Source organism: Curtobacterium sp. MCBD17_028, assembly GCF_003234875.1.
Taxonomy (GTDB): Bacteria; Actinomycetota; Actinomycetes; order Actinomycetales; family Microbacteriaceae; genus Curtobacterium.
In genome coordinates this window covers 1-54,505 of record NZ_QKTQ01000001.1, presented here as the reverse complement: position 1 = coordinate 54,505, position 54,505 = coordinate 1, and the positions used below count along the sequence as shown (strand labels likewise).

Genomic DNA, 54,505 nt, shown 5'->3' with positions numbered 1-54,505 from the left:
AAGCGGTAGTGGAAGCCCTCCATGACGAGCCGCCCCGAGTCCGCCGCGACGGCGACGATCGCGCGACCCTCGGCGCCGCTCACACCGATCGGTTTCTCGCACAACACGTGTTTGCCCGCGCGGAGCGCCGCGATCGTCCACGGTGCGTGTTCGGCCGCGGCGTTCGCGATGTACACCGCGTCGACGTCGGCGTCGGCGAGGACGTCCTCGTAGTGCTCCGACGCGCGCGGGATGTCCCACGTCCGCGCGTACTCCGCGGCTGCCCCGGGGCGACGCGCCGCGACCCGCGCGACGCGCACGCCCGGACGACGTGCGGCAGGCTCGAGCAACCCGGATGGACCGATCGTCGACGCCCCGATCATCCCGAACGTCAATGGCATGCTCGCTCCCTCGTGGCTCATCTCGGTGTTCGTGTTCGCTCCGCGCGACGCGCGGACGCTCACCAGGTGTCGGGACGCGCTCCCAGCGGGACGGGCTCCGGTCGCTCGACGCGCGACGCGATCTCGAGGACGCGGTGCTGGGCGGCGGCACGGGTGATCGACTCCATCACGTCGAGCACGTGGAACGCGAGCGCGCCGGAGGCCCGGTGCGGCCGGCCGGTGGCGATCGCGTGGGCCATGTCCGCGAGGCCGTGACCGCGGCCCGCGTCGGCGTACCCGCCGGCGACCGGGAGCTCCCGCCACGCGTCGCTCCCGGCGACGAACACCGACACGGGGTCCGAGAAGCGGTTGGGGTCGGGCACACCAAGCGTGCCCGCGGTGCCGTACACCTCGAACAGGGGTGCGCGGGTCGCCCAGACCTCGAACGACATCGTGACGGTCGAGACGCTGCCGTCGACGTGCTCGAGGATCGCGACGACGTGGGTGTCGACCGACACGTCGATGCCCGTCCCGGCCGCCGGGCCCGTACCGATCGTGCGCCGGCGGTCCGATCGCGTCGCACTCGCGCTCACCCGGGCGACGGGGCCGAGGAAGGTCACGAGGCTCGACAGGGAGTAGGGACCCATGTCGAGAAGCGGACCCCCGCCCGGCTGGTAGTAGAACCCCGGCGCGGGGTGCCACAGCTCGTGCCCGGGCGCGCTCCACGCGACGGCGGCACCGACGGGTGTGCCGATGAGCCCGTCGTCGATCGCGGCCCGTGCGGTCTGGATGCCGGTACCGAGCACGGTGTCCGGGGCGCTGCCCACCCGGACGCCCGCGCGCGCGGCGGCCTCGAGCACCGGGGCGGCCTCGGCGGTCGAGAGCGCGAGCGGCTTCTCGCCGTACACGTGCTTGCCGGCCGCGACGGCGCGTGTGGCCACGGACGCGTGCGCGGCGGGGATCGTCAGGTTGAGCACCACGTCGACGTCGGGCGAGGTCAGGAGGTCGTCGACCGCGAGTGCCTGCACGCCCGCAGCGGCGGCGACGGCAGCGGCACGGTCCTCCAGGACGTCCGCGACGGCGGTGAGCCGGAGTCCGGGCAGGGACGGCAGGTCGGCGAGGTACTGGGCGCTGATGGTGCCCACGCCGACCAGGCCGACGCGTATCGGGGCGGTCATCGCGCGGCCTCCCCGTGGAACTCGACGTGCGGGGTCGCACCGTCGAACGACACCCGCGTCGCGCCGATCCGCCACGTGTGCCCGTCGTCCGCGTTCGCCTGGAAGAACAGGACCCCGGCGTCGGGGCCGTCGGCGAGGAACCCGGGATGTCCGGACTCGCTGTGGTTCCAGGCGCCGACCGGACCCGCCGGGATCAGCGGCTCGTCGGCACCCCGCGTCCACGTCCGCGCGTCCGTGCTCGTCGCCCAGCCGATCTGCTGCGGGCAGTTGTTGTACGCGCCGGCGTAGAACATCGTGAACGTCGTGCCGTCCCAGCGCAGCGCCGGCGCTTCGATGCACTCCTGCTCCCACGGCAGTTCCGGTGCCAGCGCCGGACCGTCGACCGACAGCTGCTCCCAGTCCGCCCTGCCGAACGCGCTGTCGAGGGGCGCGCGAGCGGTGCCGAGCATCTGGATCCGCATCTCCGGGTCGCGCGTGACCCAGGCGAGCACGAGGTGCTCGTCGGTCGCCACGAGGTCGGCGTCGATCGCACGTCCGCACGTCCAGTCGCCCGACGGCGCGAAGACCGGGTTCTCGGGGTTCGGCGTGAAGGCGATGCCGTCGTCGCTCACGGCGTGGCAGATCGCGTCCTCGCGACCACGGCCGTAGGTCTGGAAGAACAGGTGCACGCGTCCGTCGAGCACGACCGCACCGGGGGCGGCGGCGCCCGTCGCGTCGTAGTCGCCGAACGGCGGCAGGACGGCGACGGTGCGCCAGGACACGAGGTCGTCGCTCTCGGCCACGGCGACCGACCAGCCCTCGGCGACGTCGTCGGACCCGGACGGCAAGGAGCAGTAGAGCAGGTAGCGGCCGCCGAACCGGATCACCGACGGGTCCTTCGCGTACGGGCGGCCCCGCCGCGAGGTGTCACCCCACGGTGCGCCCACCAGTCGAGGGGTGCCGGGGAGGTCGATGGACCCGAGTGCGTCGTCAGCGGTCATGCCCCGAGCCTGCTCCCGATCCGCTCGTCATGCCGCGACGAGCAGGTACCCGGCGAGCACGAACCCGCACACCGCGATGGCGACACGGAGGACGGTCTGCGGGACACGCCGTGCGACGCTCGGACCGATCAGCCCGCCGACGAGCGCGCCGAGGCCGAGGGGCCACGCCGCCGCCCACGTGACCGTCCCGGAGAGGGCGAACAGCACGGCGGGCACGATGTCACCAGCGAGGAGCAACACGTTCTTCAGCGCGTTCGCACGGTGCAGGACGGGTTCGCCGTCGAGCAGCAGCACGGCGATCATGAGGACGCCGGAGCCCGCCCCGAAGTACCCGTTGTAGAGCGAGACGCCGGCGACGCTCGCCGCGGCGACCGGGCGCGCCATCGTCGTCGCCGTCCGTCGGCGGTCGATCCACGGTTGCGCGAGCAGCAGGGCGGACCCCGCGGCGACGAGGAACGGGACGATGCGGTCGAACACGTGCGACGGCGTCGCGAGCAGCAGGGCCGCGCCCGCGGTCGACACGACGACCGTGACCGGCAGCCACCGCCGGACGGTCGGCGCGTGCCCGACCAGGTCGCCCCGCGCGCGGAGGGCCGATCCCGCCCCGCTGCCGAGCAGGGCCACGGAGTTCGTCACGTTCGCGGCGAGGGGCGGGATGCCCACGGCGAGCAGGGCCGGGTACGCCACGAGCGACGTGATGCCGCCCGCGGTGCCGATGACGCCCGCGGCGACGCCGGCCACGAACAGGAACACCGCGGTCGTCACCGTTGGATCCTGGCACGTCGCGGAGCCCGGCCGACGGGTCCGCGCCGTGGCTCGGCGGGTTCCCGCTGCCGGTCGTCAGGCGGTCGCGGTCCTCGGCCGGGAGGCCCGGTGCGGGGTTCCGGACGGGTCCGGCTCCTCGAGGTGGATCGTCCCGGAGCGGTTGCGTCCCTGCGTCTCGAGCACCGCGCTCCGCACCACGGCGCCGAGATCGCCCGTCCGCGCGTACTCGGCGCGCTGCCGCTGGGCACCCGTGCCGTGCGCGAGGACCTCGGCGATGCCCCGCTCGACGAACTGCTCGTCACCGTTCGCGCGGAGCGCCGGGCCGAGGCGCTCGAGGAGCATGCCGATGACCGTGCGCGCCTCCGCCGCACGTCCCGTGACCGGGTCGACGAGTTCGCCCTCCAGTCCCTCGAGTGCCGCCCGCCAGTTCGCGAGTCGAACCGCGCACGCGGGAGCGTCGGGAGCGGGCACCCCGTTGCGCCAGTCCGCGGCGGCGGTGTCGACCATCGCCCGCACGATGCCCGCGGTCATCGCCGTCACCGCCGGGTCCAGGGGCACGTCGGCGACGCGCACCTCCACCGTGGGGAACGCCCGCGACAGGCGAGCGTCGAGGTAGAGCATGCCGGCATCGAGCAGGGCACCGGTGCCGAGCATCGCCTGCTCGACGGCGTTGTACCGGGCGACGGATCCGAACCGCTCCATCGGCCCGGCGGAGGGCCACCGCGTCCACTCGATGCTCCGGTAGCTCGCATGCCCGGTGTCCTCGCCGTCGTGGAACGGGGAGTTCGCGGTGAGGGCGATGAGGACCGGTGTCCAGGTGCGGATCCGGTCCAGCACGGCGACGCCCTCGTCCTCGGACTCGATGCCGACGTGCACGTGCAGCCCGCAGGACAGGCTCCGGCGGGGCAGCGCTCCGTAGCGGTCGAGCATCGTCCGGTACCGCGGTGTGTCCCGGGCGTGCGGTCGCGTCGGGAGCGGCGCGCTCGCGAGTGCGGCGACCCGGGCACCCTCGAGCGCCGCGATCGCGTCGACCGTGCCGCGGTTCGCCAGCACCTCCTGCTCGAGCGCGGACAGCCGGTTGTGGACCGACGACACGGTCTCCAGCATCTCGAGCTGCATCTCGCCCGTCAGGGATCCGTCGGCACGTGACCCCTGCAGCCGGGTCCGCCAGCCGAGGACCTCGTCGGCGAGGGGCACCGGCTCGCCGGTCTCGCCGTCGACCAACAGCAGTTCTTCCTCCACACCCATCGTTCGCATGGGACAACTGTGTGCGGATGCGGCCGGGAGGATTCACGGGGTTGTCAGGAGCAGCACACGGCGGTACGCGGGCGCGCGGAACGTGCGCGCGGACTCGCGAGCGCACCCGCGGTTCGCGCACCGCCGGTCCGGGCGGGACCACCTGGATCGACGCTCGGGTGTCACCGGGTTCGGTGGACGCGGTCGGCCTGCGGAACCCTCGCACCGGCGTGGAGGCACGAGCATGTGTGGTGTGGCAGGCGAGGTCACGTTCGACGGAGAACGGGCCGACACGGACGTCGTCCGCCGCATGGCGGCGACGATGCGCGACCGGGGCCCGGACGGCGAGGGAAGCTGGTCGTGCGGGTGGGCGGCGCTCGGGCACCGACGGCTCAGCGTCATCGACCTCTCGGACGCTGGGGGCCAGCCGATGCAGTCGGCCGACGCCCGGGTGACGATCGTGTTCAACGGCTGCGTGTACAACCACCGGGAGCTCCGCCACGAGCTCGAACCGGGCCGCCCCTTCGGCACCACGAGCGACACCGAGGTGGTGCTCGCCGCGTACGAACGCTGGGGCGCACGGTTCGTCGACCACCTCGTCGGGATGTTCGCGGTCGTGGTCGTCGACGAACGGCGGCGGGAGGTCGTCCTGGCTCGTGACCGCCTCGGCGTGAAGCCCCTCTACCTGGCGACCGTCGGCGGTCGGCTGCGGTTCGCGTCGACGCTGCCGGCACTCCTGGCGGGTGGGGGCGTCGACACGGAGCTCGACCCGGTCGGGCTCCATCACTACCTGAGCTGGCACTCGATCGTTCCGGGGTCGCGCACCGTGCTGCGGGGGGTCCGGAAGCTCCCGCCGGCCACCGTGCGGGTCATCGACGAGCGCGGCGGGACACAGGACCGCGAGTACTGGGCGCCGACGTACGAACGCGACGCGGGACGGGCGTGCTGGACGGCCCGCGACTGGGAGGACGCCGTCGAGGACGCCCTCCGCACCGCGGTCCGACGCCGCCTGGTGGCCGACGTCCCGGTCGGCGTGCTGCTGTCCGGCGGACTCGACTCGAGCCTCCTCGTCGCCCTGCTCGCCGAGGAGTCCGCCGACCCCGTCGGCACGTACAGCATCGGGTTCGAGGACGCCGCGGGGGAGTCCGGGGACGAGTTCCGGTGGTCCGACGTCGTCGCGGAGCGGTTCGGCACCGAGCACACCCGCATCCTGGTCCCGACGACCGATCTGCCGACGGCGGTGGACGAGGCCGTCGACGCCATGACCGAGCCCATGGCCACCCAGGACGTCGCGGCGTTCTTCCTGCTGTCACGGGCGGTCTCGGAGGACCGGAAGGTCGTGCAGTCCGGGCAGGGTGCCCACGAGGTGTTCGCCGGCTACCGATACCACCGGCGTGCTGGTCGGGTGTCGCGGGACGGGGCGCTCGACGCCTTCGCGGGCGCCTTCTCCGAGAGTGCCTCCGGCGTTCGCGCGCTCGTGGAACCCGGCCGGCTGCCGGCCGGTGACGTGAGCCGTGACACCATCGCCGCGCACCTCGCGGCCCCGGGTGCCGAGACCGCGCTCGACGCCGTCCTCCGGCTCGACACGCACCTGCTCATGCCCGACGACCCGGTCAAGCGCGTCGACAGCATGACGATGGCCTCCGGTCTGGAGGCTCGGGTCCCGTTCCTGGACCAGGACCTCGTCACCCTCGCGGCGGCGTGCCCGCCCGCGCTGAAGATCGCCGACGACGGCAAGGGCCTGCTCAAGGCACTCGGTCGGCGGCTCCTGCCGCAGGAGGTCGTCGACCGGCCGAAGGGGTACTTCCCGGTCCCCGCGCTCCGGCACCTCGACGGCGCGTTGGCCGGGGTCGCGCGCGACGCCCTGCTCGCGCCGGAGGCCCGGCAGCGCGGGCTGCTGCGCCAGGACGTCGTGCAGGCCGTCATCGACCGGCCTGACGCGTTCCGCACGCGCGTCGGCGGTGCACTCTGCTGGCAGCTCGCGGTGCTCGAGCTGTGGTTGCAGCGGCACGGGATCCGGTGAGCGCCCGCCGAACCGGCCCGGTCCACCCCCGGGCACGAGACCGCCGACGGCGCGGGGCACCGGGCTAACGGCGGCGACGCCACGGCCGATAGTCGTGCCTGTACCGCTCAGGACGAGCGGGACACCCGCCCCACGGACGGCGGCGGGAGCACACGACCTAGGACGGGCCATGATCGTCGTCACGCGACTCAACGACAGCAGATTCGCTGTCAACCCGGATCTCGTGGAACGCATCCAGGAGAGCCCGGACACCACCCTCATCATGGTGGACGGCGCGAAGTACATCGTGCAGGAGTCGATGGCCGAGGTCATCGACATGATCGCCGCCTACCGCGCCCGGATCATCGCGATCGCCTCCGGCGTGGCCGACGACACGGCCTCGAGCGTGAACACGACGGGCCCGCAGCCGGTCCTCGCGCCGGTGTCCGACATCGCCGCACCGCGCACGTCCGAGGGGCGGCGCTGACATGGACCTCGCGACGATCATCGGCGTCCTGCTCGCGTTCGGGGCGCTCTTCGGCATGGTCTCGATGGAGCACGTCGAGATCTCCGGACTCATCATCCCCGCCCCGATGGTGCTCGTGTTCGGCGCGACGCTCGCGTGTGGCCTCGCCGGAACCACGCTCAAGGACGCCATCGCGAACCTCAAGGCGATCCCGACCGCGTTCACCGGCAAGGTCGTGCCCCCGGCATCGGTGATCGAGGACGTCGTCGGTCTGGCTGAGACGGCGCGGACGAACGGCCTGCTGTCGCTCGAGCAGGAGGCCGACAAGCACGACGACCCGTTCCTCAAGAAGGCGCTCCAGAACATCGCGGACGGCACCGACGGCGAGGAGCTCCGGATCCTCCTCGAGGACGAGATCGAGTCGAACGCGTCGACCCTGCGGAACGCGAGCAAGTTCTTCATGGGACTCGGCGGCTACGCCCCGACGGTCGGCATCATCGGCACCGTCGTCAGCCTGACCCACGTGCTCGCGAACCTGTCGAAGCCGGACGAGCTCGGGCCGCTCATCGCGTCGGCGTTCGTGGCGACGCTCTGGGGCCTGCTCAGTGCGAACTTCCTGTGGCTGCCGATCGGCGGCAAGCTCAAGAAGCTCGCCGACCTCGAGGTGGCTCGACAGACGCTGCTCATGGAGGGCCTCCTGGCCGTGCAGGCGGGCAGTCAGCCGCGCCTGCTCGGCGAGCGGCTCCGCGCCATGGTGCCGCCGTCGGCCCGCGGTGACGCGGCTCCGGCCAAGGGCGCCAAGGGCAAGGGCAAGGGCGCCGCCGACGACGAAGCGCTGGCGGCCTGACGTGGCTGGCAGAGGGCGAGGGCGCCGCGGTCACGGCGGCGGCGGACACGACGACGACGACCACCCGGACGAGCGCTGGATGGCGTCGTACATGGACATGATCACCGTGCTCATGTGCATGTTCCTGGTCCTGTTCGCGATGTCGCAGGTCGACCAGCAGAAGTTCATCGCGCTCAAGGACTCGCTCGCGACCGGCTTCGGCCAGGTGCAGAAGCAGAAGGTCGACACGGCGTCCGGCACGGTCGTCAAGCCCGACGAGGTGACGAAGAAGGACGGCAAGGGCTACGCGCTGTCGAAGTCCGACGCGGAGCACTCGAGTGCGGCGAGCGGCACGGCGAACAGCAACGCGGACGGCACGAGCGCCGACCCGAGCGCGGTCGCGGTCCCCGCGGCGGCCCCGACGCCGAACACCGCCGTGGCGAAGGCGAGCAAGGCGGACGTCGAGGCAGCGAAGAAGGAGCTCGACGACCTGAAGGCGATCGAGGCCGCGATCAAGAAGAACCTGACGGCCGAGGGCAAGACCGCGAACGTGCAGTTCGACCTCGACGCCCGCGGGCTGACGGTCCGGCTGGTCGGGAGCGAGACGTACTTCGCCACCAACAGCGCGGACCTGTCGGACGAGGCCCGGGCGGTCATGGACGCGATCGCCCCGGTCCTCAAGAGCAGCGGCCACGACATCAGCGTCGAGGGGCACGCCGACCAGCGGAACTCGACCGCGCCCTACGCCACGAACTGGGAGCTGTCCGCGGCCCGCGCGACCGGCGTGCTCCGGGATCTCGTCGAGCGCGGAGGCATGCCGGCCGACCACGTGCAGAGCGTCGGGTTCGGGTCGAGCCGGCCGCTGTCCAAGGGGTCGACCGACGCCGACCTCGCGCTGAACCGTCGCGTCGACATCGTCGTGCTGTCGAACCAGGACCAGGACGTGAGCGCGCTCATGCCGGCCATCGCGGCTGCGCAGGACGCGGCGCATCGGGGCGAGCCGGCGGGGACCACGGCGCCGACGACCGCGGAGGGCGATGAGTAGCGGCGACGGGACCCCCGCCCAGTCCGGGGGTCAGCGCTAACGACGGATCACCGCGGGACCGATAGTGCCCGTCGTGACCGACCTCCTCGCCCAGCGCGCCGTGGCGTCCCCGCGCGACGACCACGGTGGGGACCAGCGTGCGCACGACGACGCCCAGGTCGAGGTGGTGGACTTCCGTCGACCGACGACCCTCGCCCGTGAGCAGTCCCGCGTGCTCGAGCTCGCGTTCGAGACGTTCGCGCGGCAGTGGGGCACCCAGTTGACCGCGAAGGTCCGGGTGCTCTCCCAGGTCACCTGCGAGCAGGTGCAGGTGCTGACGTACGACGAGTACGCCGCGTCGCTGCCGCCGCTCACCGCGATGGTGCTGCTGACGATCGAGGACGTGAGCGCCAAGGGCGTCCTGCAGTTCCCGCTCACCTCGGTGCTCACGTGGGTCAGTCACATGCTCGGAGCGGCCCGACCGCTGCCGGCCCCCGAGCGCACCTTCACCCCGATCGAGCAGGCGCTCGTGCGCAAACTCGTCGAGGACGCGCTCGACGACCTCCGCTACTCGCTCGGCACGCTCCTCGTGCAGCCGATCGGGGTCGGCTCGTTCCAGTGGAACAGCCAGTTCGCGCAGGCGGCCACGAAGAGCGACCTCATGCTCGTCGCGTCGTTCGACATCCGCGTGGGGGAGCGCATCGCGCCGGCCACCCTGGCGATCCCGCTCGAGGTCGTCCTGCCGCAGCTCGGCGAGTCGAACCCGACGGTGACGACGGCCGATCCGCGCGAACTCCTCGACGCGCAGATCGCGAACGTGCCGGTCGGGGTCTCGCTGCAGCTCGCCCCGGCGGTCGTGCGTCCGGCCGTCGTCCTCGGCCTCGCGGTCGGCGACGTCGTGCCGCTCCCGCACCCGCAGCACCGTCCGCTGACCCTGACGGTCGACGGCGAGCCGATCGGCACGGCGGCCGTCGGCGCGAACGGCTCACGTCTCGCCGGCGTCGTCGTCGCCACCACGCCCGCCGCCGCCGGCGCCCACGCACGCACTCCGAACACCGAAAGGGCGTCATGACCGCCACCATCACCCTGCAGACCTCGGTCGCCGAGGCGCTCGTCGGTCAGCTCCCGACCCCCACGCCCCTGCGCGCCACGCCGCTCACGCCGGGAGCGGCGAGCGGTGCCGCCGGGCAGGCGGGCGGTGCGGTCGTCGCGTCGTTCGTCGGTGCCCTGTCGGCGGACCTCGCGCTCGTGCTCCTCGACCTCGACGGCATGACGGCCGCCGGCGGCGTCGACGCGCCGCTCGTCTCGGTGACGGACGTCGTCCGGCCGGCGCTCGAGGCGGCGGGCGGCATGCTCGGCGTGGGCGTGCTCGGCGAGGCCGTGCGCGCGTCCGCCGCGTCGCTCCTGATCGACCCCCAGACCACCGTGTTCGAGCTGAGCGCCGCGGGCGTCCCGGCGGGGTGGTTCGCCATCCGCATCCGCGAGGACGCACCCGCGGCCGCGGCCGTCGCCTCGTCGATCAGCGGCAACCTCGGCCGGATCAACAACGTCGAGATGGCGCTCACCGTCGAGATCGGTCGCACCCGCATGGCCGTCCGTGACGTCCTGGGCCTCGAGCCCGGGGCCGTCGTGGAACTCGACCGATCCGCCGGCGCACCGGCCGACGTGCTGCTCAACGGCCGCCTCATCGCGCACGGCGAGGTGGTCGTCGTCGACCAGGACTACGCCGTCCGCATCACGAAGATCCTCGACGTCGCCGAGGGGATCTGACCCTCCGTGGACACCCTCGTCGTCGCCCTGCGGGTCGCGCTCTCCCTCGGCGTCGTGCTGGCCCTGCTCTGGTTCGTGCAGCGCCGCGTCGCGAAGAGCACGACCGGCTCGTCGCGTGGTCGCGGACGACGCTCGGCGGCGGTCCAGGTCGTCGCGCGCCAGGGGATCGGTGGCAAGGCCAGCGTCGTCGTCGTCGACGTCGAGGGTGAGCGGCTCGTCCTCGGTGTGACCGAGCAGCAGGTGGCCGTGCTCGCCTCCGGGACCGCGGCCGCGGGGTCGGACGCGGGGTCCGACGCGATCGACCCGTTCCGGGCGGTCCTGGCGGCACAGGCTGCACCGTCCCTCCCGGCCGCCGCGCAGGCGCTCACCGAGGAGCCGGAGAGCGCCGCACCCGTCCTCCGGGCCCGCCCCCGCAACCGCCGCGCCGCGCACATCGCCGTGCCCACGCAGCAGCAGCTCCAGGGCTCGATCCTGTCGGCGGACACGTGGCGGCAGGCCGCCGCGGCCGTCCGCGCGAGGCGCGCCGGATGACGCTCGTCCCCGGCGGACGCACCCCGCTGCGTCCGCTCGTCCTCGCGCCCGGCGTCGGCCGGGAGGCCCGGAGCAGCCGAGCCCGCGCGGTCCGGGTCGCACGCATCGCCGTCCTGGTCTTCCTCGGTCTCGCAGCGGTCGTCGGCTTCCTCATGCTCACCGCTGGCGGCGCGCACGCGGCCGGCGTGGTCGGGCCGACCGCACCCGCGGCCCCCACCGCGCCCGCGACCCCGTCGACGAACGGCGGCCTCGACGTGTCCGTGAACGGGCCGGACGGCACCCCCTCGTCGGCGGTCGTCACCCTCGTCGGCATCACGCTGCTCAGCGTCGCACCCGCGTTGCTGCTCATGATGACGTCGTTCACGAAGATCTTCGTCGTGCTGTCGATGACCCGGAACGCGCTCGGACTGCAGTCGATCCCGCCGAACCAGGTGATCGCCGGGCTCGCCCTGTTCCTGTCCCTGTTCATCATGGGGCCGATCATCGGGCACATCAACGACGACGCCCTGCAGCCGTACCTCGCCGGGCACATCGACTTCCAGCACGCCGTGGACGTCGGCAGTGCGCCCCTGCGGAAGTTCATGCTCCACCAGACGCGGCAGGAGGACCTGGCGTTGATGACCCGCGCGGCCGGCCGGCCCAACCCGAAGAACGAGGCCGCGGTGGGGATGACGACGTTGGTCCCGGCGTTCATGATCTCGGAGCTCCGCAGCGCGTTCATCATCGGGTTCGTCATCTTCCTCCCGTTCCTCGTCATCGACCTCGTCGTGTCCGCGGCGCTCCAGTCGATGGGCATGATGATGCTGCCGCCGGTGATGATCTCGCTGCCGTTCAAGGTGCTGCTCTTCGTGCTCGTCGACGGCTGGGGACTCATCATCAAGTCGCTCATCGAGAGCTACCAGGTGGTGTCGTGAACCAACAAGCCGTCATCGACCTCGTCCTGCAGGCGCTCATCGTCGCGGGCAAGCTCGCCGCGCCCGTGCTCATCACGTCCCTCGTCGTCGGGTTCGCGATCTCGCTCCTGCAGTCGATCACGCAGATCCAGGAGGTCACGCTCGCGTTCGTCCCGAAGGCCCTCGCCGTCGCCGTCGCGCTCGTCGTGTGCGGCAACTGGATGATCGACGAGATCGTCGGGTTCACGCACTTCCTGTTCGACCAGATCCCGAACCTGCTCGGGAGCTGACGTGGACCTGTCGATCGACTTCGACCAGCTCGAGGGCACCATGCTCGCGGGCGTGCGGATGGTGGCGTTCATCGTCATCGCGCCGCCGTTCTCGTACAAGGCGTTCCCCGGCACGGTCAAGGCGATGCTCGCGATGGGCCTGGCGCTCGCGGTCGCGCCACGGGCGGCAGCCCGGTACCACGCGCTCGACAGCGGCGCGTTCGTCGTCGCGCTCGTCGTCGAGCTCGCCGTGGGACTGACCCTCGGGTTCCTGGTCTACCTCGTGTTCGCGGCGGTCCAGTCGGCCGGCGCGCTCGTCGACCTGTTCGGCGGGTTCACGCTCGCGCAGGCGTACGACCCGCAGTCCCAGGTGAACGGGGCGCAGTTCACGCGCCTGTTCGAGATGACGTCGCTCGCGCTCCTGTTCGCCTCGGGCGGGTACCAGCTCATCGTGGGCGGCCTGACCCGCTCGTTCGACGCGGTGCCGCTGGCCGGGTCGTTCTCGCTGGCCGACCCGGTGCACGCGATGCTCGCCGGCACGACGCAGATGTTCCTCTCGACACTCCAGATCGCGGGCCCGCTCGTCGTCGTGCTGTTCCTGTCCGACGTCGGCCTCGGCCTGCTCACCCGCGTCGCACCCGCGCTCAACGCGCTGCAGCTCGGGTACCCGATCAAGATCGGTCTGACCGTCATGTTCGCCGGCGCGTTGTTCATGGCGCTGCCGAGCGTCGTGTCCTCCCTCACGGGTGACGCGGTGACCCTGCTGACCGGAGGGCGGTGACCATGTCCGACACCGGAGAACGCACCGAACAGGCGACCGAGAAGCGGATGAAGGAGGTCCACCGCAAGGGCCAGCTCAGCCGTTCGACCGACCTCAGCGCCTGGCTCGGGGTCGCCGCGGCCGCCGTCATGGTGCCGTCCACCATCGCATCGGCCGCCGCAGCGGGCACGGACCAGGTGTTCCGGATCGAGCGGGTGATCGCCCACCCGACGGTGGGCGCCGTCCGCGAGACCATGGCCGCCGACCTCGGCTCGATCGGGTCGACCCTCGCCCCGATGCTCGGCGTCGTCGCGGTCGTCGTGGCGGCCACCGCGATCGCGCAGGGCGGCGTGCACATCAAGCGCATGACCGGCAACTACGAGCAGTTCAACCTGCTCACCGGCATCACCCGGGTGTTCGGCACCCAGGCGCTCTGGGGCGGCGCGAAGGCCCTGCTCAAGAGCGCGGTCGTCGGGCTCGTGCTCTGGGGGGCCGTGCAGGGCCTCGTGCCCGTGCTCATGTCCTCGGGGTCGCTGCCGCTCACCGCGGTGCTGCAGGCCGCCGGGAACGGTGCCGCCACGCTCCTCCGCGCGGCGATCGCGGCCGGCCTGCTCCTGGCGGCGGTCGACGTGTTCGTCGTCATGCGCCGGAACCGCAAGAAGACCCGGATGACGAAGAAGGAGGTCAAGGACGAGCACAAGAGCACGGACGGCGATCCCCACGTCAAGTCGCACCGGCGCTCCCGACAGCTCGCGATGAGCCGGAACCGCATGATCGGTGCGATCGCCACGGCCGACGTCGTCCTGACGAACCCGACGCACTTCGCGGTCGCGATCCGGTACGAGCCGGGCAAGTCGGCACCGAAGGTCGTCGCCAAGGGCGCGGGCGCCGTCGCCGAGGTCATCCGCGACCGTGCCGAGGCGGACCGTGTCCCCATCGTCCGCGACGTCCCGCTCACCCGTGCACTGCACGCCGCGTGCGAGATCGGCACGGAGATCCCGGTCGACCTCTACACGCCCGTGGCCCGGGTCCTGTCGTTCGTCATGGCGCTCCGCGCCCGCGGCGCCGCCACCGGCGTGCACTCGGCCCCGCGTCCCACGACCGCCGACGAGGTCGCCACCGTCATCGCCGCCGACCAGCTCGCCGGGGACGCCCTGCCCCGCCGCATCCGTCATGCCCGGACCACCGAAGGAGCCCCAGCGTGAACCGCAAGGACCTGCCCAAGCTCGCCGTGCCGATCGGCATCGTCGGCATCATCCTGCTGCTCATCATGCCGGTGCCGTCGTTCGTCCTCGACTTCCTCATCATCTGCAACATCCTGCTGGCGCTCGTCATCCTGCTCACGACGCTGTTCGTGCGGAAGCCGCTCGACTTCTCGGTGTTCCCGTCGCTGCTGCTCGTCGCGACGCTGTTCCGGCTCGGACTCAACGTCGCGTCGACGCGACTGGTGCTCGGCAAGGGGTTCGCGGGCGACGTCATCCAGGCCTTCGGGCACGTCGCGGTCTCGGGGTCGGTGATCATCGGCGCGGTGATCTTCATGATCCTCGTCGTGATCCAGTTCGTCGTCGTCACGAAGGGCGCCGAGCGCGTGGCCGAGGTCGGGGCGCGGTTCACGCTCGACGCGATGCCCGGCAAGCAGATGGCCATCGACGCGGACCTCAACGCGGGACTCATCACCGACACCGTCGCCAAGGAGCGCCGGGCAGCGGTGTCCGCCGAGGCGGACTTCTACGGCGCGATGGACGGCGCCTCGAAGTTCGTCAAGGGGGACGCGATCGCGGGCATCCTCATCATCGTCATCAACCTGGTCGGCGGCATCGCGATCGGCATGGTGCAGAACGGGCTGTCGATCACCGACGCGTTGGGCAAGTACGGCATCCTGACGATCGGTGACGGCCTCGTGACGCAGATCCCGGCGCTGCTCATGGCGGTGTCCACGGGCATGATCGTCACCCGGTCGAACGCGGACGCCGACATGGGCTCCTCGGCCGCCACCCAGCTGACGCAGTCCCGCAACGCGATCCTCATCGCGGGGATCGCGGCCTGCGGCATGGCGTTCATCCCGGGCATGCCGATCGTCCCGTTCCTGCTCGTCGGGGCGGCGCTCCTCATCGTCGCGTACCGCCTCGGGGTCACGGCGAAGGCCGATGCGGCCGCCGCGGAACGGGCCGAGCGGGCCGCGGCCGTCGCCCCGACGGGGGACACCCCCGAGGACCTCATCGAGCAGATGCGGGTGCACGCGCTCGAGATCCTGCTCGCGCCCGACCTCGTCGACATGGTGTCCGGGGCCTCGGACGACCTGCTCGGGCGCGTCCGCGCCCTCCGCCGCAAGATCGCGGTCGACATGGGACTCGTCGTCCCGCCGGTGCGCACGCGGGACAGCGTCGACCTGCCGCCGTCGACGTACGCGATCCGCATCGCGGGGGTCGAGGCGGGCCGCGGCACCGCGCCGGCACGGAGCGTGCTCGCCCTCGGCGACCAGCTCGACGGGCTGCCGGGGGAGCCGACGACCGAGCCGGTGTTCGGGCTGGCCGGCAGGTGGGTCCCCGCCGAGCTCCGGCACGCCGCCGAGATGACCGGCGCGACGGTGATCGACCGCGTGTCCGTGCTCGTCACGCACCTGCAGGCGATCATCGGGGACAACGCCGCCCGGCTGCTCACGCGTGAGGACGTCAAGGTCCTGACGGAGGGCGTCAAGCAGACCAACCCGGCAGCGGTCGAGGAACTCGTGCCGGGCATGCTGTCGATGGCCGAGCTCCAGCGTGTGCTGCAGGGCCTCCTGGCCGAGCGGGTGCCGATCAACGACCTCGGGCGCATCTGCGAGGCGCTGACGCTCCGGGCGAAGGTCTCGACGGACCCCGAGGGACTCGTCGAGGCGGCCCGTGCGGCGCTCGGCCCCGCCCTGGCCGCGCGCTACCTCGACGGCAGCGTGCTCCGGGTGATCATGATCGACCCCGGGCTCGAGCAGTCCATGCTCGAGGGGCTCCGCCCGTCCGAGCAGGGCACGCAGATCCTGCTCGACGCCCACCGGGTGGAGCAGGTGCTCGGATCGGTCCGCGATGCCGTGGGCGCCGTCGAGCACCAGGGCCTGTCGGCCGTGCTCGTGTGTGCGCCGCAGCTCCGTCCGGCGATCCACCGCCTGGTGTCCGCCCAGTCCAACGGCCTGCCGGTGCTCTCCTACCAGGAGGCGACCGCCGCGGGCTCCACCATCGAGACCGTGGGAGTCGTCCGTGCCGCCGATCCGATCGCAGCGTAGTGCGCCGACGCTCGACGCCCTGCGCGCCGACGTCCGCGCCGAGTTCGGCCCGGCGGCCCGCATCGTCGCGGCCGAGCGGGTGACGACGGGCGGCATCGGCGGCCTGTTCCGGAAGCACCACTACGAGGCGACCGTCGAGGTGCCGGCGCCCGGCGACGAACCGGTGGCGCGCGTCGCCATCGACGCGGGTGGGCCCCGTCGCGCCGGGATCCTCGCGTTGCTCGAGGACGCCGAGGCCCGGGAGGACCGGCTCGCCGCCGCCGACGCCGTCACGACCCGTCGTGGTCGCCGCGCCGCCGAGGAAGCGCGCGGGTCCCTCCGCCCCGTTCCCGGCATCCCGGCCTCGGGCAGGTCGGTGTCGTCCGGTGCCGGCCCGGCCGGTCCGCTCCTGGTGGGAGCGGACGAGGAGGTCGTCGCGACCCGCTCGGACGCCTTCGCTTCGCTCATGGAAGACTTCACCTTCAACGGCCTGGCGCCGCGCGTCCCGCTCGGTGAGGCCCTCGGTGGGGCCGGGACGGCGACGCCCGCGGTGGGCCCGGCCGTTCCGCTGCCGTCCGACCGGGAGGACCGGCTCGTCGAGTCGACGCCCCTCACCCCGGTCGCGGCCGGCGTCGACGGGTTCGTGCGGGCTCCCGTCCCCGACGCGACGGACCGGATTCCCGACCCGCCCGCGGTCCGTCGCGCCGACGGTGACCTCGTGCTCGTCGTGGGCCGGTCCGCGGCGGTGACCGAGGTCCTCCCGGTCGTGGCGACCGCACACGCGCTCCGGATCCTGCCTGTCGAGGACCGGCGATCGGCGATCCTCGCCCGAGCCGCGGGGGTCCAGGAGGGCACGGCGGTCGTGTCGTCGTTCGTGTGGAGCGGTGCGGCGGACGACCCGGAGCGTGCCGCACGACTCGTGGGGATCGCGCCCGACCAGGTGTGGGTGGTCGTGGACGCGGGCCGCAAGCACGACGACACGGCGCGCGAGGTCCGCGCGGTGCAGCGGACGATCGGCGTGACCGGGGTCCTCAGCGTCGGGGCCGAGGACACGACGACGCCGGAGACCGTGCACATGCTCGGGTTCCCCGTGGTCGACGTCCGGAGCTGGCGGTGACCGTCGACGCGATCGGCGCCGTGCCGAGTCCGCACCGGGGGCTCCCCGCGCCCGTCCGCCGATAGGCTGTCGGGATGCTGGTGCTCACACGCAAGATCGGCGAGCGGATCCTCGTCGGTGAGGACATCGTCATCACCGTCCTCGACTCCCGCGGCGACGGCGTCCGCATCGGCATCGACGCCCCGCGCGGCGTCAAGATCCAGCGTGAAGAGGTCGTCGCCGCCGTCACCGAGGCGAACGTCGAGGCGAGCCGGTCCTCCAGCGATGCCGAAGCGCGGCTGCGCGCGGCGCTCGGTGCCCTGGGCGGGGGCGGCGGCGCCCCGGGTGGGGACCGTCGCGGCGACGCCGAGGAGCGTCGCTGAGGCTGCCTCCCGGCTGACCGCGTCAGGCGAGCGCGACGAGCGCTGCGAACGCCCCGGCCCACAGCATGCTCGCGAGCGTGCCGATGATGAACCGTTCCCGGGCCTCCGCGCTGTCGAGCTCCGAGAACCGGCCGAGGCCCTTGATCGCGATCACCGCGGCGACGATCTCGAGTCGACCGACGAGGATCGCCGCGACCACCGCGATGCGTTCGAGGTGACCGATCGCCGCGCCACCGCGGAGGACCTCGTGTCGCTGCCCGTCCCCGCGCTGGTCGAGGATGAGGATGCCTCCGTTGCGCCCGGGCGTCGCATCGCGGTGCGTCGCCAGGCGGAGCACGACGGCGGTGGCGGGTCCGCCGCCGACGACGCCGAGCACGCTCATGAGCACGGTCATGACGCTCGCGAGTGCCGGGTCGGGGGCGGGGACGCCGACGTGGAACGCGAGCGCGAGTCCGCCGGCGGCGAGGGGTACGACCCCGGCGAGGCCGGCCGCCGTGCGGGGTTCCCGGCCCGAGGTGAGTGCGAGCATGCAGCAGACGAGCAGGACCACGGGGCCGACGATCCAGACGAGGACCTGCACCGCGGTCATGTCGGCGCTCCGTCCGGTTCCGGGCGGTCCGCGTCCTCGAGCAGCCGGACCAGCGCCGCCCGCACGGCGTCGTCCTCACGGAGCCCGGCGGCGGCCGCGCGCTTGCTCGCCGCCTGCGGGCTGATCCCCAGGTGTCGGGCGGCCTCACGCTGGCTCATGCCCTGGTCGAGCAGGTCGGCCAGCTCCCAGCCCTCGGGGGACCGGCGCGCGCGGAGCCGGATTGCCTGCGTGACGAGGGGTTCGACGTCGTCGGCGGTGCGGTGCCGGCCCGGCTCCACGGCGACCGCGACGTGGTCGGGCCGGTCCTTCGCGCGCTCGACGGCTTCGCGCGCACGGTAGAACGCGGTCCCGGATGCCGCACGGGTCGCCGTGGGCAACGGCGTCTGGACGTCGCCGATGCCGCACCCGATGCTCCAGTCACCCGCGCGGGCGAGCCGGAAGACGACGTCGAGTGCGGCGCCCGCGTCGGCGGTGGCGATCTGGAGTTCGTCGCCGGCGGTCCGGTCCGCGGGGAGGAGCAACCGGGTCCCCACGGCCGCCCTGATCGCGGCGAGCGCGGCCTCGACGAGGTCGGCTCCGTGTCGACTGTCGATCTGGTCTGCGGTGATGACGTACATGCTCGACCTCCGCGTCAACCCTACGAGGTTGATCTGGTGCCGATCAACCCTGGGAGGTTGATTGCTCCCGGATCAACGCACCAGGGTTGACCGTTCTGCTCATCGTCGCGGGCGGGGCTCCGCGCCGGGAGTCCGTCCGGCGGCCCGCTCGGCGGCGTACCACGCGCGGGCCTCGTCCTGCCGTCGCGCCTCCGCCCCCGAGGCGATCGGCGCGCGGACGTGGCCGGGCTCGTACCCGAACGTCGCCACGAGGTCCGTCGCCAGCGGCCGGAGTCGGCCCACGAGCCGGTCCATGGTGGCCGAGACGGCAGCGCCCCGCTGCGCGGACAGACGCCCGTGCATGAGGTGCCAGGCGAGGTGCTCCTCGACGAGCCCGAGCCCGAAGCAGTCGCGGAGCCACGTCAGCACCGTCCGCGAGTCGTCGTCGGGGGCGTCGGCGAGCGCCGCCGTGAAGGCGTCCCACTGCATGAGCTCCGCGTGGGCACGAGCGGCCTCGATGAGCTCGTGCTGCTGCTCGTTGAGGAGGCGCGCCTGGCGGACGCGGTCCTTCCCCGCGCTGCGGAGACGCATGCCGATGCCGGCCACCATCGTGTCGACGCGGTCGGCGAGGAGTCGGCGCTGCGTGACCGGGTCCCGGAGGTCCTGCGACGCGCGGCGGACGGAACCGCGGTCGAGCACGGTCTGCCCGACCGCACGGACCCGCGTCACATCGGCGACCCGGCCGGCGACCCGAGCGGCCACGAAGCGGGCTGCCCCGGCCGGGTCCCGTGGTGCCGCGGCGGCGAAGTCACCGAGCAGGCGCTTGCCCACCAGCTGGAGGAGCACGGTGTTGTCGCCCTCGAACGTCACGTACACGTCGAGGTCGGCCCGGAGGCCGGTGAGCCGGTTCTCGGCGAGGAACCCGGCCCCGCCGCACGCTTCGCGGGCCTCCTGCAGCGTGTCGAGCGCGGCCCACGTGGACAGCGGTTTGAACGCCGCGGCCTGCGTCTCGAGGTCCTCGCGCCGCTCCGGCGTGTCGGCGCGACCGCTGAACACGTCGTCGAAGGTGCGGAGGAGCCGCTCGTGGGCGAACGACTGCGCGAACACGCGGGCGATGCGGGGGATGAGCCGGCGCTGGTGCTCCCCGTAGTCGAGGAGCACGCCCTCCTCGCCCTCGGCGGTCGGGAACTGCCGACGCTCGGACGCGTACGTGACCGCGATCTGCAGCGCGAGCTTCTGTGCGACGACCGCGGCGCCGTCGAGCGACACACGGCCCTGCACCAGGGTGCCGAGCATGGTGAAGAACCGGCGGCCGGGGGACGCGATGGGCGACGAGTACGTGCCGTCCGGCGCGACCGCGCCGTACCGGTCGAGCAGGTTGGTCCGCGGGACCCGGACGTGGTCGAAGTGCAGCCGGCCGTTGTCCACCCCGTTGAGGCCGCCCTTGACGCCGTCGTCCTCGCCACCGATCCCGGGCAGGAACGCGCCGGTCGCGTCACGGAGCGGCACGTAGAAGGCGTGCACGCCGTGCCCGACCCCGCCCGTGACGAGCTGCGCGAACACCACCGCGGCGACCCCGTGCACCGCCGCGTTCCCGATGTAGTCCTTCCACGCACCCCGGAACGGCGTGTGGATCTCGAACTCCTCGGTCGCCGGGTCGTACGTCGCGGTCGTGGCGATGCTCTGGACGTCGGAGCCGTGCCCCGTCTCGGTCATCGCGAAGCAGCCGGGCACCGTGAAGTCGAGGATGTCGGGCAGGAACTCCTCGTGGTTGTGCTCCGTACCGAGGTGCAGCACCGCCGAGCCGAACAGGCCCCACTGCACGCCCGCCTTGATCTGCAGCGACGGGTCCGCCGTGGTGAGCTCCTCGAAGGCCGCGACGTTGCCGCCGTGGTTCTCCTGACCGCCGAACGACCGCGGGAACGGACGCTGGATAGCGCCCTGCTCGACGAGCAGCCGGCACTGTGCGAGGGCCCGCTCGCGGTGGTCGTCGACCGAGGCGCCCTCGAGGCGGTGCGTCGCCGGGTCGAGCGCCAGCGCGCGCGAGATCCGGCGGTCCGCCGCCCAGCGTCCGAGCAGCATCTCGGCCACACCGGGGACGTCGATGCGCGGACGGGACCGCCGGTCGGCCGCGTGGGGTGACGAGCCACCGGACGCGTCCGGTGTGGGTGCGATGGGGACGTCAGGGACGGCGATGTCGACCATGGACGGGAGGCTATGCCCGCCTCCGCGCGCTCGCCAGCAGCCGCGTGGTCGCCCGACAAGGCCGACCCGGGGGAGTCGACGCCCCTGTGGAGGTTTCCTCCAAGCGGCCTCCGGTGCGGGTCCACAGGATGCAGGCCGTCCGGATGGGGGAGCCGTCCCTCCCGACCGGGTAGCGTTGCGGACGCACCGTTCGGATCTGGAGGACCCCCATGCTCACTGTCATCGCAGTCGTCATCATCGGCATCGGCGTGCTCGGCGGCGTCGGCGTGTGCGCGGCGTTCGGCGCCATGCTCAAGGGCGGCACCGAAGGCCGCAGCTGACCCGACGGGACGCCGTGCCACCATCGGCGCGCCGTCCCGTCGCCGTCCGGGCTAGCGTGGCGAGGAGTCCCGTCCAGCACTCCCTCGAAGGAGCAACCGCGTGCCCGCCTCCACCGTCCGCGTCGGCGTCCAGATCGCCCCGCAGCACTCGCCCTACGCCACCATCCGCGACACCCTCGCCGAGCTCGAGGACCTCGGAGTGGACATCGCCTTCAACTGGGACCACTTCTTCCCGCTGTCCGGCGACCCCGACGGCACGCACTTCGAGGGCTGGACGATGCTCGCCGCCTGGGCCGAGCAGACGACCCGGATCGAGTTCGGCCCGCTCGTGACCTGCAACACCTACCGGAACCCGGACCTGCTCGCCGACATGGCCCGCACCGTCGACCACATCAGCGCGAAGGACGGCGCCGGGCGGCTCGTGTTCGGCATCGGGTCCGGGTGGTTCGAGCGCGACTACGCCGAGTACGGGTACGACTTCGGCACGGCCGGGAGCCGGCTCGACGCGCTCGATGCCGCGATGCCCCGGATCGAAGCCCGTTGGGCAGCGCTCAACCCCGCGCCGACCCGGAAGATCCCCGTGCTCATCGGCGGTGGCGGCGAGAAGAAGACGCTGCGCATCGTGGCGGAGCACGCCGACATCTGGCACAGCTTCTCGGACGTCGAGACGCTCGAGCGCAAGCTCGGCGTGCTGCACGAGTGGTGCGAGCGCGTCGGCCGGCCCACCGACGCGATCGAGATCTCGACGGGCGTCGACGTCTCCGGCACGCTGACCGCCGAGCAGGGTTCCGCCCTCGATGCCCAGCACGCCCTCGGGGCACGGCTGTTCACCATCGGGGTGAGCGGGCCGGACATCGACCTGGCGCCGGTCAAGGCGCTGCTCGCCTGGCGGGACGGCGTCAGCGGCTGAGACGACGCCACCCTGCGGAACGACGAAGGCCCCGGGGACTCCCCGGGGCCTTCGTGGTGGTGGGCGATACCAGACTCGAACTGATGACCTCTTCGGTGTGAACGAAGCGCGCTACCAACTGCGCCAATCGCCCCTGCGCGGCTGCCCGCGCCCATCGATACTACTGGAAGCAGCGCCGTCGTCCTATTCGGTGACGTCCGCGCGCGTCGTCAGCTCGCTGACACGCCCGGCCTGGCTCGTTTTGCGATCCGGGCTGGAGGTCGGATAGAGTAACGGAGTCGCAGCGAGCGGCGGGCCGGAAACGGACCGTCCAGTGGCGGCGATGCGGATGTGGCGCAGTGGTAGCGCATCACCTTGCCAAGGTGAGGGTCGCGAGTTCGAATCTCGTCATCCGCTCGAGTGCAAGGATCCCCGGATCCTGAAGGCTCACCAGAGAGGATCCCCACCGATCCGGTGCTCACGGAGACGTGAACCTCAGCACGGTGGGGTGGCCGAGAGGCGAGGCAGCGGCCTGCAAAGCCGTATACGCGGGTTCGAATCCCGTCCCCACCTCGAATTCGTATCGTTCGCAAGGGCGGTAGGAGTTCAACTCTGGGCGATTGGCGCAGCGGTAGCGCGCTTCCCTGACACGGAAGAGGTCACTGGTTCGATCCCAGTATCGCCCACCACGTAGCAGCCCCCGGGTCTCCGGGGGCCCTCTTCGTTTCGCGGTGTGGTCGTGCTTCTCGCTTCATCCCGAGGCACCGTTTGGCACCCCCTGCTGCTGACGTCGCCGGCAAGGTGACGAGAGGGATTCTGCGGTTCACGCAGACGTGCCTCCGCCTAGGCGATGCGCCCCGGCGGATGCCGACGTTCGAATGACGTGCCCGCATCGAGACTGACACCGGACGGGCTCTGTGAGACACGGCGTCCGGCGCATCGTCCGGTCGTGCGCCGTCGTTCGGTGGTCGTGCTCCGTCGTTCGGCGGCGGACCATGCATCGGGCACGGGTCACAACGAGGCGTCGACGACGGGTGCAGCTCGAGCACCGTCGATCACGGTGAGCAGCAACGCGTTCAGCTGAGCACTCTGCGAGGCGTCCAACCCGAAGGTGCTGAGGTCGTTCGTCGCCAGGGCCACAGTCTGTGCCGCATCCAGCGCGGCCTGCCCGGCCGGCGTGATCGCCGCCGGGTTCCTCCGGCCGCGTGCGCGGACACCGACCCTGTGGACGAGGCCGCGTCGCTCCATCCCGTCGAGTACATCGGACATGCTCTGCGGGCGCACGAAGACGGCCCGCGCGATCTCTGCCGATGTCATTTGCGCACCGTCCGCCAGGCACGACAGCACACCGAACTGCACCAGGCTCACGTCACGCTCGGCCATGCCCGCGGTGATCCGCGAGCCGATGATGCGTGCAACCTTCAGGGCATTCCAGCCCAGCACCGAGTCGAGACCGGTTCTTTCAGCGTCGTCCACGTTCGGCGTCTCCTTGCGACAGGGAAAGCAGGTTCCTGCTTGTGCGTATATGGTGCAGGAACCTGCTTCTGCGGGACCTCCTTGGAGTGTGCATCACGCACCCGTACTCCGTCGAATCGACAGGACAGACACCATGACCGCACCCGCACTACCTGACAACAGGGGCCGTTGGGGCGCCGACGACGAACTCGGCACGCTCAACCTGATCGATGACGCCGCGAGAGCGCGCGCCGCGGAGCAGGTGCAGGTCGGCAAGAGTGTGTCGCTCGCGCTGCCCGTCGAGCCAGCGTCCATGCTCGGGGGGCCGTTCGCTCCGCCGTCCCCGCCGTCACCCCCGGTCCAGCAAGCGCTGCTGTACACGGGCACACCACCCATGGGCATGTCCGAGGTGCTCATCGTCACACCGCACCACCCGGCGCTGACGCACCTCGACGCGTTCGCCCACATGCCCGTCGACGGCACCGTCTACCCAGGACGCCCGGTCACGGATGCAGTCAGGGCAGGAGGCGTCCTCTTCAGCTCGACGACCGCCTTCGCCGAGGGCATCGTCACGCGAGGCATCCTGCTCGATCTGGCATCGAACGGTCCGCTGCCGGCCGCGCACCCGATCACATCCGCCGACCTGAACACGGCAGAGGAACACGCTGGGGTCAAAGTCCTACCCGGCGACGCCGTGGTCGTGCGGAGCGGCTGGGGCTTCAGTTGGGACGCCCAGGCCCAGGCCCCGGGCATGACCGTCGACGCGGTGTCGTGGATGCACGACCGCGGCGTCTCGCTCTACGCCGGCGACGTCAGCGACTCCTTCCCACCGAGCGATCCCCAGATGCCCATGCCGATGCACATGGTGGGGCTGGCCCGCCTGGGCATGCCCCTCATTGACAGCGTCGCCACCGATGACCTCGCCACGACCTGCGACGAGCTTGGTCGACACGCCTTCCTCCTCAGCGTCGCGCCACCCCGCCTCCACGGCCTCACGGGCGTCCCCGTCAACCCTCAGGCGATCTTCTGATTCGACATCTCAGTGATGAGCGTCCCGATGACCGATCCTTCACCGGGCGGTAATGAATGGATGTATGGCGCTGATCCACTGGTCGAACGCATCGAGGTGTGCGTCGTGCGAGGCGTTGCCGAGGTCCACGCGCTGCACGTTCCGGCCGCGGCGCACGAACTCCGACTTGTCCGCTTCCGAGAACATCCCGCCATCGGCGTAGATGACGAGCACCGGTGCCTCGATGCTCTCCCACTCCGCCCAGCGAGGTTCTTCCGTTGCCTCGATAGTGGCCTGCATGACGTCGGCGTCGAATCGAGGGTGGAGCCCATCGGCCCGTTCCTCGAGGTCATTGACCCATGCGCGCTTGAGGGGGCTGTCTCCCAGCGCGGCGGCGGCGACGAAGCGGCTGGCGAATGGGACGGTCCAGGACCGGAAGTAGTTCCCGAGCGCGGCGTGTTCTTCGGCTGTTCCTCCGCCTTGGTTCCCTTCGAGCATCACGAGCCGCTGGACGAGGTCAGGTCTGGTTGCCGCGAGGAGCATCGCGGTGTGTGCACCGATCGACTGTCCGACTACATCGACCGGTTCTGATGTCTCCGCCGTGATAACGCAGACGATGTCGGCGACGAACGCGCCACGGGACGTGTCCGTCGGCCGTGTGGTGCTTCGGCCGTGCCCACGCTGGTCGACGAGGATCACTCTCCGCCCCTCGAGCGCGTGGGCCGTTGGGATGAACTCACAGCTGCTGCCCGCGAGTCCGTGCAGGATCACGACCACGGGGCCCTCACCCGCATAGATCGTGTACGCGATTGCTGTCCCGTCATCGGCACGCACCTGCTTCCGTACAGCACCCATGGCGGCGATCCTAGGGACGCACACCGGGTCTGTTTCGGAAGCGGATCGGCTACCGGACGTTCAGCAGTACGGCGCGTTCCTCTGCGGCAGTGCGTCCAGAGCTGCAAAGCGTCATCGTCGGCTCCGGTGATGTACGGATCGCTCGGGCTGCGTGCTTCGGCGCATCCGCGCAAGTCGTAGGCGCACTCGAATCGACCCCTTCGTCCTGCTGAGCGTTTCGCGGAAGTACCACGCGAAAGCCAACCCGATCAGCACCACGGGAAGCAGTTCGGGCGCAAGGAGGAACGTGCCGAAGATCATGTCGAACATTTCGAAACCCACGAACGACGCTGCCGCGAACCATACCCAGCCGGTGAACAACATCAGGAGTCTCGCCGCCCCGTACCGAGCGCGCCGCACGCGAGCCCGCCACAGGCTGATCTTGCGCGGAAAGGGCTGGCGGTATCGCGGGGGCACTCTTGATGGGATGTGACGACGACGGAAGCTGTCGAGCATGAGCGCTCCTGATGGTTTTGCGGGCAGCGGACGGCGAACCGTCGAACCACGCACGCCACTCGACGAGCAGTAGACAGCCACTACAGCGGTAGTGAACCGTCCTAGCGGGAAACGATCAGGTGCGTGCGGCAGGACGACGGACGAGCCGCCCCGGCGCACGCGGCCCGTGCCCGCTTGCCAGCATCACGCTCATCTGAGGCCGCAGGTCCGGCTGCGGCCTCGACGCGCTCGCCACCGACCAGAGGGCAATGTCAATCGCGAATACAACGCAGATCACGCGGTCCGCGGCATGCACGAGGACCATTGCCACAGCCGTGCCGACCGTCAAGACCAGGAGCGCGGCAATCGGATGCGCGGCTGCGGACGGGAGAACGAGATGCATCCAAGTCTCGATATCGACAACGCGAGCGAGCAGAACCCATCCGAGTGATGTCATGGCCCCTCCCCCCGCTCCGCTTGGTCGTACAGTTTAGGCAGGCCAGGCACTCGTCGGTCGGCGACGAGGACGTGTCGTTGACCCATCGGCGATCGGACACGACAGTGCCGGGCGCCAGTCGCTGCTGAGGCGACTCTCGGGCTGACCAACCTCAGGCGTGCGCGAGGATTCCTCGCCGCGGTCGCGTGCAGCCGTGATCGAACAGCGGCGGCAGAACAAGACCCTGCAGTGGATGCTCGGCACACCGCGCCTCCGGGCCGCGTTCTGGCTCCTCGGCGGAGTCACTCGACTCCTCATCACGCGCCGCGAACGGAAGAACGAACTCGGGCAGAACGGACACCGACCGGAGCCGATGACGTCGGAGCGCAGGGACGCGTCCGCCCCGACGATTCCGCCTCCACCGAAGGGCAGGAACAGCAGTGACGGACGAACAGCCGGAAGAGCCGCCTCGGTCGCCGGAGGAAAGCCGCCGGTTGCGGAGGTGGATCTGGGTCATGTGGATCGCAGCCGGTGTCTTCTTGCTCGTCCAAGCGATCGTCAACCCGATCATCCTGAACTTCATCTTGGTTGCGGTCTGGCTCCTGGGCAACATCGCTCAACTCATCGTCACGCTCCACCAACGGAAGAGCGGAAGCGGGCACTCCGGCAGCTGACCGCCGCCGGCTCCCACAAGGCGGTGACCGGCCTACACGACCCGTCTCGTCAGCCGATCGACGACCGGACGGTGCCTGGCGCTGGTTGACTTCGAGCATGTCGGCACACCTTCCCCCTCGAGTGCTCGGCCTCGCGGGCGGAATCGGCGCCGTCGCCGGCGGGCTCGTTGTCGCGCTCATCGGCTTTCTCGTCCGGTACATCGGACTCGGAACCGGCGGACTCGTCATCTCGGGGATGGGGGCGTTAATTGCAATCGTTGCCGCAATCGGGTTCGCCCTCCACGGCTCGGCTCGTGTCGAACGGCCGGACAAGGAGATCAACTCCGACGACGGTCCGTGACCGGGAAGCTTGTCCTGCGCGGCCCTGGTCACCGGCGCGTCTTCGCTTCGGTCGCCCAGTAGGGGATCGTCAAGGGAACGGGTCGGGCTCCTCCCCGTTCATCGGGTTTGGCTGAGCAGCTCCCGCCAAGCCGAGTCAAAGTCCGCCGTCCGGTCGAGTCCGCGGGCCTTGGACGAGCGCACCTGGGACACCGTGACGACCGTGCCATTGGTGTGCTTCTTGAAGGACCCGTGCTCGCGCACCTCGACTGGAGTCCACTCCCGCGCCGCGACGACTTCACCGGCTTCGTTATCGATGACGAGGAAGGCGCAAATGTCGAAGTCGAACGACCGGAGCGGCGAAAATACGGCGCCGCTTGCCATGCCGGGCCGGACCAGCCGCACCTTCACCTGCACCTTGCGACCATCGGCAGCGGTCAGGTCGTACGACTTCTCCGAGTTTGGCGCGAGCAGCCCGTCGTAGACGATTGCGGCGCAGAACTCGGCGAGGTCTCCGATGGGTGCGTTGTTCGTGCGGATCAGGTGTCGGGTGCGGAGTTCGGCGAGGACGTTCGTGTAGGTGTCGAGCAGATCCCCAACACTCAGGCGCGCGAGTGGCGTCGCAGATTCGCCGCTAACCTCATCAAGGTCTTCTGGTTCCGGCAACGGTGCGGAGGCCGTTTCCACCCCGACGAACGGCTCCGTGGCGGAGAGGGCCGTGGTCTTCGAGAATCGGGCAGTCAGAATCGCGATCTGCTCGCCGGTGAGGCTCCACGGCTGCCCGGTCTCGCTCGGGTGCCGCCAGCCTTGCCTTCGCATCCAGCCACGCATCTGCTTCGGGTCGGCACCGATCTGCGCCGCGAGTTCGGGAACGGACAGCTGCTCGCTCATGCTCGAACCGTAACCACCTCGCCTGACTCAGCTGGCTCGGCGCGCAACGGACCCTCCCACTGAGCTCCTTGGGGCGAACTGCGCACGAAGACTTCGGGAGCCGGGTCGGTCGAGGTCCCGTTGACGATTCGCTAGCGAACGGTCGTGGTTCGCAGGGGTGAGCACGCAGCGACAACTACGGCGGCGGCGAACACGAGAGTCACCGCGAGCAGGGCGAAGCGATCTCCGGCGACGGTCATGAGGGCACCGCCACCCACTGCTCCTACTGCGGCGAGCGTTCGGTTCGCGCTGCGCATCGTGCCGTTCATGCGGCCGAGGAGGGCGTCGGGTGTGACGGTCTGGCGGAGGCTCATCTCGTTCGCGTTCTCGCACCCCGCCGCAGCGCCATGCACGGCGAACGCGACGAACAAGACCACGACGGCCACCAGCGGCGCTGCAGCGCCACTGCCAACGGTTGCGAACGTGATGGCCGCCCACGCGATCGGGTACGCGGCTCGAGCGGCGATGATCGTCTGGCCGGCACCGAAGCGGGTGCCGAGGCGCGGCGCAGCGGTAGCGCCGAGGAGCATCGCGACTCCGCTGACGGCGATGATGGCCCCGTACACGGCGGCTGGTAGTGCGAGGGTGCGAAGCGCGAGGGTCGCGAATACCGTCAAACCCGCGGCGTTGGCGAGGAACCACAGGTGTGTGGACAGCGCCAGAGGCGCAAGCGTTGCATGACCGTACGTCCAACGCAGACCGTCAACGATGTCGTGCCGCAGCCGCGTACCCGGCAGGCGTGCCCGCTTCTGCTCGACAACGCGGACCCGGGCGATGAGGACAGCGTCGACGAAGTAGCTCACCGAGTCGAGGGCGATCGCGACCGGCGCGGTGACGACGCTGACCACGACACCGCCGAGAGCCGGGCCCACCGTCTGCGCTGCCGCGTCACTCTGATCCACCCGCGCATTCGCCGCCAAGAGGAGCGGGCGAGGGACGATCCGAGGCAGGAGAGACTGCGTGGCGGCGAAGCCCACGACCGACAAGGCACCGAACACGAACAACGCCGCCGCCGTCACCCAGAGGTTCAGTAGTCCAGTCAGCCAGAGGACCGGAATCGTACCGAGGCACACGCCACGACCGACCGACACTCGCCCAGATCAGGAGTGGCTTCCGCCGGAAGCGATCGACGTACGCGCCGACGATCAGACCGAACAATGCATACGGGAGGAATTGGGCAGCGTTCACCAGGCCCACCTCGAACGGAGTGGCGTGCAGCACCGTCACCACGAGAACCGGTACGGCGACCGCGCTCACCGCTGATCCGAACGACGAGACTGTCGCGGCCGACCAGTACGAGCGGAACCCGGGCACTCGACGCAGCGTGGTCACGTTGTCGCCCATGCGCCAACGCTTGCAGATCGCAAACCCACGAGCAAGGAGCTTGGCACCATACGTCCCTGTGCGGGTGGCTGATTGCTCGCCGGGCGTTCGTGGCACTGTGAGGTCATGGTTTCCAGCGTCGCCGTCCTCTCCGATGTGCACGGCATGCTGCCTGCGCTCGAGCGGGTCCTCAGCGAGCCAGCCGTGCAGCGCGCGGAGCTGATCGTTGTGACGGGAGACCACACCTGGGGCCCTCAACCGGCGCAGGTCCTCGACCGCCTCATGCAACTCGGCGACCGGGCGGTCCTGATCAGGGGGAACGCGGACCGGGAGCTGCTGTCCATGTCTCGTGGGATCGACGTCGGCCTCGGCGATGACCCCGTGTCAGTGTGGGGCGCGGCGCAGCTCGCCTCCGAGCACCGTGCCCTCCTGGAGCCGATGGCTGAGAACGTCACGGTCGACATCGACGGGTTCGGGCCGGTGTTCTTCTCACATGCGACGCCGCGCAACGACGAGGAAGTGGTCCTGGCGCTCATCGCGTTCGGGCCCCGGGACGGCCGGTAACGGCGCGGTGCGCCTCACCCTGGAGGCTCTCCACAGCCGATCAAGTCACGGGTACCTGCATCGCGTCGTCGGCAATCCCCACGTCGCGGTGTTCGGAGGTGCGAAGATCGCGCCGTGCCAGCTCGCACCCTCGCGGCTCTCGACGACGCGACGTTCGACGTCACCGCCGCTCGAGTGAGCGGCGGCCAACTGCTCCTGCACGGGTGGGTCGACGAACACGACACGAGCCTCTGGACGGTGCGACTGCCGGTCATGCTGACTATTTCCAAGGCAACCGACGTCGTCCTGGACAGCACCGGCGGGACCGGCGAGCTCGTGCCCGAAAGCATCGACGTCATCGCAACAGCGGCGGCGCTTCGAGGCGTCATCCCATGTGTGGTCGTCGTGACCACGTCGACGCGGAGCGAAGTGCCGCTCGACGTCGGAACCACCCCGATCGCGCTCCGCCGATGGGGCCGATGGCGGCCATGGGACGGTGCGCCGGCGCCTCTGAACTACGGCGCCGTGTCGAGGCGGCTCGGGGGCACGGCCTGCCCCGCATGCACGCATCGGTGGGACGAACACCCGGGCGGAGAGGACGTGACGCGGACGACCTGCAATGAATGCGAGTACGAGCTCGGCACGGTGAGCTGCCGCCGGATGGATCGATCTGCACGGCAACGGTGCCGCGTTGGCTTCTCGAGGTCGGCCCAGCGGACCCCGGGCGCGGGCACCCGTTAGCGGGGGGCGATCAGCATCCCGCTAGCTGATCTTGCCATCGAGACGCGCGTCGACGCCGGCGTGGCCGTAATCTCACTCCATGGCCGAGGCCCTGTTCCCCCTGGTGAGTGTGGCGATCCTCGTGCTCACCGTCGCAGGGATCGTTTGGCGAGGGCGAGACAAGCGATGGGCTCGTGACGCTCAGCTCGCGCTCAACGCTCAACCCCTGTTGAGCCTGATCCCGGCTGCATTCCTCGCACTAGGTGCTGTTGCACTCGCCATCCTGGGCTTTGGATCGCTTGCAGCAGGCTTCGCGCCCGGGTGGGGCTTCTTCCCCTTGGCTCTCGAGGCGCTAGTCATCATTGGTTTCACCGTGTGGATCGCTCGTCGTCCGTTCCCCGAGGACTGACGCGTCGCTTCTCCAGCTATGCCGACGTCCGGCTGCCGATCGACTAGCGAGACGGAGCGTGCCGGGCTGCCGATGGTAAACAGACGCATGCGCATCCGCCCCTGGGCTCTCACGCTCCTGATCGTGCTCGCGGCTTGCGGCGTTGCACTCTTCGTCCTGCCCCCGGGAATGCCGACGCAGATCCTCGGGGCAGTGCTCATCGTTGTGGCGTTCGCGGTGTTGATCGTCTCAGAACGAGCTGGTCGGTCGGGGCGCTGACGGCACGGCAGGTGATCCACGACGGGTGAACCAAAGCGACAGCGGTCTCGACGCATCGGTGAGGGGGACACCAGCTTCATGACGTGGCTCGCGGCGCACCTCTTTCGGCGCTATCAGGATCGTCGCGCTCGGCAGCACCCAGCTCAGGCCTCGGCCGCGCGCCCGGCGCTTTACCCGTCCCTGGGACTTGGCGGCCGCTCCATCGAGCGCTCGATCGCGTCGAACGTCACTCCCGACCCGGGTGCTTTCGAACGGGCAGCTGAACACCTGCACGCTCGAGTCGTCCAACAGGACCGGGGCCACATTGACCTCTTACAGGCGGGGCGGTGGCTTCGTGATCGTTGGCCCAGTGAAGCACCCGCACCGGTCCTCGCACGGCTTGGTGACGACCTCGCGGAGCTTGCTCGCCGCGAGCAACCGAAGGGGGCCGGTTGCGATCGGCTGACGAGCAGCCCTGGCTGCCAAAGCTGCCGGCGCGCTGTCTCTGACGGTCGGCATGCTCCGGGAAGCTCCTGTCTGACGTGGTGGAACGTCCGCGTCGTGCTGCCGGAGCCTCCGCTGCAATGACGCAGATGACGAGCGGGTCGAGAGCGCCGACGGGATTTCCCCAGGACCATCCCACGAGAGGTCCTATGCTGGTTCGTGCCGTCGCGATGCCGGGCATTCGGGTTGCCCTGGAACGAAACGGCTCCGTGCGTGCCTGCAGCATTCGGGTTGCTGCAGGCACGCACCTCCGGCTGCCCTCGACGATGCCCTCCGCGGCTGGGTCGCACGGTGCGACGTGGACGAGCTCACCATCGACGGTACCGGCGACACCGATTGGCTTGCGGAGGTGCGCGGCCTGCTCCAAGCACTGTGGATCGAGATCGCGAACCGGTACCCCGTCGTCGTCGACGAGCCCTGGTGGGGGTGACCGGTCCGCTCATGGTCGACAGGTGCCTGTTGGTGATGGCTCGTCTGAGCTACTGCTGACCGTCGTCCCAACGGATCGGCTGCCGGCGGTCGTCCGTCCGGAGCACCGCCGCCAGGAGTTGGTCACGGCGCGACCCTCGATGTGTCAGGGCTGATCGAAGCCGTCCTTCGAGGCGGAACCCACATCGTTGCGCGACCAGAGCGGAAGCCTCGTTCTCAGGGAGGGCATGCCACTGCACGCGGCTGAGCCCGAGACCGTCGGGAGGACCGGCGAACGCCCAGTCGAGGATCGCGCTGACCGCTTCGGTCATGAAGCCGTGGCCGCGACCGGCGGGCGCGAGCAGGTACCCGACTTCTCCGGCTCCGTCTGCGACACCGAAGATGCTCACCGCGCCCAGGACGTCGGTGGGGTCGGCTCGCGGGCGGACCGCGAACTCGAACCGGGTCCCGTCCCGCCATCCCGCTTCGACCTGCCGGACGAACGACTCAGCTTCGTGGCGTCCGTAGGGCACCGGTATCGGGGTGAACGCGATGACGTCCGGGTCCTGGCAGTACGCCACGATCTGATCCGCGTCCTCGGTCCTCTGCGGGCTGAGGACGAGCCGCGGCGTTCGGAGCGTCACCGGTTCCATCGCCCCACGCTACCGAGCGAGACGGCGCAGGGAGGGCCTTCGGGCCCAGCTGCGGCCGGTCCTGGTCTCACCGCCCCGCGCCCGTCGCCGCGACGCACTGGCGGCCGCGGAGGAGGTCCTGCAGGTCGGGGCAGTCCCAGGTCGTCCATCCGCTCTGGCCGTACGCGTCGAACGCCGACGTGGAGGCCACGGAGACGCCCGACGGCGTCGTGCGGACGAAGGTCGGTACCGGATCACCCTCGGTGGTGAGACCGACCCAGCTGAACGTCGCCGAGCCTCCAGCGGCACCGCGACCACGGCGAGCGCTGCGGCCACCGCCACCACGGGCCTCCCTACCGACATGGCACGAGCATGGCGGATCAGGCGGCCCGGCGACGTCACGATCGAGCGACGGTGCCGTCGGGTCGAACGTCCTGCTGACTCTCGTGCAGACGGTCGATGACGGACCGGTTGGTGGCCGCCCCGACGGTCCCGTACGCGATCAGCGCTGCACCGCGGAGCGCGTCGAGCGCGGCCGGCACCAGTGCCGCCGGTGCGTACGTGTCCTCATCGAGCGCGTCCGCGAGGCGGGCGGTGAACGCCGGTGTCGTCGCCAGACCGCCCGTCGTCGACACCGTCACGCGGTCGCCGCCGATGAGGGGAGCGAGCAGTCCGACGCCGCGGGCGGTCTTGCGGGCGAGGTCGCGGAGCGCCCGATCCGCCAGCGGCGATCGATCGGCGGCCTCGGTCACGAGGGGCGCGAGTGCGCCGAACCGGTGCCGGACCTCCATCCGGTCCACGTGCGCGAGGCCGAGGATGACGTGGCGGAGTCCCGGCACGTCGTCCGCGCCCCAGGAGCGGAGGACCGCGGCGACGAACTCGTCGTCGTCCGGACCGGCGGCGCCGAGCAGGATGAGCTGCACCGCCTCGTAGGCCAGGTGCCGAGCCGCGCCGGCGTAGTGCTCGAACTGCCCGCTCTCGACCTCGGTCCCGTCCGCGTCGATCGCGAGGATCATCGAGCCGGTGCCGGTGACCACCATGATCCCCGGGGCACCGAGCAGGGCGCCGCGGTGCGCGACGACCGCGTCGTTCAGGATGAGCCGTTCGCACTGCAGCCCCGGCACGCGGAAGAAGTCGTCGGCCCAGCCGTTGTCCCCGTCGCCCTGGTTCGAACCGGCACGGCTCACCATCGCCAGCCCGGCGACGAGCGCGACAGCGTCAGCAGCGTCGCGGCCGGCGTCCTGCAACGCGCGGACCGTCGTGTCCGCGACGTTCGCGGCGGCGTCCGCTTGGTGGTACGGACTTCCGCCTCGGCCCGTGGCGGAGCCGAGCAGGCTGCCGTCGAGGGCGAAACACCCGACGCGGGAGAACGTGCCCCCGGCGTCGGCGGCGATCACGAAACGGGGGTCCCCTCCGGCGTCGGACATGGGCCGAGCGTAGCCAACCCGCGCTCGACGCCGCGCTGTCGCCGCTCCGTGCATCACTCGGTGGCACTACCGCACCGTCGGCACGTGGACCACGGGCCGGTGGCGGTTGTCGATCTCCGCGCTCGGCCGCCACCATGGCACCACGCTCGGTGACCCGCGTCGTCGAACCGTCCGGTCGACTCGGATGCGCTGGGGATCCGATGCGCCCGTTGACGAGCGGATCCGGACCGAGCAGGCTGGCTCGCGACGGCGACGACCCCGGAGGCATCGATGACGAGCAGCATGTGGGTGAGCATCACGTCAGCTGATCTGGCGCGGTCGGCTGCGTTCTACGAAGCGTTGGGGTTCCCCGTCAACCCGGACTTCTCCGATGAGCACGGAACGTGCTTCGAGCTCGCCGACAACCTGCACCTGATGGTCGTCGCACGAGACTTCTTCGCGACGATGACCACGAAGGAGATCGCCGACCCGCGGACCCATGCGCAGGTCGGCCTCAACCTGACACGCGACTCCCGCGACGAGGTCGATGCGATCGTGGAGAAGGGGATCGCCGCCGGTGGGCACGAGCCCCAACCCGCGCAGGACCTCGGGTTCATGTACTCCCGCGACCTGGAGGACCCGGACGGGAACAACCTCGGGTTCCTCTACATGGCCCCGGCCGACTGAGGGTCGCTGGTCTCGCGGTCGCGGGCTCGCAGGCCGGGATCACCCTTGGCCGGCGGGCGCGTCCGCGACGAGCGGTGTGCCGTTGGCCGCACAATCGCGCTGTGCCCGTTGCATCCCCGCGCTGAACGCGGGCGCATCCGGGTCGAACTGCGCCGAGGCGACGACCGGTGGGGAACTGGCGATCGCGTCCTGGATGCTGGTGAGGTCGGCGACCAGGCCGCGGTTCGGGGTCCGCAGCATCCCCGACACCACGGTCGGTGTCAGGTTGACGATCGCGGCGTAGCCGGCGTCCTGGATGGTGCCCGCACTGCGCTCGATGCCGGCGGCCGACAGGTCCGTCTCGAGCTCCGTCAGCCCGGCGCAGGTCACCGCGATGCCCGGGTCGGGGGTGGGTGTCGACGCGGCTCTCGTGGTGTGTGCGGCGGTGCTCCGCGGGGCGTGATGCGGCGCGGCGGTCGAACATCCCGTCAACGCGATCACTGCGCATGTGGCAGTGACAGCGACCAGCAGTGTGCGCATGGTGCCCCCTCGTGCGGCACGTTTCCCCTCGCTGCCGCGTCGACTCATCCTGCCGTATCCGCTGTCGCCGCTGTCAGCAGAACGAGCCGGATCGCCACCTCGAGCCGCGCCCGGTACTCGTCGCGGGTGTCAACCTGGTGTTTCAGCCCCACCGACACGCTGCTCAGCGTTCGCGCGACATCCGCTGCCGCCTCGCAGTGGTCGCTGATCGCCGCGGTCACCATCGCCTCGAACCGCGCGGGAGCCTCACGGGCCGTGTCATCGAGGAGTTCCGGGTTGTCGGCGATCACGGCGGACACGTCGCGCACCATCGGTCCGACGTACCGTCCGGCCCACCGGTCGAACGCGTCGAGCAGGCGGTCGGCGATGGGCCGCGTGTCGTCCGCGAGGAGCTGTTCGATCGCTGCCAGATCCTGGGTCAGGACGTGTGCCGCGGCCTCCCGGAACAACGCCTCCTTCGACTCGAACAAGAAGTACAACCCCGGGCGGGAGATCCGTGCTGCTCGCGCGATGACGTCCATCGATGTCCGCCGGTATCCCGCTTGTGCGAACGTGTCGAGCGCTGATTCGAGCACGCTCCGACGGCGTCCCACATCCGTGCCGGTGGAGGTGTCGACCATGCCGCCGATGATACCGCCTTCCATACCGACTAGACAGAACCTGTCCAGTCGGTACAGTTGCCCGCATGCCCCTTCCGCTCATCCGAACGCGGTTCGACGCCGAGTCCACCGCCGCTGACGTCCTCGTCGACGTCGATCTGATCGGTCTGCGCGCGATCGTCACGGGCGCGTCGTCAGGACTCGGCGTGGAGACGGCCCGCGCCCTCACCGCCGCCGGCGCTGCGGTCACGCTCGCCGTCAGGAACACGTCTGCCGGCACGGCGGTGGCCGACGTCGTCGCCCATTCGACGGGCCGCCGGCCGGACGTGCGTCACCTCGACCTCGCGGATCGAGCCTCCGTGGCCGCCTTCGTGGCGCATTGGGAGGCTCCGCTGCACCTGCTCGTCAACAACGCCGGTGTGGTGACCGGGGGGCTCGAGCGGACGGCGGAAGGGCGTGAGCTGCAGTTCGCCACGAATCACCTCGGCCACCACGCGCTCGCGAATGGTCTTCGACGGTCACTCGCCAGAGGCGCCGCGGAGCGCGACGGCGCCCGGATCGTCGCGCTCAGTTCCACCGCGCACATGCGGGCGAACGTCGACCTCGACGACCTCGACTTCACCCGATCCGAGTACGATCCCCAGATTGCCTACGCACGAGCCAAGACCGCGAACTCCCTGTTCGCCGTGGCGGCGACGCGCCGTTGGGCGGACGACGGCATCGTCGCGAACGCCGTCAACCCGGGCGGGATCGCCACCGGGCTCCAGCGGAACTTCTCGGCGGCGCAGAAGGCGTCGTTGGAAGCCGCCGAAGCCGCTGGCGTGTTCGCCTACAAGACGGTCGAGCAGGGCGCCGCGACCACCATGGTCGCCGCGGCCGCGCACGAGTTCGCCCACACCGGCGGGCACTACCTCGACGACTGCCAAGAGGCCTACACGGTTCCGAACGAGGCGAGTCTCGCGGATCACCCGCACGGGGTGAAGGCGTGGGCGCTCGATCCCGACGCGGCGGATCGGCTCTGGAGGGCGTCGGAGGAGCTGACGCGCGGGCCTCACTGATGAGGATCCGCCGAGAGCGACCCAGGCAGGTGCTCCGTCGTGCCGATCTCGCCCACGTGGTAGCCGAGGGCGACGACGTCGAGACGTGTGATCGACCCGTGCGGGAGCCCCGCGAGGGCGTCGGGGCGGTGCGATCGCATCTCGTCGTCGGTGTCTCGCAGCACGTCGCGGATGATGCCGCCGTGGGTGACCACGACGAGATCACCTGCGTCGGGGAGTGCGTCGTCGATCAGGTGACGGAGCCGTGCCGCGGCGGCGCGCGACGAATCGCCGACGGCCGGAACGAGGTCCCGATCGCGCTCCGTGCGGTCCCACGCTTCTCGGAACGCATCCCACGATGCGTCGTCGACGACCGGTGGGTCGTACTCCATGCGCTCACGCGCCCGGTCGTCCACTCGAACAGGGACCGCGGGGCCGTCGATCAGCAGCGGCGTCGCGGAGTCGCGGGCGCGGCGTGCCGGGCTGATGACGATCCTCCCGATCGGCTCGGTCCGGAGGCGCCGCATCACCGCGTCGGCCTGCTGCGTCCCACGCACCGTGAGCGCTCCGTCGCGGTGCCGGACCTGCTCGCCGTGGCGGACGAGCCACACGTGCTGCAGCACCGTCGGATCCTCGGTCATCGGGAGGTCAGCCGGTCGCGGCGGTCAGACCGGACCGAGCGGCTGCAGCTCGCCGGTGGGCAGCTCGACCCGGATCCTGTCACCAGGACGGACGACCCCGCCCGCCACGACGACACTCATGACGCCGCCCTTGCGTTCGACGGAGCCGTCGTCAGCCCGCCCGAGCACCGCCCGCAGGAGACCGGGCTCGAACTCGTTGATCTGCTGGCACGGATTCCGGAGGCCCGTGATGCGGACACGAGCATCCGCGCCCAGGTGCAGCAGCGTGCCTGTCGGAAGACCGAGGAGGTCGACCCCGCGAGTCGTGATGTTCTCGCCCATCTGCCCGGGCGCGACCTGGAATCCCGCTTCCGCCACGTCGTCGAACAGCTCGGCGTGGATCAGGTGCACCTGGCGCAGGTTCGGCTGGGACGGGTCTCGTGCGACGCGAGACCGGTGCTGAACGGTGACGCCGGCATGCGCGTCACCCTCGATGCCCAGTCCCGCGACGAGCACCACCTCCTCCACCACCGGTTTGCTGAACCGATGGGCACCGTCCCTGCTCACTGCGACGACGCGAGGGTGGGTGGCGTGATCTGCGCTCATGGCTCGATCATGGCGCAGGACCGCTCGGGACGAACCCTGGCAGACTGCACGACATGCACATCGGGGGAAGGGTGCCGGCGGACCAGCCGGATCTGAAGCTGGCGATGCGTGCCGAGGCGGACGCGCTCGGGATCACCGTCGCCGGATTCGTTCCGCAACGGCATCTCGAGGACCTGGGCGTCGCCGGTATCTCGTCGCATGGCCAGGGGAGCGGCGCGGACGCCGTCACCGTCAGCGCGGCCGTGGCGCGGATGTACACGGTGTGGAAGAACCCGGACGACCGTTCGGACCCGGTGAACCTCGCCGACCTGACGTCGGAGCTGGAGGACGCGCTCGCTCGGCCGGTGGCCCCGGATCTTCCGTCCTGGTTGCTCGAGCGCCGGGAGCGGATGCGTCATCCCTCGCTGTGGGAGGCCGTCCAGACACACTGGTTCGCTCCGGGATCCGCCGCGCCCGGCGGCGACGAGCGCGATCCACGGGAGTTGCTCCGCGCCCACGTCGACCACGTCCTCCACAACCGGTTCCGAGACGAGTACGGACTCGGCGACCCCACCATGGAGCCCGGCTGGACCGAACTGGTCTCGGTCCGCGCGGTGCAGCCGCGGGTGGTCGTCGCGGACGGAACGGCGAGGGACGGGTTCACTATCGACACCGACGCGTTCGTCCTCGGGCTGGCGTTGCCACTCGACGATGGCCGGGTGATCACCTCGGTCGTGGAGCGGGACCTGCTGCCCTGGGTGACGACGGAGTTCGTCAGCGACGCAGGCTGACGCCACCGCCGTCGTTGCCGCACCGATCTCAGCGAATCCGTTCGGCCTCCTCCGCGTCACCCGGATGTCACCCGAACAGGGTTGAATGCTGCTCGTCGGGGTTCAGGGGAGAGCAGCATGCGACGTTCAATCGCAACATCGGTCGTGGCGGCCGTGGGGATCGCCGGAGGTCTGCTGACCGCGACGCCCGCGACGGCGGCGCCGTCGGCGGATCTGGTGGTCAACGAGGTGTACGGCGGCGGGGGCAACGCCGGCAGCAGCTTCACGAACGACTTCGTGGAGTTGGCGAACCGGGGATCGTCGACCATCGACCTCAGCGGTCACTCGGTCCAGTACCACGCCGGGTCCGCGACGGGCACGTGGCAGGTGACCCCGCTGAGCGGGACGCTCGCTCCTGGTGGTCGCTACCTCGTCGCCGAGGCGAAGGGCGCTGGCGGGACGACCGCGCTGCCGACGCCGGACGCCACGGGCACCATCGCGATGAGCGCCACCGACGGCACGGTCGCCGTCGTCGCGAGCCGGACCGCGCTCACCTGCGCCGACAGCGCCTCGTGCGTCAGCGCGGCGGTCGACCTCGTCGGGTTCGGCTCCGCGGCGATCGCCGAGAGCAGCCCGGCCGTCGGCGCCTCGAACACGGCGTCGGTGCAGCGGCAGGCGACGTCCGACGACGACGACAACGCGACGGACTTCGCTGCCGCTGCACCCACCCCGGGTGCGGCGAACACGGCATCGACGACGACCCCGCCGACCGGCCCTGCGCCCGAGCCGGGCACGGTCCGCATCCACGACATCCAGGGGACGTCGTTCGTCTCGCCGCTCAACGGCGAGCAGGTCACGAACGTCCCCGGCATCGTGACCGGGATCCGGACGTCGGGCAGCAGCAAGGGCTACTGGATCCAGGACCCCGACGCCGACCGCGACCCCGCGACGAGTGAGGGCGTCTTCGTCTACAGCTCCTCGAGGGCGGCGGTCGCCGTGGGTGACAGTGTCCTCGTCAGTGGCACGGTCAAGGACTACTACCCCCTCGCCTCCGGCGACACCACGGCGACCACCTCGAACCTGTCGGTCACGGAGCTCACCAACGCCACGGCGACCGTCGTCTCGACGGGGGACGCGCTGCCGGCGCCGATCGTCCTCGGCCCGACGAGCGTGCCCGACACGTCCGCTCCGGACCTCGCAGGTGGGAACATCGAGTCCACGCCCATCACGCCGACACGCTCGGCGCTCGACTTCTTCGAGTCGCTCGAGGGCATGCGCGTCGAGGTCGACGACGCCCGCGTGGTCGGGCCGAGCGACGAGTACGGCGAGCAGTACGTGACGACGAAGCCGTCCCAGCTCCCGACGACGCGCGGCGGCACGCTCCTGACCGCCGAGAACGCGATGCCGTCCGGACGTCTCGAGGTCGTCGCGGCGAACGGCAGCAATCCCCGGGTGGACGTCGGTGACGTGTTCCGTGGTGCCACCGTGGGCGAGGTCGACTACTCGCAGTACGGCGGGTACGACCTCACGGCCACGACACTCGGGTCCGTCGCGCGGGGAGGCATCACCCCGACGGTCGCGACGACCCCGAAGCCCGACCAGCTGTCGGTCGCCACCTACAACGTCGAGAACCTGGCGCCGTCGGATCCGGCGACCAAGTTCGCCGCGCTCGCGAAGGGGGTCGTCGCGAACCTGCGCTCGCCCGACATCCTGACCGTCGAGGAGGTGCAGGACGACGACGGCGCGACCGATGACGGTGTCATCGCGGCGGATCAGACCATCGCCAAGCTCACCGCTGCGATCACCACGGCTGGAGGCCCGTCCTACGCGTCCCGTGAGATCGATCCGGTGAACGACGCCGACGGCGGTCAGCCCGGCGGCAACATCCGCGTCGTGTTCCTCTTCAACCCGAAGCGCGTGAGGTTCGACGACCGCGGTCCTGCGTCGGTGAACCGGTCCACCACCGCGACCGCGGTCACCTCCTCCCACGGCGTGCCGGACGTCACCCTGTCGCCGGGGCGCATCGCTCCGACGGACGCCGCCTGGCAGAGCAGCCGGAAGCCGCTCGTGGGCGAGTTCACGTTCCGCGGCCGGCGCGTCTTCGTCATCGGCAACCACTTCGACGCGAAGCTCGGCGACCAGAACCAGGACGGCCGGTTCCAGTACCCGGCGCAGTCCTCCGCCGTGCAGCGTCAGCAGCAGGCGCAGCTCGTGCACGACTTCACGGCGCAGATCCTCAAGGTCGACGCGAGGGCCGCGGTCGTCGTGGCGGGCGACCTGAACGACCACCAGTTCAGCCCGGCGCTCGCGACCCTCACGGGCAAGCCGTTGCACGGCCAGGCCGCGACGAAGCCGGTCCTCACCGACCTGATCACCACCCTGCCGGCGAACCAGCAGTACACGTACGTGTACGACGGGATCAGCGAGGTCCTCGACCACATCCTCGTCACGTCGGGGGTCGGCACGCCGGACTACCAGGTGGTGCACCTCAACGCGGAGTTCGCCGACCAGACCAGTGACCACGATCCGCAGGTCGTCCGCGTCTTCGGGCATCATGGAGGCCCGTCCCAGGCTGTCCCGCCGGCGGCAGTGGCGCTCGGCTACAGCGACGCGCTGGACAAGCTCGTGCACAACGGGGCCGAGGTGGGCGGCCTCTCGTCGCTGGCCTACGACGGCCGGTCGCGGTCGTGGATCTCCGCCGTGGACAACCACGCGGACGACCCGTCGCGGATCTGGTTCTTCCGGGACCTCCACGATCCGACGATCACCCGCGATCCGCTGGTCCTCAAGAACGAACAGGGCGTCCCCTACACCGGTCTCACGGCGGACGACGAAGGCCTGGCGGTCCTCCCGGACGGCGACTACCTGGTGAGCTCCGAGTCGGAGCCGTCGATCCGGGTCTTCGGCCGCGACGGCGTGCAGAAGGCGCAGCTGCCGGTCCCCGGACGGTTCGCGGTGACCGGCACGACGCTGTCCGGAGCGGGGCTCGAGGGTGCGAGCGTCCCGGGTGAGGCCACCTCGAACGCAACGCTCGAGGGCCTGTCGATCTCACCGTCCGGTCACACGATCGTCGCGTCGATGGAGGGCGCGCTCTCCGGCGATGTCTCCGCCGCCGGTGACGCCACCGCCCACCGTCTGCTCGTGTACACCCGGGGGCGCTCCGGCGCGTGGGCGCTGACGAAGCAGGTCGGGTACCGCACGGACACGGGCAACCGCATCCCCGAGGTCGCGCTCGTGTCGGACGACCGGATGCTCGTCGAGGAAGCCGCGTTCTCGGCGACCGCGGGCAACTCCGCGGACCTGTACTCGGTCTCCGGTCTGTCGCGGGCCTCCGACGTGAGCGGGGTCGGGAACCTCTCGGCCGCACCGGCGTCGCGGATCCTGCGGAAGACGCTCGTCGCCGACCTCGTGAAAGGCCCCACGCTCGGCGCGACGGCGCTCGAGACCCAGACGAACCCGCTCCTCGACAACGTCGAGGGCATGGCGATCACGGGCCGCGCTGCCGGTGGGCGCGTGGGCGTGGCGCTCATCTCCGACGACAACTTCGGCGCGCTGCAGCGGACGCGGATCCTGGACCTGGCCGTGCGGCTGCCGCGGTAGCCGCGCGTCTGTGCTCGTCCGCAGCGTCCGTACGTTGCCTTCGGCGGACCAGGCACGAGAGGGTGGCCGCATGACACCTTCCGCTCGTCGTGGTCCTCGTCCAGGCGGGGGCATGCGCGTCGCGGCCGGCATCGTGTTCGTCACCGGCCTCGCCGCACTGGTGCTCGGTGGTTGGTGCAACGCGGTGACAGCGGACGACGGCGGCGGGGCGAACATCGGGGCCGGCGTGCTGATGCTGTTCGGCGGAGTCGTCGCGGCCACCGGGGCGGTCATGCTGCTCGTGATGGCCGTCGTCGCCGTCACCGCACGAACGCGAGGGGAGGCGCGGGACCGCACGCGACGCGGTCAGGACGACACGCGGTGGTAGCGGTACCAGTCCACCTGGTCCGGGTCGCCGACCACGAGGTCGAGCTCGCGATGTGCGGCTGACCCGCGAACGATCGCGGTGCAGCGGTCCGCATCGCGGTCCTTCCAGCACACGGTCTTCCACCCCCACCCGTGGCTGTCCTCGAGGGACCACCGGCCGGTGCTCGTCGAGGGTGTGGCGGGGTCGGCCCGCCGAGCCGTGATCCCGCGGAGGGGCACACCCACCAGGTGGATCGTGCCGCCGCGGTCGAACCGGATGGTGCCAGCGCCGTCCGAGGCCCACGTCCCGACGAGGTCGGCGCGGGCGAGGGTCGCGGTCGGGAGGTCGGCCGCGTCCTGGCCGCACCCGGCCACGGCGAGGACCGTTGCCAGGGCGATCACGGCCCCGACTGCTGTCCGCACTCGTCCCATCCCCAGCCCCCTCGTGCCGACGTCACACTACGGGCCCGTCGGCCACCGCCCGCGCTCGCGTGTGTGCGGCGCGCAGCGGTCAGGACCAGGGGAGAGCGTGCTCTCGCGGCGCCACGGTGGGTGCCATGTCGTGGACCGCGCTCGCGAACCCCCGGGCCCGCGCCGCCTGGACGAGCGACGTGATCCACATGACGGCGAGGAGCGCCGGGAGCGTGCACGCGATCAGGACGTCCAGGGTCCGGAACCCGCCGACGTCGCGGGTGCCCTGGTGGAGCAACTCGAGCACGATCCCGACATGCAGGAACGAGGACGTCATCACCGACACGCGCGCGGAGGTAGCGCGGTCGTTTGCGAACACGACAGCCGTGTCGAGCACAGCGGTCGGGAGGTCCTCCGGGGTCGCACGTCGGATGGCGCGCAGGACGGTCGCACGGTCGTCGCGGTCCTCGGGCGTGACCGTGTCCCACTGGTGGCGGGGGAGCCCGTGGTGCGTGATTCCGGACGGCAGGGCGCCCGCGAACGCCCCGAACCCGAGGGCGAGGAGGACGTCCTCACCGACCGGACCCGGCGTGAACAGCGCCATGAGGGCGAACGTGCCGCCTCCGGCGACGACGAGCGCCGCGAAGGCCCAGGCGGTCAGCGCGCCGAACCGCACCGATCGATCCGCCCGGATGATGCGCAGCGACGGCGAGACCATGACGCGAGTATGCACTCGTCCGGCACCGATCGTGGGGTTCATCCGGTCGGTCGGACCATGTCAGCAGACGGATCCTGGTCGATCACGAGCGCGGCGCTCCGCTCCCCGGCGTCCGCGGTGGCTGCCCAGGCCGCGAGTAGCTCCAGCGCCTGTTCCGAGGCGGAGTCCGGCAGCGTGCCGTAGACCACGAACGTCAGACCCGTGTCGGCGTTGAGGTCCAACGCCTCGTAGGTCAGCTCGAGGTTCCCGACCACCGGGTGGTGGATGCGCTTGAGGCCGCTCCGGTGCGCGCGGACGTCGTGCGTGGCCCATCGCACGCGGAAGTCGTCGCTCCGGGTCGAGAGCTCGCCGATGAGGTCGGTCAGCCCCTTGTCGTACGGGCTCCGGCCCGCCTCGGTACGGAGGACCGCCACGAGATCGGACGCGAGCTGGTCCCAGTCGGGGTAGAACGTGCGGGCACGGGGGTCGAGGAACGCGAACCGCGCGGTGTTGGGCGTGCCGATCGGGTCGATGAACAGCGGCGAGTAGAGGGCACGTCCGAGCCGGTTGCCGGCGAGGAAGTCCGACCGGCCGTTGCGGACGAACGCCGGGGCGCTCACCGCGTCGAGCATCCGCTGCACGTTGGGCCGGACGCGGTTGGTGAGGCGACGACGCCGGGCGGTGGGCGCGGCGTTCTGGGCGTGCGCGAGGTCGAACAGATGCGCGTGCTCGACCTCGTCGAGCTGCAGTGCGCGCGAGAGCGACTCGAGGACGGTGTCGGAGACCCCGCCGAGGTTCCCGCGTTCCAGGCGGACGTAGTAGTCGACGCTGACACCGGCGAGCAACGCGACCTCCTCGCGTCGGAGTCCGGTCACGCGTCGGTTGCCGCTGAACACGGGAAGGCCGGCCTGCTCCGGGGTGATGCGGCCCCGTCGGGAGGTCAGGAACTCCTTGACCTGTGTCGTCGCGTCCATGTCATCGACGGTACGACCACCGTCGGCGACCGGGGAGGTGCTGTCGGTACCCCGCGCCACCGCCAGGAGTTCACCAGCCGATCGGCGAGCGACTGGCGAGCGGCCGGTACGCGGCCGGACGGGAGGCCCGCTACCGCCGGCACCGCGCCTCCCGTCCGACCGGTCGGCGCGTCAGGCCTCCGGGATGACCCGCGCGTCGAAGCGCGAGGAGTCGCCGTCGGGGTCGGGGCCGCCCCGCCGTCCGGTGTCGAGCGCGTCGAGCCGCGCGAGCTCGTCGTCGGACAGCGCGAAGTCGAACACCGCGAAGTTCTCGGCGATACGGCCGGGGTCGGTGGACTTCGGGATCGCGTTCCGGCCCTGCTGCACGTGCCATCGCAGCATCACCTGCGCCGGGGTCCGCCCGTGCGCCTCGGCGATCGCCCCGATGGTCGGGTCCGCGAGCACGCTGACGCGCTCGTCGCCGCCCCAGCCCGGGTAGAAGGTGATGCCGCCGATCGGGGACCACGCCTGGTCGAGGATGCCGTGCTCGGCGTCGACGCGCTGGACCTCCGGCTGCGTGAAGTACGGGTGCAGCTCGATCTGGTTGAGCGCCGGCACCACCTCGGTCTGCGCGAGGAGGGACTCGAGGTGGTGCGGCATGAAGTTGCTCACGCCGATCGCGCGGACCTTGCCCTCGGCGTTCAGCGACTCCAGGGCCTTGTACGCCTGCACGGTCTTCTCGAACCGGTCGGGTGCGGGCTGGTGGAGGATGAAGACGTCGATGGTGTCGATGCCGAGCTTGCCGGTGGCCTTCTCGAACGCGTGCAGGGCCTCGTCGTACCCGTAGTCGGACGGGAACACCTTCGTCTCGATGACGATCTCGTCCCGGTCGAGGCCGGAGGCGCGGACCGCCTGGCCGACCTCACGCTCGTTGCCGTACGCAGCTGCGGTGTCGATGTGGCGGTAGCCGACGTCGAGTGCGGTGCGGACCGCGTCGACGGTGTCCTCGGGGGAACTCTGGAAGACGCCGAAGCCGATCGGCGGCAGCTCGACGCCGTTGTTGAGTGTGATCATGTCCATGACGACGACGCTAGGTCCCGCGGCCGGACCGTGACGGGGGCTGTCGTTCCCTCCCTCCGCTGCACCGAGGGGACGCTGTGCAGCGGAGGGAGGCCCCGGCAGGAGCGGGGGTGACGGGCCCCGCCGCCGCTCACGGGAGGACGATGACCTTCCCGGCGATCCGACCGGCCTCGGCTTCCGCGTGGAGCGCGGGCAGGTCGCCCAGCGGGATCCGACGGGTGACCTCGACGGTGAGCGCGCCGTCGTCGACCAGGGACACCAGTTCGGCGAGGCGTTCGCGGTTCGGCAGCACGAACACCGTCGATGCCCGCACGCCGCGGGACTCGTCGTCGGGCGTGGCCATGAACGCCGTCGTGCTGACGACCACGCCTCCGTCGCGGACGGCGGCGACGTCCGCGGCGAACTGCTCCGGGTCGATCGGTGCGAGGTTGAGCAACACGTCGAACTGGCCGTCGACGGAGGCGAGCAGATCGGCGTCCGTGTGATCGATGACCTGGTCGGCGCCGGCCGCGCGGACGGCGTCGATGCTGCGGGGGCTGGCGGTCGCGCTGACGAACACGCCGGCGCGCTTGGCGAGCTGGATCGCGTACTTCCCCACGACGCCACCGGCGCCGACGATGAGGACGCGCTGACCGGCGCGGAGGCCACCGTCGTCGAAGAGCGCCTGCCATGCGGTCAACGCGACAGACGGCAGCGCGGCTGCGTCGGGGAGCGGGATGCTCGTCGGGGCGGGGACCAGGGCCTCGGCGGGTGCGATGACGTACTCCGCCGCGCCACCGTCGCGCTCCATCGGCAGGAAGCCGATCACGGCGTCGCCGACGGCGAGCCCGTCGACGTCCTCGCCGATCGCGTCGACCGTGCCGGACACGTCGTACCCGGGCACGTGGGGCAGCGCGATCGGGATGGGGAGGAACCCGCCGCGCATCCCGGCGTCGGCCGCGTTGTAGGCGGACGCCGCGACGCGGACCCGCACCTGCCCGGCGCCCGGGGTGGGCTGCTCGATCTCGACCTCCTCGAGGACCTCGGGACCGCCGACCTCGTGGAACTGGACTGCCTTCATGGTGGACTCCTTCGCTCACTGCTTCGAACTCGAAGCGATACCAGAACCGTACACCTGCTTCGAATACGAAGCAACACTGATCCGGTCCCTGATCGCCGAATGCGTCCGGAAGCCCCCGAACTGGGCACTACGCGCGCGCCGCCGAACCTGTTGTCATGGGCAACAGCTCCGCACGTGTGCACCCGACGCACGTTCCTCTGCCCCCGTGTGACCCGACGCACGACCGCGCCGAACCACGTCGTCAGGAACGTCATGCCCCGCTCGGGATCCCGTCACCCCGTCCGCCTCCGGACCGCGACGCGTGCCTTCGCCGCGACCGTGGCCGTCGCCCTCGCCGCCCTCGCCGTGGGTGCGAGCGTCGAGCCGGCGAACGCGGCCACGCAGAACCCCGTGGGCGCGTTCGACACGGCATCGGGCGGTGCGGGCGCGGTCACCGTCGCCGGGTGGACCGACGACCCGAGCAGCGCGGCGTCGAGCAACAGCGTCACCGTCACCGTCGGTGGCACGAACGCCGGAACGCTCCGGGCCACCGGGGTCCGAGCGGACGTCGACCGGGCCAGGCATGTCAGCGGGAACCACGGGTTCTCCGGGACCCTGACCACCGCGAAGACGGGTGCGCAGTCGGTCTGCGTCACGGCGGTGAACACGGGCGCGGGGACCGACACGAACCTCGGCTGCAAGACCGTCACGATCACCGCCGCGAACCCGGTCGGCGCGTTCGACACGGCCTCGGGTGGTACGGGCACGGTCGGTGTCGCGGGGTGGACCTACGACCCGAGCAGCGCGGCCGCGAGCAACAGCGTCACCGTGACGGTCGGTGGTGTGGCCGTCGGCACCCTGCAGGCCACCGGCGCCCGTGCCGACGTCGACCGGGCCAAGCACGTCAGCGGGCACCACGGCTACTCCGGCAGCCTGACGACGTCGAAGTCCGGAGCGCAGTCGGTGTGCGTCACCGCGGTGAACACCGGCGCGGGTTCGAACACCGCGCTCGGGTGCAAGACGGTCACGATCACCGCCACGGGCACGGCACCGGCACCGGTGAGCGGCGCGAACGTCACCACCAGCCCGTCCGGGGTGGCGATGCCGAAGGGCGACGTGACGTCGAACGGTCGCGTGTGGAAGCAGGCGTACGCGCAGGACTTCACGACCCCCGCCGCGGTCGGCACGGTGCTGTCGACGTACCACGACCTGTCCGCGTACGACGGCTCGAGGGACACGTCGGGGCTCGGGCAGTACGCGCCGAACAAGGTCCTGTCCGTGTCCGGCGGCGAGCTGGACTTCGATCTGCACAGCGAGAACGGACAGCCGCTCGTCTCCACGGTCGTCCCGGACAACTACCTGCCGTTGACCACGGGCCGCGTCTCGGTCCGCTACAAGACGACGAAGACCCCCGGCTACAAGTTCGTCGGCATCCTCTGGCCCGAGGACGACAACTGGAACGAAGGCGAGATCGACTGGCCCGAGGCGGACCTGGGCGGCACCCCGCGCCCTGCCTCCGCCATCCCGGGTACCTACGCGAACGGGCGGATGAACTTCGCGCCAGCCGTCACCAAGTACGCCGGGTCCGACACGACGGGTTGGCACACCGCGACCACCGAGTGGGACCACGGCGTCGTGCGGTTCTCCTGGGACGGCACCCTCGTCGACTCCGTGACGAACGCCGTCCCGACCACCGCCTTCCGGCTCACCCTGCAGGCGGAGACCTGGATCGGTGAGGGCGCCGTCCCGGCCACGGCGACGGGACACGTGGACGTCGACTGGGTCAGCATCTGGAAGTGACGACGCTCCTGGCGGTCCTCCGAGCACGAGCCAAAGCGGTGGATTCGTCACTTTTCCTCCTCCCGCTCTAGGATCGTGACGGGCATCCGGTGGTTCCGTGTGCCCGTGGGGGAGGGCCCATGTCGATCCGTAGTGTCCCGGGGTCGATCGCGTCCGGGGGTCGGTCGCGTTCGTCCCGTCCGCGACATCCGACCCGTCCGAACGGGCAGGGACTGCCGCAGCCGGTGCAGCCGACGCTGTTCCACCGAGTGGCCGAGTGGACGCGCACGCCGGTCCCCGGTGACGCGGCGTGCGAACGGAGGGTGTGGATCGCGTTCGACGAACGGCTCGTCTCGTACTCCGAGTGCGAGGGCGAGACCTCGCACACGGCGGTGTGGTGCGTGGACGAGTTCCTCCAGCACTTCGCAGACCGCCTCGACGAGGACGACGCGTCGCGCTGGTTGCTCCCGCACCTCGAGCGGCTCGCCTCGACCGGGGGCGGCAAGGCCGCGACGCTGCGCGCGTACGCTGCGCGGCACGACGGTGCACCACCGCCGACGGTCGTGTGCGATGTCGTGCTCTGACCGCGGCCGCGCACGCGGTCCGCGGCTCAGCCGGGGCGCTCGGGAGGCCCGCTCAGGCCACGCGCGCCTCGTCCGCCGCCAGGTGGTCGGCGAGCACGTCGCGCACCGTGGTCCACGGGTACGGCCCGTAGCGGTCGTTGTCGACGTGGCGGAGCTGCGCCTGCCCGCTGAACATGCTCACGAAGTACTGCATCCCCTGCCACGCCGGGAACGTGTCCTGGTCGCTGCGGGACAGTCGGCGGACCACCTTGCTCATGACGGACAGGGACCCGGTGGTGCCGGCCCACTGCAGCCCGAAGGGCGTGCCGGTCAGTTCGGTGAGCGTGCGGGCGACGTCCCGGGCGGAGACGCGGTCGCCAGCGACCTCGACGACACGCGGGGCGTCCTCGTCGAGGGCCACGAGCGCGGTCACACGGGCGACGTCGTCCTTGGTGGTGAAGTCGAGCACCTGGTCGGGCGACGACCAGTACATGACGCGGTGGCGCCCGAACGCGATCATCGGCGCCTGCCCGGTGAGCATGTCCGTGAACGCGCCGTTGAGGACGGAGGTCGCTCGGATCGGCGCGGCGTCCACGTCCGCCGCGAACTCACGGCGGAGCTCGAAGTTGCGGTTGCTGCCCACCGCGATGCGGCGGTAGTCCGAGGAGTAGTCCGACGGGACGAACCGGGGCACGCCCGCGGCGATCGCGGCCGCGAGCAGCGCGCGCTGCGCGTCGACGATGACGGGGCGCACGCCGCTCACGGCGGAGACGACCGACTCGACACCCGTGACCGCGCGGGTCAGGGCCTCCCGGTGGGAGTACGCAGCGGCGACGACCTCGACGCGGTCGTCGGACCCGTACCGCTCGTCGGCGGCGGTGCTGCCCGGACGGGTGAGGACGCGGACCCGCACGTCCCGCTCCAGGAGCGCACGGACGATGCGGTGACCGAGGTCACCGGTGGCTCCGGCGACGAGGACGGTTCGGGTCATGGCGGTGCTGCTCCTGGTGGTCGCGCAGACGTGCCGGACGCCGACGGCGATCGACGGGACGGTGACGGCCGGAATGGTACTCGACGGGCCGCGCCGTCGGTGGCACACCCCGGAGGCTACCGCGCGGGGACCGCCGGCGCCCTGGGCCCCGAAGGCGGGGCTTGTGCGGCGGACCGCGGTGCGGATTCACTGGCGGAGCACCGTCGTGCGGCCGTGGTTCGCGGGCCGACCGGCGGATCGAGGCCGCCCCGCCCGGAATGAGGATCCCCATGCTGTCCCTGGTCTACATGAGCACGAGTGTCCGACCGCTCTCGGACGACGAGTTGTCCGCGATCCTCACCGACGCGCGCACCCGCAACACGGCGCTCGAGATCACCGGGGTCCTGGCACACCGCGACGGCCGGTTCATCCAGGTCCTCGAGGGCCCGGACGACGCCGTGCGCGAGCGGTTCGAGGTGATCCGGCGGGACCCCCGACACACGGACGTGCGGCTGCTCTGCGAGGACCCGCTCGACGAACGGGCGTTCCCCGGGTGGTCGATGGCGTTCCAGCCGGCGGACGCGGACATGACCGCGGTCGCGGGGTTCTCCGACCTGACCGTGGCCGGTCGGGACGAGCACCGGAACGCGTCGCGCGGTCGTGCCCTGGTCGAGTGGTTCCGGAAGCGTCCGTCGTTCACCTGATGCCGGTGACCGGGGGCAGGGCCCTGGATCAGCCCGCTGCGCGTGCGACCGTCCATCCGGCGTCCGTCCGGTCGTAGCGGAGCCGGTTGCTCGGTGCATCCGCGGCGCCGCGCCAGAACACCATCCGCACCGGGGTGATCGCGTAGCCGGCCCACGTGGTCGGTGGATCCAGGTCGGGGCGGTCGGCGTCGAAGGCAGCCCAGCGCGTCCGGCGGTGGTCGGCCTCGACCGCGGCGAGGTCGTCGTCGTTGAGCCAGGCGAGCACCTGCAGGTAGCGACTCCGCGCGGTGTAGGCGTCCCGGGCCTCCCGGTCGGTGACGCGCTCGACGTCGCCGGTGACGACGAGCTGCCGGGCCAGCTCGGGCCAGACGAGCGTCACGGTGGCACGGGGCACCGCGGCGATCTCGGCGGCCTTCCGGCTGCGGCTGTCGGTGTGGAAGTGCACGCGACGGCCGTCGAACAGGGACATGAGGACCGTGCGCGCGGCGGGGTAGCCGTCGAGCCCGATCGTCGACAACGTCATGGTCGGGGTCCCACCGGATCCGGGCGCCGGCAGCCAGCGCGCGGCGAGCGCGAGCGGGTCTACGGGGACGTCGTCGTCCGCGTCGGCGCCGTGGGCGAGCCCGCCGACGACGACGCCCCCGTCCGTCACCGCGGGACCGCGGGGTCGAACCGGGCGATCTCGTGCAGGGACGCGACGGCCTGGTCGAGCGACACGTCCCACAGGAGCTTCCCGTACTCGGCGCTCGCACGGCTGGCGTCCCCGACCACACCGGGCGTGCCGAAGTCGTTCGAGAGCCAGCCGAAGCTGACCGGGCCGCCGTTGAACGCGATGCGCTCGAAGTCGGCGATGTGGTCCGGCACCCAGCGGTCCGCTCGGGCGAGGTCCACGAGGTCCGGACGCAGGTGCAGGATCATCGACGTCTCCGCGGCACCGCCGTGGATGCCGAGGCCGCGCTCGTCGGCGTCCTCGCCGTCGGGTCCCGGGACACGGGCGAGCGTCGGCATGAGGAACGTCTTCAGCCCCGTCCGTCGGCGGATCTCGCGGAGCGCCACCTGGAGGAGTGCCGTGTTGCCGCCGTGGCCGTTCGCGAACACGAGCGTCCCGGCGCCCATGAGCGCGACCGCCCGCCCGATCTGGACGACCGTGTCGAACATCGTGTCGGCGTCGAGCCAGACGGTACCGGGAGCCCAGCTGTGCTCGTCGGACTTCGTGAACGCCAGGGTCGGCAGTTGCCAGACGTCGAGGCCCTCGTCGGCCGCTCGCTCGACCGCTGCGCCGCCGATGTGGTCGGCGAGCAGGAAGTCGGTGACGAGCGGCAGGTGCGGGCCGTGGTGCTCGACCGCGCCGGTCGGCTGCACGACGATGGTGTCCGGGCCGAACCGGGCGGCGACGTCCGGCCCGGGCAGCTCGGCGAGCTTGCGCGTGCTCACTTGCCGAACCCCGGGATGCCGGTCGAGGCGGCCGACGCGGGCTGCGCCGAGGCCGTCGAGCCGCCCGTCACGACGAGCGCGGGGTCGACGAGCGCGGGGTCGACGATGTGTCCGGGATTGAGCACGCCCTCGGGATCGGTCCGCTGCTTGAGCGCCACGAGGTCCTCGACGCCGTGGTCGACGTAGTATTGGTGCGGGCTGTGCACCCGCACGCCGAGGGCCTCGAGCAGCGGGTACCCGGCGTACACGTCGTCGGCCCCGGTGTACGGCGCGGTGAGCATGCCGATCGGGAACCGGTGGGCGGCCTCGATGTGGAGCATGCCGCCCGGGTAGACGCCCTCGACGTCGGCGATCCGGTCGATGAGCGCCTCGCCGCCGACCTCGACGTGGAAGTACACGGTGTCGGGCGTGTTCCGCTTGAGCCACCAGATCGGGTGGTTGTACGAGAGCATCGACACCTTCGTGGTCTGCTGCAGGCCCTCGCGGACCTCGACGACCGTGCCGCCGGCGACCTCGATGAGCCCGGTCGCGTCCTCGAGTGCGGTGGCGTCGATGATGCCGCGCAGGCTCGCCGCACCCGCCACCACGGGCGTGTCCTTCGGGAGCGTGGCGGCGATCTCGGCACGGTCCGCGCTGACGAGCCGGGGCGCGGGCGTCAGGCCGCGGAGCGTCCGGACGGCGGTCAGGGCCCGCTCGAACGTCGGGAAGCTCGCGTAGACCGCGCGCCAGTCCTGCAGCGGCTCGAGCCGGACCGTGGCCCGCGCGATGACCCCGGCGGTGCCGTAGGTGTGCACGAACGTCTGGGCCTCGTCCCCCTCGACGTGGAGGAGGCCGTCCTCACCCGGGAGCGCGATGTCGAGGGCGGTGACGAATCCCTCCCAGTTCGAGCCGTGGGAGATCGACCCGGTCCCGCCCGAGCCGCCGGACAGGAAGCCGCCGATCGTCGACTGCGCGGTGGACGGGTACATCCACAGCTGCTGGCCCTGCGCGGCCGCGGCCTGCTCCATCATCACCATCGGAGTGCCGGCCTCGGCCGTGATGACGCCGTCCCCGACCTCGACGACCGCGCGGGCACGCGAGGTGTCGAGCACGAGACCGCCGTCGAGCGGGATGCCCTGCCCGTAGTTGCCGGTGCCCTTGCCGCGCGTCGTCACCGGGACGCCGTGCCGTGCCGCCGCCTGCACCGTCTGCGCGATCGCGTCGGCACTGGCCGGGTAGGCGACGAGGTCGGCGAGGCCGAGGGGCAGCTGCTCGGTGAGGATCGGGCTCATCGTCGCCTCGTCGACCGACGCGCGCTCGCGGGTCTTCGGGTCGGCACTGACGCCGCGGTCACCGAGCAGGTCGACCAGGTCGAGCCGCAACGCCTCGAGGGCGGCGGGGGTGGCGGGCATGTGGGGCTCCTTGCTGG

59 protein-coding genes, 4 tRNA genes and 1 pseudogene (1 of these 64 cut by a window edge) are annotated in these 54,505 nt (G+C 71.2%); 32 read left to right on the top strand and 32 right to left on the bottom strand.

Going from position 1 to position 54,505, the window contains the following annotated elements:
* The 5 genes from DEI86_RS00310 to DEI86_RS00290 all read right to left on the bottom strand — a co-directional run.
* Positions 1–380, bottom strand: partial view of a Gfo/Idh/MocA family protein gene (locus DEI86_RS00310; protein WP_181439662.1) — the start only. It extends 622 nt beyond the left edge of the window; the window shows 380 of its 1,002 coding nt (coding positions 1–380); the start codon lies at positions 378–380; the stop codon falls past the left edge of the window.
* A gap of 59 nt (positions 381–439) precedes the next feature.
* On the bottom strand, positions 440–1,537 hold the full coding sequence (locus DEI86_RS00305) for a Gfo/Idh/MocA family protein (RefSeq protein ID WP_111048517.1): 1,098 nt from the start codon (positions 1,535–1,537) through the stop codon (positions 440–442).
* Complete coding sequence (locus DEI86_RS00300; protein WP_111048516.1) at positions 1,534–2,517, bottom strand: glycoside hydrolase; 984 nt, start codon at positions 2,515–2,517, stop codon at positions 1,534–1,536. The genes DEI86_RS00305 and DEI86_RS00300 overlap by 4 nt, the downstream gene beginning before the upstream one ends.
* 27 nt (positions 2,518–2,544) lie before the next feature.
* On the bottom strand, positions 2,545–3,282 hold the full coding sequence (locus DEI86_RS00295) for a sulfite exporter TauE/SafE family protein (RefSeq protein ID WP_111048515.1): 738 nt from the start codon (positions 3,280–3,282) through the stop codon (positions 2,545–2,547).
* 75 nt (positions 3,283–3,357) lie between these two features.
* Positions 3,358–4,539 (bottom strand): glutamate--cysteine ligase, encoded by a 1,182-nt coding sequence (locus tag DEI86_RS00290; RefSeq protein WP_111048514.1) that lies wholly within the window; start codon positions 4,537–4,539, stop codon positions 3,358–3,360.
* A 223-nt stretch (positions 4,540–4,762) separates the two neighbouring features.
* Here DEI86_RS00290 and DEI86_RS00285 point away from each other — a divergent pair, with 223 nt between their 5' ends.
* The 14 genes from DEI86_RS00285 (at position 4,763) to DEI86_RS00220 (ending at position 17,773) form a co-directional block, all read left to right on the top strand.
* Positions 4,763–6,541, top strand: a complete 1,779-nt coding sequence (locus DEI86_RS00285) for an N-acetylglutaminylglutamine amidotransferase (protein ID WP_111048716.1) — start codon at positions 4,763–4,765, stop codon at positions 6,539–6,541.
* Positions 6,542–6,710: 169 nt separating this feature from the next.
* The gene (locus tag DEI86_RS00280; protein WP_111008849.1) at positions 6,711–7,007 is read left to right on the top strand and encodes a flagellar FlbD family protein; all 297 of its coding nucleotides are present in this window, start codon (positions 6,711–6,713) and stop codon (positions 7,005–7,007) included.
* A gap of 1 nt (position 7,008) precedes the next feature.
* Positions 7,009–7,833 carry a motility protein A gene (locus DEI86_RS00275; RefSeq protein WP_111008850.1) on the top strand — a complete coding sequence of 275 codons (825 nt, stop codon included), beginning with the start codon at positions 7,009–7,011 and terminating at the stop codon, positions 7,831–7,833.
* A 1-nt stretch (position 7,834) separates the two neighbouring features.
* Entirely contained in the window at positions 7,835–8,857 is a 1,023-nt protein-coding gene (locus DEI86_RS00270) for a flagellar motor protein MotB (RefSeq protein ID WP_258376423.1), read from the top strand.
* Between the two features lie 73 nt (positions 8,858–8,930).
* Positions 8,931–9,908, top strand: a complete 978-nt coding sequence (locus DEI86_RS00265; protein ID WP_258368441.1) for a flagellar motor switch protein FliM — start codon at positions 8,931–8,933, stop codon at positions 9,906–9,908.
* On the top strand, positions 9,905–10,606 hold the full coding sequence (gene fliN, locus DEI86_RS00260) for a flagellar motor switch protein FliN (RefSeq protein WP_111048512.1): 702 nt from the start codon (positions 9,905–9,907) through the stop codon (positions 10,604–10,606). Before DEI86_RS00265 ends, fliN begins: the two co-directional genes overlap by 4 nt.
* A 6-nt stretch (positions 10,607–10,612) precedes the next feature.
* A complete protein-coding gene (locus DEI86_RS00255; RefSeq protein WP_111048511.1) occupies positions 10,613–11,137 on the top strand; it encodes a flagellar biosynthetic protein FliO in 525 nt (174 codons plus the stop codon).
* Positions 11,134–12,051 carry a flagellar type III secretion system pore protein FliP gene (fliP, locus tag DEI86_RS00250; protein ID WP_111008968.1) on the top strand — a complete coding sequence of 306 codons (918 nt, stop codon included), beginning with the start codon at positions 11,134–11,136 and terminating at the stop codon, positions 12,049–12,051. The genes DEI86_RS00255 and fliP overlap by 4 nt, the downstream gene beginning before the upstream one ends.
* Entirely contained in the window at positions 12,048–12,320 is a 273-nt protein-coding gene (gene fliQ / locus DEI86_RS00245; RefSeq protein ID WP_111008854.1) for a flagellar biosynthesis protein FliQ, read from the top strand. The genes fliP and fliQ overlap by 4 nt, the downstream gene beginning before the upstream one ends.
* Position 12,321: 1 nt before the next feature.
* Entirely contained in the window at positions 12,322–13,080 is a 759-nt protein-coding gene (locus tag DEI86_RS00240) for a flagellar biosynthetic protein FliR (RefSeq protein ID WP_258376422.1), read from the top strand.
* Between the two features lie 2 nt (positions 13,081–13,082).
* A complete protein-coding gene (locus DEI86_RS00235) occupies positions 13,083–14,264 on the top strand; it encodes a flagellar biosynthesis protein FlhB (protein WP_111012469.1) in 1,182 nt (393 codons plus the stop codon).
* Between the two features lie 65 nt (positions 14,265–14,329).
* Positions 14,330–16,315, top strand: a complete 1,986-nt coding sequence (locus DEI86_RS00230; RefSeq protein WP_375334616.1) for a flagellar biosynthesis protein FlhA — start codon at positions 14,330–14,332, stop codon at positions 16,313–16,315.
* A complete protein-coding gene (locus DEI86_RS00225) occupies positions 16,290–17,411 on the top strand; it encodes a hypothetical protein (RefSeq protein WP_111048510.1) in 1,122 nt (373 codons plus the stop codon). The genes DEI86_RS00230 and DEI86_RS00225 overlap by 26 nt, the downstream gene beginning before the upstream one ends.
* 74 nt (positions 17,412–17,485) lie before the next feature.
* A complete protein-coding gene (locus tag DEI86_RS00220; RefSeq protein ID WP_111048509.1) occupies positions 17,486–17,773 on the top strand; it encodes a carbon storage regulator in 288 nt (95 codons plus the stop codon).
* Positions 17,774–17,795: 22 nt separating this feature from the next.
* Here DEI86_RS00220 and DEI86_RS00215 read toward each other — a convergent pair whose 3' ends face one another.
* From DEI86_RS00215 to DEI86_RS00205, 3 genes are all read right to left on the bottom strand, one after another.
* Positions 17,796–18,362, bottom strand: a complete 567-nt coding sequence (locus DEI86_RS00215) for a hypothetical protein (RefSeq protein WP_111048508.1) — start codon at positions 18,360–18,362, stop codon at positions 17,796–17,798.
* Entirely contained in the window at positions 18,359–18,979 is a 621-nt protein-coding gene (locus tag DEI86_RS00210; protein WP_111048507.1) for a DNA-binding protein, read from the bottom strand. Before DEI86_RS00210 ends, DEI86_RS00215 begins: the two co-directional genes overlap by 4 nt.
* Before the next feature lie 99 nt (positions 18,980–19,078).
* A complete protein-coding gene (locus tag DEI86_RS00205; RefSeq protein ID WP_111048506.1) occupies positions 19,079–21,163 on the bottom strand; it encodes an acyl-CoA dehydrogenase in 2,085 nt (694 codons plus the stop codon).
* A 420-nt stretch (positions 21,164–21,583) separates the two neighbouring features.
* Here DEI86_RS00205 and DEI86_RS00200 point away from each other — a divergent pair, with 420 nt between their 5' ends.
* Positions 21,584–22,393: an LLM class F420-dependent oxidoreductase gene (locus DEI86_RS00200; protein ID WP_111008862.1), complete on the top strand. Its 810-nt coding sequence runs from the start codon at positions 21,584–21,586 to the stop codon at positions 22,391–22,393.
* Between the two features lie 57 nt (positions 22,394–22,450).
* Here DEI86_RS00200 and DEI86_RS00195 read toward each other — a convergent pair.
* Positions 22,451–22,526: transfer RNA gene (locus DEI86_RS00195), tRNA-Val, on the bottom strand.
* Between the two features lie 191 nt (positions 22,527–22,717).
* Between DEI86_RS00195 and DEI86_RS00190 the strand changes: the two genes are divergently transcribed.
* The 3 genes from DEI86_RS00190 (at position 22,718) to DEI86_RS00180 (ending at position 23,061) form a co-directional block, all read left to right on the top strand.
* A tRNA-Gly gene (locus DEI86_RS00190) sits at positions 22,718–22,789 on the top strand.
* 85 nt (positions 22,790–22,874) lie between these two features.
* A tRNA-Cys gene (locus tag DEI86_RS00185) sits at positions 22,875–22,945 on the top strand.
* Between the two features lie 41 nt (positions 22,946–22,986).
* Positions 22,987–23,061, top strand: a tRNA-Val gene (locus DEI86_RS00180).
* A 322-nt stretch (positions 23,062–23,383) separates the two neighbouring features.
* Here DEI86_RS00180 and DEI86_RS00175 read toward each other — a convergent pair.
* Complete coding sequence (locus tag DEI86_RS00175; RefSeq protein ID WP_111048505.1) at positions 23,384–23,848, bottom strand: MarR family winged helix-turn-helix transcriptional regulator; 465 nt, start codon at positions 23,846–23,848, stop codon at positions 23,384–23,386.
* A gap of 133 nt (positions 23,849–23,981) precedes the next feature.
* On the opposite strand from DEI86_RS00175, the gene DEI86_RS00170 reads away from it, so the two are divergent.
* Positions 23,982–24,857 (top strand): cyclase family protein, encoded by an 876-nt coding sequence (locus DEI86_RS00170; protein WP_111048504.1) that lies wholly within the window; start codon positions 23,982–23,984, stop codon positions 24,855–24,857.
* A gap of 39 nt (positions 24,858–24,896) precedes the next feature.
* Here the strand turns inward: DEI86_RS00170 and DEI86_RS00165 are convergent, their stop codons facing one another.
* From DEI86_RS00165 to DEI86_RS00155, 3 genes are all read right to left on the bottom strand, one after another.
* Positions 24,897–25,613, bottom strand: a complete 717-nt coding sequence (locus DEI86_RS00165; protein ID WP_258376421.1) for an alpha/beta fold hydrolase — start codon at positions 25,611–25,613, stop codon at positions 24,897–24,899.
* A gap of 189 nt (positions 25,614–25,802) precedes the next feature.
* Positions 25,803–26,186 (bottom strand): hypothetical protein, encoded by a 384-nt coding sequence (locus tag DEI86_RS00160; RefSeq protein WP_146244837.1) that lies wholly within the window; start codon positions 26,184–26,186, stop codon positions 25,803–25,805.
* Between the two features lie 115 nt (positions 26,187–26,301).
* The gene (locus DEI86_RS00155) at positions 26,302–26,622 is read right to left on the bottom strand and encodes a hypothetical protein (RefSeq protein WP_146244836.1); all 321 of its coding nucleotides are present in this window, start codon (positions 26,620–26,622) and stop codon (positions 26,302–26,304) included.
* A 419-nt stretch (positions 26,623–27,041) separates the two neighbouring features.
* Between DEI86_RS00155 and DEI86_RS00150 the strand changes: the two genes are divergently transcribed.
* Positions 27,042–27,275, top strand: coding sequence for a hypothetical protein (locus tag DEI86_RS00150; protein WP_111048500.1), 234 nt, complete (start codon positions 27,042–27,044; stop codon positions 27,273–27,275).
* Positions 27,276–27,372: 97 nt separating this feature from the next.
* Positions 27,373–27,615: a hypothetical protein gene (locus DEI86_RS00145; protein ID WP_146244835.1), complete on the top strand. Its 243-nt coding sequence runs from the start codon at positions 27,373–27,375 to the stop codon at positions 27,613–27,615.
* 98 nt (positions 27,616–27,713) lie between these two features.
* Here the strand turns inward: DEI86_RS00145 and DEI86_RS00140 are convergent, their stop codons facing one another.
* The 3 genes and pseudogenes from DEI86_RS00140 to DEI86_RS16760 form a co-directional block, all read right to left on the bottom strand.
* Positions 27,714–28,484, bottom strand: a complete 771-nt coding sequence (locus DEI86_RS00140) for a DUF6998 domain-containing protein (protein ID WP_111048498.1) — start codon at positions 28,482–28,484, stop codon at positions 27,714–27,716.
* Positions 28,485–28,615: 131 nt separating this feature from the next.
* Positions 28,616–29,542: an MFS transporter gene (locus DEI86_RS00135; protein WP_258376420.1), complete on the bottom strand. Its 927-nt coding sequence runs from the start codon at positions 29,540–29,542 to the stop codon at positions 28,616–28,618.
* Between the two features lie 127 nt (positions 29,543–29,669).
* Positions 29,670–29,867: pseudogene (locus tag DEI86_RS16760) on the bottom strand (MFS transporter); the annotation flags it as partial.
* 105 nt (positions 29,868–29,972) lie between these two features.
* Between DEI86_RS16760 and DEI86_RS00130 the strand changes: the two are divergent.
* From DEI86_RS00130 to DEI86_RS16755, 3 genes are all read left to right on the top strand, one after another.
* Positions 29,973–30,410, top strand: coding sequence for a metallophosphoesterase (locus DEI86_RS00130; protein WP_111048497.1), 438 nt, complete (start codon positions 29,973–29,975; stop codon positions 30,408–30,410).
* A 799-nt stretch (positions 30,411–31,209) separates the two neighbouring features.
* Complete coding sequence (locus DEI86_RS00120) at positions 31,210–31,518, top strand: hypothetical protein (RefSeq protein WP_111048495.1); 309 nt, start codon at positions 31,210–31,212, stop codon at positions 31,516–31,518.
* Between the two features lie 1,039 nt (positions 31,519–32,557).
* Entirely contained in the window at positions 32,558–32,689 is a 132-nt protein-coding gene (locus DEI86_RS16755) for a hypothetical protein (RefSeq protein ID WP_258376419.1), read from the top strand.
* A 49-nt stretch (positions 32,690–32,738) separates the two neighbouring features.
* Here DEI86_RS16755 and DEI86_RS00115 read toward each other — a convergent pair whose 3' ends face one another.
* The 3 genes from DEI86_RS00115 to DEI86_RS00110 form a co-directional block, all read right to left on the bottom strand.
* Positions 32,739–33,320: a GNAT family N-acetyltransferase gene (locus DEI86_RS00115; protein WP_111048494.1), complete on the bottom strand. Its 582-nt coding sequence runs from the start codon at positions 33,318–33,320 to the stop codon at positions 32,739–32,741.
* Between the two features lie 67 nt (positions 33,321–33,387).
* The gene (locus DEI86_RS16750; RefSeq protein ID WP_258368448.1) at positions 33,388–33,510 is read right to left on the bottom strand and encodes a hypothetical protein; all 123 of its coding nucleotides are present in this window, start codon (positions 33,508–33,510) and stop codon (positions 33,388–33,390) included.
* A gap of 187 nt (positions 33,511–33,697) precedes the next feature.
* Positions 33,698–34,726, bottom strand: coding sequence for a BadF/BadG/BcrA/BcrD ATPase family protein (locus DEI86_RS00110; protein ID WP_181439661.1), 1,029 nt, complete (start codon positions 34,724–34,726; stop codon positions 33,698–33,700).
* A 270-nt stretch (positions 34,727–34,996) separates the two neighbouring features.
* Here DEI86_RS00110 and DEI86_RS00105 point away from each other — a divergent pair, with 270 nt between their 5' ends.
* Positions 34,997–35,392, top strand: a complete 396-nt coding sequence (locus DEI86_RS00105) for a VOC family protein (protein WP_111048492.1) — start codon at positions 34,997–34,999, stop codon at positions 35,390–35,392.
* Between the two features lie 39 nt (positions 35,393–35,431).
* On the opposite strand, the gene DEI86_RS00100 is transcribed toward DEI86_RS00105, so the two are convergent.
* Positions 35,432–35,911: a hypothetical protein gene (locus DEI86_RS00100; protein WP_146244833.1), complete on the bottom strand. Its 480-nt coding sequence runs from the start codon at positions 35,909–35,911 to the stop codon at positions 35,432–35,434.
* A gap of 44 nt (positions 35,912–35,955) precedes the next feature.
* Positions 35,956–36,531 carry a TetR/AcrR family transcriptional regulator gene (locus DEI86_RS00095; RefSeq protein WP_111048714.1) on the bottom strand — a complete coding sequence of 192 codons (576 nt, stop codon included), beginning with the start codon at positions 36,529–36,531 and terminating at the stop codon, positions 35,956–35,958.
* Between the two features lie 65 nt (positions 36,532–36,596).
* Between DEI86_RS00095 and DEI86_RS00090 the strand changes: the two genes are divergently transcribed.
* Positions 36,597–37,568, top strand: coding sequence for an SDR family NAD(P)-dependent oxidoreductase (locus DEI86_RS00090; RefSeq protein WP_111048490.1), 972 nt, complete (start codon positions 36,597–36,599; stop codon positions 37,566–37,568).
* Here the strand turns inward: DEI86_RS00090 and DEI86_RS00085 are convergent.
* Together DEI86_RS00085 and DEI86_RS00080 are read right to left on the bottom strand one after the other, a co-directional pair.
* Entirely contained in the window at positions 37,562–38,170 is a 609-nt protein-coding gene (locus DEI86_RS00085) for a histidine phosphatase family protein (protein WP_181439660.1), read from the bottom strand. The genes DEI86_RS00090 and DEI86_RS00085 overlap by 7 nt on opposite strands.
* A gap of 42 nt (positions 38,171–38,212) precedes the next feature.
* Positions 38,213–38,773, bottom strand: a complete 561-nt coding sequence (locus tag DEI86_RS00080; RefSeq protein ID WP_111048488.1) for an MOSC domain-containing protein — start codon at positions 38,771–38,773, stop codon at positions 38,213–38,215.
* Positions 38,774–38,826: 53 nt separating this feature from the next.
* On the opposite strand from DEI86_RS00080, the gene DEI86_RS00075 reads away from it, so the two are divergent.
* The 3 genes from DEI86_RS00075 to DEI86_RS00065 all read left to right on the top strand — a co-directional run bounded on the left by DEI86_RS00075 (position 38,827) and on the right by DEI86_RS00065 (position 43,489).
* A complete protein-coding gene (locus tag DEI86_RS00075) occupies positions 38,827–39,543 on the top strand; it encodes a hypothetical protein (protein ID WP_146244832.1) in 717 nt (238 codons plus the stop codon).
* Positions 39,544–39,660: 117 nt separating this feature from the next.
* The gene (locus DEI86_RS00070; protein WP_111048486.1) at positions 39,661–43,122 is read left to right on the top strand and encodes an esterase-like activity of phytase family protein; all 3,462 of its coding nucleotides are present in this window, start codon (positions 39,661–39,663) and stop codon (positions 43,120–43,122) included.
* Between the two features lie 112 nt (positions 43,123–43,234).
* Entirely contained in the window at positions 43,235–43,489 is a 255-nt protein-coding gene (locus DEI86_RS00065; RefSeq protein ID WP_111048485.1) for a hypothetical protein, read from the top strand.
* Here DEI86_RS00065 and DEI86_RS00060 read toward each other — a convergent pair.
* The 5 genes from DEI86_RS00060 to DEI86_RS00040 all read right to left on the bottom strand — a co-directional run bounded on the left by DEI86_RS00060 (position 43,468) and on the right by DEI86_RS00040 (position 47,668).
* The gene (locus DEI86_RS00060) at positions 43,468–43,869 is read right to left on the bottom strand and encodes a hypothetical protein (RefSeq protein ID WP_111048484.1); all 402 of its coding nucleotides are present in this window, start codon (positions 43,867–43,869) and stop codon (positions 43,468–43,470) included. The genes DEI86_RS00065 and DEI86_RS00060 overlap by 22 nt on opposite strands.
* Before the next feature lie 109 nt (positions 43,870–43,978).
* Positions 43,979–44,596 (bottom strand): hypothetical protein, encoded by a 618-nt coding sequence (locus tag DEI86_RS00055; protein ID WP_111048483.1) that lies wholly within the window; start codon positions 44,594–44,596, stop codon positions 43,979–43,981.
* Between the two features lie 38 nt (positions 44,597–44,634).
* Positions 44,635–45,549 carry a helix-turn-helix transcriptional regulator gene (locus tag DEI86_RS00050; RefSeq protein ID WP_111048713.1) on the bottom strand — a complete coding sequence of 305 codons (915 nt, stop codon included), beginning with the start codon at positions 45,547–45,549 and terminating at the stop codon, positions 44,635–44,637.
* A 171-nt stretch (positions 45,550–45,720) separates the two neighbouring features.
* Positions 45,721–46,608, bottom strand: a complete 888-nt coding sequence (locus DEI86_RS00045) for an aldo/keto reductase (RefSeq protein ID WP_111048482.1) — start codon at positions 46,606–46,608, stop codon at positions 45,721–45,723.
* Between the two features lie 130 nt (positions 46,609–46,738).
* On the bottom strand, positions 46,739–47,668 hold the full coding sequence (locus tag DEI86_RS00040; protein WP_111048481.1) for an NADP-dependent oxidoreductase: 930 nt from the start codon (positions 47,666–47,668) through the stop codon (positions 46,739–46,741).
* Positions 47,669–47,920: 252 nt separating this feature from the next.
* On the opposite strand from DEI86_RS00040, the gene DEI86_RS00035 reads away from it, so the two are divergent.
* Entirely contained in the window at positions 47,921–49,447 is a 1,527-nt protein-coding gene (locus tag DEI86_RS00035; RefSeq protein WP_181439659.1) for a glycoside hydrolase family 16 protein, read from the top strand.
* A 248-nt stretch (positions 49,448–49,695) separates the two neighbouring features.
* Positions 49,696–50,010 (top strand): hypothetical protein, encoded by a 315-nt coding sequence (locus tag DEI86_RS00030; protein ID WP_146244831.1) that lies wholly within the window; start codon positions 49,696–49,698, stop codon positions 50,008–50,010.
* Positions 50,011–50,062: 52 nt separating this feature from the next.
* Here DEI86_RS00030 and DEI86_RS00025 read toward each other — a convergent pair whose 3' ends face one another.
* The gene (locus DEI86_RS00025; RefSeq protein ID WP_111048478.1) at positions 50,063–50,980 is read right to left on the bottom strand and encodes an NmrA family NAD(P)-binding protein; all 918 of its coding nucleotides are present in this window, start codon (positions 50,978–50,980) and stop codon (positions 50,063–50,065) included.
* 269 nt (positions 50,981–51,249) lie between these two features.
* On the opposite strand from DEI86_RS00025, the gene DEI86_RS00020 reads away from it, so the two are divergent.
* The gene (locus DEI86_RS00020; protein WP_181435147.1) at positions 51,250–51,663 is read left to right on the top strand and encodes a BLUF domain-containing protein; all 414 of its coding nucleotides are present in this window, start codon (positions 51,250–51,252) and stop codon (positions 51,661–51,663) included.
* A gap of 28 nt (positions 51,664–51,691) precedes the next feature.
* Here the strand turns inward: DEI86_RS00020 and DEI86_RS00015 are convergent, their stop codons facing one another.
* The 3 genes from DEI86_RS00015 to DEI86_RS00005 are packed head-to-tail and all read right to left on the bottom strand — an operon-like array spanning position 51,692 to position 54,488.
* Entirely contained in the window at positions 51,692–52,315 is a 624-nt protein-coding gene (locus DEI86_RS00015; RefSeq protein ID WP_111036446.1) for a pyridoxal 5'-phosphate synthase, read from the bottom strand.
* A complete protein-coding gene (locus DEI86_RS00010; RefSeq protein WP_111008904.1) occupies positions 52,312–53,097 on the bottom strand; it encodes a creatininase family protein in 786 nt (261 codons plus the stop codon). The genes DEI86_RS00015 and DEI86_RS00010 overlap by 4 nt, the downstream gene beginning before the upstream one ends.
* Entirely contained in the window at positions 53,094–54,488 is a 1,395-nt protein-coding gene (locus tag DEI86_RS00005; protein WP_111012442.1) for an FAD-binding oxidoreductase, read from the bottom strand. The genes DEI86_RS00010 and DEI86_RS00005 overlap by 4 nt, the downstream gene beginning before the upstream one ends.
* Between the last annotated feature and the right edge of the window lie 17 nt (positions 54,489–54,505).

What these genes read in the sequence shown, in the direction of transcription:
- DEI86_RS00065 (WP_111048485.1), top strand. Translation starts at nt 43,235, where the DNA reads ATGCGCGTCGCGGCCGGCATCGTGTTCGTCACCGGCCTCGCCGCACTG.
- fliN (WP_111048512.1), top strand. Translation starts at nt 9,905, where the DNA reads ATGACCGCCACCATCACCCTGCAGACCTCGGTCGCCGAGGCGCTCGTC.
- DEI86_RS00210 (WP_111048507.1), bottom strand. Translation starts at nt 18,979, where the DNA reads ATGTACGTCATCACCGCAGACCAGATCGACAGTCGACACGGAGCCGAC.
- DEI86_RS00285 (WP_111048716.1), top strand. Translation starts at nt 4,763, where the DNA reads ATGTGTGGTGTGGCAGGCGAGGTCACGTTCGACGGAGAACGGGCCGAC.
- DEI86_RS00160 (WP_146244837.1), bottom strand. Translation starts at nt 26,186, where the DNA reads ATGCTCGACAGCTTCCGTCGTCGTCACATCCCATCAAGAGTGCCCCCG.
- DEI86_RS00230 (WP_375334616.1), top strand. Translation starts at nt 14,330, where the DNA reads ATGCCGGTGCCGTCGTTCGTCCTCGACTTCCTCATCATCTGCAACATC.
- DEI86_RS00005 (WP_111012442.1), bottom strand. Translation starts at nt 54,488, where the DNA reads ATGCCCGCCACCCCCGCCGCCCTCGAGGCGTTGCGGCTCGACCTGGTC.
- DEI86_RS00300 (WP_111048516.1), bottom strand. Translation starts at nt 2,517, where the DNA reads ATGACCGCTGACGACGCACTCGGGTCCATCGACCTCCCCGGCACCCCT.
- DEI86_RS00305 (WP_111048517.1), bottom strand. Translation starts at nt 1,537, where the DNA reads ATGACCGCCCCGATACGCGTCGGCCTGGTCGGCGTGGGCACCATCAGC.
- DEI86_RS00050 (WP_111048713.1), bottom strand. Translation starts at nt 45,549, where the DNA reads ATGGACGCGACGACACAGGTCAAGGAGTTCCTGACCTCCCGACGGGGC.
- DEI86_RS00215 (WP_111048508.1), bottom strand. Translation starts at nt 18,362, where the DNA reads ATGACCGCGGTGCAGGTCCTCGTCTGGATCGTCGGCCCCGTGGTCCTG.
- DEI86_RS00105 (WP_111048492.1), top strand. Translation starts at nt 34,997, where the DNA reads ATGACGAGCAGCATGTGGGTGAGCATCACGTCAGCTGATCTGGCGCGG.
- DEI86_RS00040 (WP_111048481.1), bottom strand. Translation starts at nt 47,668, where the DNA reads ATGAAGGCAGTCCAGTTCCACGAGGTCGGCGGTCCCGAGGTCCTCGAG.
- DEI86_RS00205 (WP_111048506.1), bottom strand. Translation starts at nt 21,163, where the DNA reads ATGGTCGACATCGCCGTCCCTGACGTCCCCATCGCACCCACACCGGAC.
- DEI86_RS00155 (WP_146244836.1), bottom strand. Translation starts at nt 26,622, where the DNA reads ATGACATCACTCGGATGGGTTCTGCTCGCTCGCGTTGTCGATATCGAG.
- DEI86_RS00275 (WP_111008850.1), top strand. Translation starts at nt 7,009, where the DNA reads ATGGACCTCGCGACGATCATCGGCGTCCTGCTCGCGTTCGGGGCGCTC.
- DEI86_RS00025 (WP_111048478.1), bottom strand. Translation starts at nt 50,980, where the DNA reads ATGACCCGAACCGTCCTCGTCGCCGGAGCCACCGGTGACCTCGGTCAC.
- DEI86_RS00130 (WP_111048497.1), top strand. Translation starts at nt 29,973, where the DNA reads ATGGTTTCCAGCGTCGCCGTCCTCTCCGATGTGCACGGCATGCTGCCT.
- DEI86_RS00020 (WP_181435147.1), top strand. Translation starts at nt 51,250, where the DNA reads ATGCTGTCCCTGGTCTACATGAGCACGAGTGTCCGACCGCTCTCGGAC.
- DEI86_RS00055 (WP_111048483.1), bottom strand. Translation starts at nt 44,596, where the DNA reads ATGGTCTCGCCGTCGCTGCGCATCATCCGGGCGGATCGATCGGTGCGG.
- DEI86_RS00235 (WP_111012469.1), top strand. Translation starts at nt 13,083, where the DNA reads ATGTCCGACACCGGAGAACGCACCGAACAGGCGACCGAGAAGCGGATG.
- DEI86_RS00095 (WP_111048714.1), bottom strand. Translation starts at nt 36,531, where the DNA reads ATGGTCGACACCTCCACCGGCACGGATGTGGGACGCCGTCGGAGCGTG.
- DEI86_RS00145 (WP_146244835.1), top strand. Translation starts at nt 27,373, where the DNA reads ATGTCGGCACACCTTCCCCCTCGAGTGCTCGGCCTCGCGGGCGGAATC.
- DEI86_RS00280 (WP_111008849.1), top strand. Translation starts at nt 6,711, where the DNA reads ATGATCGTCGTCACGCGACTCAACGACAGCAGATTCGCTGTCAACCCG.
- DEI86_RS00080 (WP_111048488.1), bottom strand. Translation starts at nt 38,773, where the DNA reads ATGAGCGCAGATCACGCCACCCACCCTCGCGTCGTCGCAGTGAGCAGG.
- DEI86_RS00115 (WP_111048494.1), bottom strand. Translation starts at nt 33,320, where the DNA reads ATGGAACCGGTGACGCTCCGAACGCCGCGGCTCGTCCTCAGCCCGCAG.
- DEI86_RS00035 (WP_181439659.1), top strand. Translation starts at nt 47,921, where the DNA reads ATGCCCCGCTCGGGATCCCGTCACCCCGTCCGCCTCCGGACCGCGACG.
- DEI86_RS00170 (WP_111048504.1), top strand. Translation starts at nt 23,982, where the DNA reads ATGACCGCACCCGCACTACCTGACAACAGGGGCCGTTGGGGCGCCGAC.
- DEI86_RS00045 (WP_111048482.1), bottom strand. Translation starts at nt 46,608, where the DNA reads ATGGACATGATCACACTCAACAACGGCGTCGAGCTGCCGCCGATCGGC.
- DEI86_RS00070 (WP_111048486.1), top strand. Translation starts at nt 39,661, where the DNA reads ATGCGACGTTCAATCGCAACATCGGTCGTGGCGGCCGTGGGGATCGCC.
- DEI86_RS00090 (WP_111048490.1), top strand. Translation starts at nt 36,597, where the DNA reads ATGCCCCTTCCGCTCATCCGAACGCGGTTCGACGCCGAGTCCACCGCC.
- DEI86_RS00140 (WP_111048498.1), bottom strand. Translation starts at nt 28,484, where the DNA reads ATGAGCGAGCAGCTGTCCGTTCCCGAACTCGCGGCGCAGATCGGTGCC.
- DEI86_RS00100 (WP_146244833.1), bottom strand. Translation starts at nt 35,911, where the DNA reads ATGCGCACACTGCTGGTCGCTGTCACTGCCACATGCGCAGTGATCGCG.
- DEI86_RS00075 (WP_146244832.1), top strand. Translation starts at nt 38,827, where the DNA reads ATGCACATCGGGGGAAGGGTGCCGGCGGACCAGCCGGATCTGAAGCTG.
- DEI86_RS00220 (WP_111048509.1), top strand. Translation starts at nt 17,486, where the DNA reads ATGCTGGTGCTCACACGCAAGATCGGCGAGCGGATCCTCGTCGGTGAG.
- DEI86_RS00290 (WP_111048514.1), bottom strand. Translation starts at nt 4,539, where the DNA reads ATGCGAACGATGGGTGTGGAGGAAGAACTGCTGTTGGTCGACGGCGAG.
- DEI86_RS00110 (WP_181439661.1), bottom strand. Translation starts at nt 34,726, where the DNA reads ATGTCCGACGCCGGAGGGGACCCCCGTTTCGTGATCGCCGCCGACGCC.
- DEI86_RS00120 (WP_111048495.1), top strand. Translation starts at nt 31,210, where the DNA reads ATGGCCGAGGCCCTGTTCCCCCTGGTGAGTGTGGCGATCCTCGTGCTC.
- fliP (WP_111008968.1), top strand. Translation starts at nt 11,134, where the DNA reads ATGACGCTCGTCCCCGGCGGACGCACCCCGCTGCGTCCGCTCGTCCTC.